64 protein-coding genes, 2 tRNA genes and 3 pseudogenes are annotated in these 50,841 nt (G+C 66.2%); 62 read left to right on the forward strand and 7 right to left on the reverse strand.

Features of this window, described 5'->3' with window-relative positions:
* Positions 1 to 989: NADH-quinone oxidoreductase subunit B family protein (locus ACR2MZ_RS02315; protein ID WP_434003519.1), on the reverse strand; the 989-nt coding region annotated here is incomplete at its 3' end.
* 305 nt (positions 990 to 1,294) lie between these two features.
* Here ACR2MZ_RS02315 and ACR2MZ_RS02320 point away from each other — a divergent pair.
* From ACR2MZ_RS02320 to ACR2MZ_RS02335, 4 genes are all read left to right on the forward strand, one after another.
* Positions 1,295 to 1,978, forward strand: coding sequence for a hypothetical protein (locus ACR2MZ_RS02320; protein WP_434003465.1), 684 nt, complete (start codon positions 1,295 to 1,297; stop codon positions 1,976 to 1,978).
* A 35-nt stretch (positions 1,979 to 2,013) separates the two neighbouring features.
* A complete protein-coding gene (gene rpsL / locus ACR2MZ_RS02325; RefSeq protein WP_434003466.1) occupies positions 2,014 to 2,409 on the forward strand; it encodes a 30S ribosomal protein S12 in 396 nt (131 codons plus the stop codon).
* A 36-nt stretch (positions 2,410 to 2,445) separates the two neighbouring features.
* Entirely contained in the window at positions 2,446 to 2,916 is a 471-nt protein-coding gene (rpsG, locus tag ACR2MZ_RS02330) for a 30S ribosomal protein S7 (protein ID WP_434003467.1), read from the forward strand.
* Positions 2,917 to 3,074: 158 nt separating this feature from the next.
* A complete protein-coding gene (locus ACR2MZ_RS02335; protein ID WP_434003468.1) occupies positions 3,075 to 3,860 on the forward strand; it encodes a hypothetical protein in 786 nt (261 codons plus the stop codon).
* A 17-nt stretch (positions 3,861 to 3,877) separates the two neighbouring features.
* On the opposite strand, the gene ACR2MZ_RS02340 is transcribed toward ACR2MZ_RS02335, so the two are convergent.
* Positions 3,878 to 4,483, reverse strand: a complete 606-nt coding sequence (locus tag ACR2MZ_RS02340; protein ID WP_434003469.1) for a hypothetical protein — start codon at positions 4,481 to 4,483, stop codon at positions 3,878 to 3,880.
* Between the two features lie 273 nt (positions 4,484 to 4,756).
* Between ACR2MZ_RS02340 and fusA the strand changes: the two genes are divergently transcribed.
* From fusA to ACR2MZ_RS02565, 45 genes and pseudogenes are all read left to right on the forward strand, one after another.
* Positions 4,757 to 6,895, forward strand: coding sequence for an elongation factor G (fusA, locus tag ACR2MZ_RS02345; RefSeq protein WP_434003470.1), 2,139 nt, complete (start codon positions 4,757 to 4,759; stop codon positions 6,893 to 6,895).
* A 161-nt stretch (positions 6,896 to 7,056) separates the two neighbouring features.
* The gene (tuf, locus tag ACR2MZ_RS02350) at positions 7,057 to 8,244 is read left to right on the forward strand and encodes an elongation factor Tu (protein ID WP_434003471.1); all 1,188 of its coding nucleotides are present in this window, start codon (positions 7,057 to 7,059) and stop codon (positions 8,242 to 8,244) included.
* Between the two features lie 103 nt (positions 8,245 to 8,347).
* On the forward strand, positions 8,348 to 8,653 hold the full coding sequence (gene rpsJ, locus ACR2MZ_RS02355; RefSeq protein ID WP_338176502.1) for a 30S ribosomal protein S10: 306 nt from the start codon (positions 8,348 to 8,350) through the stop codon (positions 8,651 to 8,653).
* Positions 8,653 to 9,309, forward strand: a complete 657-nt coding sequence (gene rplC / locus ACR2MZ_RS02360; RefSeq protein WP_434003472.1) for a 50S ribosomal protein L3 — start codon at positions 8,653 to 8,655, stop codon at positions 9,307 to 9,309. Before rpsJ ends, rplC begins: the two co-directional genes overlap by 1 nt.
* A gap of 233 nt (positions 9,310 to 9,542) precedes the next feature.
* The gene (rplD, locus tag ACR2MZ_RS02365) at positions 9,543 to 10,208 is read left to right on the forward strand and encodes a 50S ribosomal protein L4 (RefSeq protein WP_434003520.1); all 666 of its coding nucleotides are present in this window, start codon (positions 9,543 to 9,545) and stop codon (positions 10,206 to 10,208) included.
* Positions 10,205 to 10,510, forward strand: coding sequence for a 50S ribosomal protein L23 (gene rplW / locus ACR2MZ_RS02370; RefSeq protein WP_434003473.1), 306 nt, complete (start codon positions 10,205 to 10,207; stop codon positions 10,508 to 10,510). Before rplD ends, rplW begins: the two co-directional genes overlap by 4 nt.
* A complete protein-coding gene (gene rplB, locus ACR2MZ_RS02375; protein WP_434003474.1) occupies positions 10,510 to 11,340 on the forward strand; it encodes a 50S ribosomal protein L2 in 831 nt (276 codons plus the stop codon). The genes rplW and rplB overlap by 1 nt, the downstream gene beginning before the upstream one ends.
* A gap of 15 nt (positions 11,341 to 11,355) precedes the next feature.
* Positions 11,356 to 11,646: a 30S ribosomal protein S19 gene (gene rpsS / locus ACR2MZ_RS02380; protein ID WP_434003475.1), complete on the forward strand. Its 291-nt coding sequence runs from the start codon at positions 11,356 to 11,358 to the stop codon at positions 11,644 to 11,646.
* Between the two features lie 7 nt (positions 11,647 to 11,653).
* Positions 11,654 to 12,082: a 50S ribosomal protein L22 gene (rplV, locus tag ACR2MZ_RS02385; RefSeq protein WP_434003476.1), complete on the forward strand. Its 429-nt coding sequence runs from the start codon at positions 11,654 to 11,656 to the stop codon at positions 12,080 to 12,082.
* Position 12,083: 1 nt separating this feature from the next.
* A pseudogene (gene rpsC, locus ACR2MZ_RS02390) lies at positions 12,084 to 12,785 on the forward strand (30S ribosomal protein S3); the annotation flags it as partial.
* Between the two features lie 643 nt (positions 12,786 to 13,428).
* Entirely contained in the window at positions 13,429 to 13,878 is a 450-nt protein-coding gene (rplP, locus tag ACR2MZ_RS02395) for a 50S ribosomal protein L16 (RefSeq protein ID WP_434003477.1), read from the forward strand.
* Positions 13,875 to 14,228: a 50S ribosomal protein L29 gene (rpmC, locus tag ACR2MZ_RS02400; RefSeq protein ID WP_434003478.1), complete on the forward strand. Its 354-nt coding sequence runs from the start codon at positions 13,875 to 13,877 to the stop codon at positions 14,226 to 14,228. The genes rplP and rpmC overlap by 4 nt, the downstream gene beginning before the upstream one ends.
* A complete protein-coding gene (gene rpsQ, locus ACR2MZ_RS02405; RefSeq protein ID WP_434003479.1) occupies positions 14,229 to 14,519 on the forward strand; it encodes a 30S ribosomal protein S17 in 291 nt (96 codons plus the stop codon). It abuts the gene before it with no gap.
* Between the two features lie 3 nt (positions 14,520 to 14,522).
* On the forward strand, positions 14,523 to 14,891 hold the full coding sequence (rplN, locus tag ACR2MZ_RS02410; protein ID WP_434003480.1) for a 50S ribosomal protein L14: 369 nt from the start codon (positions 14,523 to 14,525) through the stop codon (positions 14,889 to 14,891).
* Between the two features lies 1 nt (position 14,892).
* Positions 14,893 to 15,282, forward strand: a complete 390-nt coding sequence (gene rplX, locus ACR2MZ_RS02415) for a 50S ribosomal protein L24 (protein ID WP_434003481.1) — start codon at positions 14,893 to 14,895, stop codon at positions 15,280 to 15,282.
* The gene (gene rplE / locus ACR2MZ_RS02420) at positions 15,279 to 15,863 is read left to right on the forward strand and encodes a 50S ribosomal protein L5 (protein WP_434003482.1); all 585 of its coding nucleotides are present in this window, start codon (positions 15,279 to 15,281) and stop codon (positions 15,861 to 15,863) included. Before rplX ends, rplE begins: the two co-directional genes overlap by 4 nt.
* A gap of 26 nt (positions 15,864 to 15,889) precedes the next feature.
* Positions 15,890 to 16,075, forward strand: coding sequence for a type Z 30S ribosomal protein S14 (locus ACR2MZ_RS02425; RefSeq protein WP_434003483.1), 186 nt, complete (start codon positions 15,890 to 15,892; stop codon positions 16,073 to 16,075).
* Positions 16,075 to 16,497 carry a 30S ribosomal protein S8 gene (gene rpsH, locus ACR2MZ_RS02430; protein WP_338176490.1) on the forward strand — a complete coding sequence of 141 codons (423 nt, stop codon included), beginning with the start codon at positions 16,075 to 16,077 and terminating at the stop codon, positions 16,495 to 16,497. Before ACR2MZ_RS02425 ends, rpsH begins: the two co-directional genes overlap by 1 nt.
* A gap of 16 nt (positions 16,498 to 16,513) precedes the next feature.
* A complete protein-coding gene (gene rplF / locus ACR2MZ_RS02435; protein ID WP_434003484.1) occupies positions 16,514 to 17,059 on the forward strand; it encodes a 50S ribosomal protein L6 in 546 nt (181 codons plus the stop codon).
* Entirely contained in the window at positions 17,059 to 17,412 is a 354-nt protein-coding gene (gene rplR / locus ACR2MZ_RS02440; RefSeq protein WP_434003485.1) for a 50S ribosomal protein L18, read from the forward strand. Before rplF ends, rplR begins: the two co-directional genes overlap by 1 nt.
* A gap of 196 nt (positions 17,413 to 17,608) precedes the next feature.
* A complete protein-coding gene (gene rpsE / locus ACR2MZ_RS02445; RefSeq protein ID WP_434003486.1) occupies positions 17,609 to 18,193 on the forward strand; it encodes a 30S ribosomal protein S5 in 585 nt (194 codons plus the stop codon).
* Positions 18,193 to 18,462, forward strand: coding sequence for a 50S ribosomal protein L30 (gene rpmD, locus ACR2MZ_RS02450; RefSeq protein WP_434003487.1), 270 nt, complete (start codon positions 18,193 to 18,195; stop codon positions 18,460 to 18,462). Before rpsE ends, rpmD begins: the two co-directional genes overlap by 1 nt.
* A 1-nt stretch (position 18,463) precedes the next feature.
* Positions 18,464 to 18,946: a 50S ribosomal protein L15 gene (gene rplO / locus ACR2MZ_RS02455; protein ID WP_434003488.1), complete on the forward strand. Its 483-nt coding sequence runs from the start codon at positions 18,464 to 18,466 to the stop codon at positions 18,944 to 18,946.
* A 13-nt stretch (positions 18,947 to 18,959) separates the two neighbouring features.
* Positions 18,960 to 20,294, forward strand: coding sequence for a preprotein translocase subunit SecY (gene secY, locus ACR2MZ_RS02460; RefSeq protein WP_434003489.1), 1,335 nt, complete (start codon positions 18,960 to 18,962; stop codon positions 20,292 to 20,294).
* Positions 20,291 to 20,977: an adenylate kinase gene (locus ACR2MZ_RS02465; protein ID WP_434003490.1), complete on the forward strand. Its 687-nt coding sequence runs from the start codon at positions 20,291 to 20,293 to the stop codon at positions 20,975 to 20,977. Before secY ends, ACR2MZ_RS02465 begins: the two co-directional genes overlap by 4 nt.
* Entirely contained in the window at positions 20,974 to 21,750 is a 777-nt protein-coding gene (gene map, locus ACR2MZ_RS02470; RefSeq protein WP_434003491.1) for a type I methionyl aminopeptidase, read from the forward strand. Before ACR2MZ_RS02465 ends, map begins: the two co-directional genes overlap by 4 nt.
* A gap of 43 nt (positions 21,751 to 21,793) precedes the next feature.
* Positions 21,794 to 22,009: a translation initiation factor IF-1 gene (gene infA, locus ACR2MZ_RS02475; RefSeq protein ID WP_434003492.1), complete on the forward strand. Its 216-nt coding sequence runs from the start codon at positions 21,794 to 21,796 to the stop codon at positions 22,007 to 22,009.
* Positions 22,006 to 22,119 carry a 50S ribosomal protein L36 gene (gene rpmJ / locus ACR2MZ_RS02480; RefSeq protein ID WP_338176474.1) on the forward strand — a complete coding sequence of 38 codons (114 nt, stop codon included), beginning with the start codon at positions 22,006 to 22,008 and terminating at the stop codon, positions 22,117 to 22,119. The genes infA and rpmJ overlap by 4 nt, the downstream gene beginning before the upstream one ends.
* Positions 22,120 to 22,123: 4 nt before the next feature.
* Positions 22,124 to 22,516: a 30S ribosomal protein S13 gene (gene rpsM / locus ACR2MZ_RS02485; protein ID WP_338176473.1), complete on the forward strand. Its 393-nt coding sequence runs from the start codon at positions 22,124 to 22,126 to the stop codon at positions 22,514 to 22,516.
* A gap of 18 nt (positions 22,517 to 22,534) precedes the next feature.
* Positions 22,535 to 22,933: a 30S ribosomal protein S11 gene (gene rpsK / locus ACR2MZ_RS02490; RefSeq protein ID WP_338176472.1), complete on the forward strand. Its 399-nt coding sequence runs from the start codon at positions 22,535 to 22,537 to the stop codon at positions 22,931 to 22,933.
* A 47-nt stretch (positions 22,934 to 22,980) separates the two neighbouring features.
* The gene (gene rpsD, locus ACR2MZ_RS02495) at positions 22,981 to 23,604 is read left to right on the forward strand and encodes a 30S ribosomal protein S4 (protein WP_434003493.1); all 624 of its coding nucleotides are present in this window, start codon (positions 22,981 to 22,983) and stop codon (positions 23,602 to 23,604) included.
* Positions 23,605 to 23,643: 39 nt separating this feature from the next.
* Entirely contained in the window at positions 23,644 to 24,609 is a 966-nt protein-coding gene (locus ACR2MZ_RS02500; RefSeq protein ID WP_434003494.1) for a DNA-directed RNA polymerase subunit alpha, read from the forward strand.
* A 7-nt stretch (positions 24,610 to 24,616) separates the two neighbouring features.
* Positions 24,617 to 24,970 carry a 50S ribosomal protein L17 gene (rplQ, locus tag ACR2MZ_RS02505; RefSeq protein ID WP_338176469.1) on the forward strand — a complete coding sequence of 118 codons (354 nt, stop codon included), beginning with the start codon at positions 24,617 to 24,619 and terminating at the stop codon, positions 24,968 to 24,970.
* A complete protein-coding gene (rplM, locus tag ACR2MZ_RS02510) occupies positions 24,970 to 25,434 on the forward strand; it encodes a 50S ribosomal protein L13 (protein ID WP_434003495.1) in 465 nt (154 codons plus the stop codon). Before rplQ ends, rplM begins: the two co-directional genes overlap by 1 nt.
* Positions 25,427 to 25,822: a 30S ribosomal protein S9 gene (gene rpsI, locus ACR2MZ_RS02515; protein ID WP_434003496.1), complete on the forward strand. Its 396-nt coding sequence runs from the start codon at positions 25,427 to 25,429 to the stop codon at positions 25,820 to 25,822. The genes rplM and rpsI overlap by 8 nt, the downstream gene beginning before the upstream one ends.
* 32 nt (positions 25,823 to 25,854) lie before the next feature.
* A pseudogene (gene truA / locus ACR2MZ_RS02520) lies at positions 25,855 to 26,595 on the forward strand (tRNA pseudouridine(38-40) synthase TruA); the annotation flags it as partial.
* A 61-nt stretch (positions 26,596 to 26,656) separates the two neighbouring features.
* Complete coding sequence (argF, locus tag ACR2MZ_RS02525) at positions 26,657 to 27,574, forward strand: ornithine carbamoyltransferase (RefSeq protein ID WP_434003497.1); 918 nt, start codon at positions 26,657 to 26,659, stop codon at positions 27,572 to 27,574.
* Positions 27,574 to 28,437 (forward strand): diadenylate cyclase CdaA, encoded by an 864-nt coding sequence (gene cdaA / locus ACR2MZ_RS02530; protein WP_434003498.1) that lies wholly within the window; start codon positions 27,574 to 27,576, stop codon positions 28,435 to 28,437. Before argF ends, cdaA begins: the two co-directional genes overlap by 1 nt.
* A complete protein-coding gene (locus ACR2MZ_RS02535) occupies positions 28,434 to 29,462 on the forward strand; it encodes a CdaR family protein (RefSeq protein ID WP_434003499.1) in 1,029 nt (342 codons plus the stop codon). Before cdaA ends, ACR2MZ_RS02535 begins: the two co-directional genes overlap by 4 nt.
* A gap of 78 nt (positions 29,463 to 29,540) precedes the next feature.
* The gene (gene glmS / locus ACR2MZ_RS02540) at positions 29,541 to 31,373 is read left to right on the forward strand and encodes a glutamine--fructose-6-phosphate transaminase (isomerizing) (RefSeq protein ID WP_434003500.1); all 1,833 of its coding nucleotides are present in this window, start codon (positions 29,541 to 29,543) and stop codon (positions 31,371 to 31,373) included.
* A gap of 617 nt (positions 31,374 to 31,990) precedes the next feature.
* Entirely contained in the window at positions 31,991 to 33,238 is a 1,248-nt protein-coding gene (locus ACR2MZ_RS02545) for an NAD(P)H-hydrate dehydratase (RefSeq protein WP_434003501.1), read from the forward strand.
* A complete protein-coding gene (gene alr / locus ACR2MZ_RS02550) occupies positions 33,238 to 34,317 on the forward strand; it encodes an alanine racemase (protein ID WP_434003502.1) in 1,080 nt (359 codons plus the stop codon). Before ACR2MZ_RS02545 ends, alr begins: the two co-directional genes overlap by 1 nt.
* A 49-nt stretch (positions 34,318 to 34,366) precedes the next feature.
* Positions 34,367 to 35,005 carry a sigma-70 family RNA polymerase sigma factor gene (locus tag ACR2MZ_RS02555; protein ID WP_434003503.1) on the forward strand — a complete coding sequence of 213 codons (639 nt, stop codon included), beginning with the start codon at positions 34,367 to 34,369 and terminating at the stop codon, positions 35,003 to 35,005.
* Positions 35,002 to 35,220 carry a mycothiol system anti-sigma-R factor gene (gene rsrA / locus ACR2MZ_RS02560; RefSeq protein WP_434003504.1) on the forward strand — a complete coding sequence of 73 codons (219 nt, stop codon included), beginning with the start codon at positions 35,002 to 35,004 and terminating at the stop codon, positions 35,218 to 35,220. The genes ACR2MZ_RS02555 and rsrA overlap by 4 nt, the downstream gene beginning before the upstream one ends.
* 83 nt (positions 35,221 to 35,303) lie before the next feature.
* Entirely contained in the window at positions 35,304 to 35,705 is a 402-nt protein-coding gene (locus ACR2MZ_RS02565; protein WP_434003505.1) for a hypothetical protein, read from the forward strand.
* A 598-nt stretch (positions 35,706 to 36,303) separates the two neighbouring features.
* Here the strand turns inward: ACR2MZ_RS02565 and ACR2MZ_RS02570 are convergent.
* A complete protein-coding gene (locus tag ACR2MZ_RS02570; protein ID WP_434003506.1) occupies positions 36,304 to 37,293 on the reverse strand; it encodes a CAP domain-containing protein in 990 nt (329 codons plus the stop codon).
* Between the two features lie 117 nt (positions 37,294 to 37,410).
* Between ACR2MZ_RS02570 and thiE the strand changes: the two genes are divergently transcribed.
* From thiE to groL, 9 genes are all read left to right on the forward strand, one after another.
* Positions 37,411 to 38,049 carry a thiamine phosphate synthase gene (gene thiE / locus ACR2MZ_RS02575; RefSeq protein ID WP_434003507.1) on the forward strand — a complete coding sequence of 213 codons (639 nt, stop codon included), beginning with the start codon at positions 37,411 to 37,413 and terminating at the stop codon, positions 38,047 to 38,049.
* Positions 38,042 to 38,899 (forward strand): thiamine-phosphate kinase, encoded by an 858-nt coding sequence (locus ACR2MZ_RS02580; protein ID WP_434003508.1) that lies wholly within the window; start codon positions 38,042 to 38,044, stop codon positions 38,897 to 38,899. Before thiE ends, ACR2MZ_RS02580 begins: the two co-directional genes overlap by 8 nt.
* Before the next feature lie 4 nt (positions 38,900 to 38,903).
* Entirely contained in the window at positions 38,904 to 39,314 is a 411-nt protein-coding gene (gene tsaE, locus ACR2MZ_RS02585; protein WP_434003509.1) for a tRNA (adenosine(37)-N6)-threonylcarbamoyltransferase complex ATPase subunit type 1 TsaE, read from the forward strand.
* Positions 39,311 to 39,883 (forward strand): tRNA (adenosine(37)-N6)-threonylcarbamoyltransferase complex dimerization subunit type 1 TsaB, encoded by a 573-nt coding sequence (gene tsaB / locus ACR2MZ_RS02590; RefSeq protein ID WP_434003510.1) that lies wholly within the window; start codon positions 39,311 to 39,313, stop codon positions 39,881 to 39,883. The genes tsaE and tsaB overlap by 4 nt, the downstream gene beginning before the upstream one ends.
* A 42-nt stretch (positions 39,884 to 39,925) precedes the next feature.
* Positions 39,926 to 40,486 (forward strand): ribosomal protein S18-alanine N-acetyltransferase, encoded by a 561-nt coding sequence (rimI, locus tag ACR2MZ_RS02595; RefSeq protein WP_434003511.1) that lies wholly within the window; start codon positions 39,926 to 39,928, stop codon positions 40,484 to 40,486.
* Positions 40,483 to 41,466 carry a tRNA (adenosine(37)-N6)-threonylcarbamoyltransferase complex transferase subunit TsaD gene (gene tsaD, locus ACR2MZ_RS02600; RefSeq protein WP_434003521.1) on the forward strand — a complete coding sequence of 328 codons (984 nt, stop codon included), beginning with the start codon at positions 40,483 to 40,485 and terminating at the stop codon, positions 41,464 to 41,466. Before rimI ends, tsaD begins: the two co-directional genes overlap by 4 nt.
* Complete coding sequence (locus tag ACR2MZ_RS02605; protein WP_434003512.1) at positions 41,463 to 41,690, forward strand: putative signal transducing protein; 228 nt, start codon at positions 41,463 to 41,465, stop codon at positions 41,688 to 41,690. The genes tsaD and ACR2MZ_RS02605 overlap by 4 nt, the downstream gene beginning before the upstream one ends.
* Positions 41,691 to 41,808: 118 nt before the next feature.
* A complete protein-coding gene (groES, locus tag ACR2MZ_RS02610; protein WP_434003513.1) occupies positions 41,809 to 42,126 on the forward strand; it encodes a co-chaperone GroES in 318 nt (105 codons plus the stop codon).
* 15 nt (positions 42,127 to 42,141) lie between these two features.
* On the forward strand, positions 42,142 to 43,761 hold the full coding sequence (groL, locus tag ACR2MZ_RS02615) for a chaperonin GroEL (RefSeq protein ID WP_434003514.1): 1,620 nt from the start codon (positions 42,142 to 42,144) through the stop codon (positions 43,759 to 43,761).
* Positions 43,762 to 43,874: 113 nt separating this feature from the next.
* On the opposite strand, the gene ACR2MZ_RS02620 is transcribed toward groL, so the two are convergent.
* From ACR2MZ_RS02620 to ACR2MZ_RS02630, 3 genes are all read right to left on the reverse strand, one after another.
* Positions 43,875 to 44,342: a hypothetical protein gene (locus ACR2MZ_RS02620; protein ID WP_434003515.1), complete on the reverse strand. Its 468-nt coding sequence runs from the start codon at positions 44,340 to 44,342 to the stop codon at positions 43,875 to 43,877.
* 74 nt (positions 44,343 to 44,416) lie between these two features.
* Entirely contained in the window at positions 44,417 to 44,797 is a 381-nt protein-coding gene (gene erpA, locus ACR2MZ_RS02625) for an iron-sulfur cluster insertion protein ErpA (protein WP_434003516.1), read from the reverse strand.
* Between the two features lie 61 nt (positions 44,798 to 44,858).
* Positions 44,859 to 47,081: a transglycosylase domain-containing protein gene (locus ACR2MZ_RS02630; protein ID WP_434003517.1), complete on the reverse strand. Its 2,223-nt coding sequence runs from the start codon at positions 47,079 to 47,081 to the stop codon at positions 44,859 to 44,861.
* Between the two features lie 104 nt (positions 47,082 to 47,185).
* Between ACR2MZ_RS02630 and ACR2MZ_RS02635 the strand changes: the two genes are divergently transcribed.
* The 4 genes from ACR2MZ_RS02635 to ACR2MZ_RS02650 all read left to right on the forward strand — a co-directional run bounded on the left by ACR2MZ_RS02635 (position 47,186) and on the right by ACR2MZ_RS02650 (position 48,816).
* Positions 47,186 to 47,264 (forward strand) — tRNA-Asp (locus tag ACR2MZ_RS02635).
* An 11-nt stretch (positions 47,265 to 47,275) separates the two neighbouring features.
* A tRNA-Ser gene (locus tag ACR2MZ_RS02640) sits at positions 47,276 to 47,367 on the forward strand.
* Between the two features lie 171 nt (positions 47,368 to 47,538).
* Positions 47,539 to 47,994 (forward strand): hypothetical protein, encoded by a 456-nt coding sequence (locus ACR2MZ_RS02645; protein ID WP_434003518.1) that lies wholly within the window; start codon positions 47,539 to 47,541, stop codon positions 47,992 to 47,994.
* A 507-nt stretch (positions 47,995 to 48,501) separates the two neighbouring features.
* A complete protein-coding gene (locus ACR2MZ_RS02650; protein WP_434003522.1) occupies positions 48,502 to 48,816 on the forward strand; it encodes a hypothetical protein in 315 nt (104 codons plus the stop codon).
* Positions 48,817 to 48,879: 63 nt separating this feature from the next.
* On the opposite strand, the pseudogene ACR2MZ_RS02655 reads toward ACR2MZ_RS02650, so the two are convergent.
* A pseudogene (locus ACR2MZ_RS02655) lies at positions 48,880 to 49,347 on the reverse strand (Clp protease N-terminal domain-containing protein); the annotation flags it as partial.
* Positions 49,348 to 50,841 lie beyond the last annotated feature (1,494 nt).

Below are 50,841 nucleotides of genomic sequence, written 5' to 3' on the forward strand. Positions count from 1 at the left end.
GAGTCCGCCCAGCCGCTTGGCACCTCGCCGGTCTTGTCCCACAGCGGCTCCTTGTTGAGCTTTCGCATGGACAGCCGGCGAAGCCTGCGGATCGCGCCGCCGTACATCTTGGACATCCCGCCGGAGATGGCGGAGCCGGGCGGCGCCTTGTAGAAGGGAGAGTACTTGTCGGGGAAGCCGGGCATCGTGCAGCCGATGCAGGCGGCGCCCGCGACCATGCAGCCACCCATGTGGTTGATCGCACCGCGCTCGACGATGTTGCACTGCACGACGGGGCCCCAGCAGCCGATCTCGACCAGGCATTCGTTGTCGCCCGGCTCCTCGGCGAAGACGCCCTCCTCGTAGTAGCCGGCCTTCGGGCAGTGGCGATGCACGGTCTCGGTGAACAGCCACGCCGGCCGTCCGAGGTCGTCGAACAGCGGCAGCGGCGCGATGCCCTGCAGGAACAGCAGGACTGCCTGGACCGTGTCGGTGATGTTGTCGCCCACCGGCGAGCAGCCGGGCAGGTTGACGACCGGCACGCCCAGCGCGGAGCGGTAGTCCTTGCCGAGATAGTCCATCAGGCTCATCGAGCCGGTGATGTTGCCGGCGGCCGCCGGGATGCCGCCCCAGCTCGCGCACGTGCCGACCGCGACGTAGGCGGCGGCACCGGGGGCGAGCCGCCAGAGCCAGTCCGTGACGCGGTTGGGCTGCTCGGTGTCGTGGTTGGGGTCGAACCCGCCGACGCCCATGCCCGAGAAGTAGCCCTCGCCGGCGGGGAACGCCTGGTCGTCGGGCACGGACCCTTCGAGGCAGACGACGTAGGGGGCACCCAGCTCGCCGCGCGCGGCGGCCATCATCGGGCGCATCAGCTCCTCGCCCGCGCCCGGGTTCAGCACCGGGTGGTGCAGCACGACCTTGGGAAGGTTGGGGATCCTGCCGAGCAGGAGGTCCTCGACCGAGGGGTTCGTCGCCGCCGTGGCCGCGATCGAGCAGCCGTCACAGCTCATCCCCGCGATCCAGAAGACGTGAACGATGTTGAGCGGCCCGTCGGGGCTTCCCCCGAGGCCCCCCAGCCCGATCGGCGCATTCGCCCCGAAGACCGCCCCCGCGTGGGGCACGGTCTTGAGCTTCAGATCCTCGCCATAGCCCGTCCGTTCATACGCCATTGATCTACCTTCTCCTCCCGATCCGTTGGGCTGCTGTGTGTATGGTACATATACGGGACGGTCTCGCAGCGCCAAACGGCCCATCCAACGCAGATGGGCGCGGAACTGCTCCTCGGCGGACGCCGCTTTTCTCTACCTTCTCAGCCATGAACGTCGACCGCAGCAACCTCTTCCCAGTCGACACCCGCGTGGTGCTCCAGACGCTGGTGGAGAAGGTCCACGATCTCGTCGAGGATCGCCTCGCGAACGAGCCGCCCGAGGCGATCCTGCCGGTGCTCGACTCCAGGGAGCAGCTCGTCGTGGCGACCAAGTACCCGGCCGTCGACAGGGGGTTGCGCAGGGCGGGCTATCTCACGCGGGTAATAGAAGTCGAGATATTCGAGCCTGCGCAGAGCGTCGCCGGCTGGCTCTCCGAGCGGATCGAGGAGCGCCTCGCGGCCGGCGACGATCGCTCCGAGGCGATCGTGAGCGTCTGTACCGCGATCGCGCGCGAGGAGCCGCTCGAGAAGCCGAACCCCGACGACGAGAACGCGTGGAGCTGGCGCGTGCCGGGCCCGGGAGGGCACGTGCGCCACTACCTCTCCCGCCGGTCGATCGGCGATCACCTGCAACGGGACCCCGAGCAGGGCGCGATCGACGATCCAGCCGAGCTCAAGCGCCCCTGGATCTACGGCTTCTTCGTGCGCGCGTGCGAGGAGGCGCTCGAGCCCGCGCTCGCCGCCGGCGGCGAGGATTCGCCCGCCGCCGGCGACGACCTTCCAGCGGGCGGCGACGACCTTCCAGCGGGCGGCGACGACCCCGCCGCCGACGTCGATGACGCCGGCTCGTAGCGTGCCGGCCGGCCGCTGCTAGGATGCGCGGCCGCATGCCGAGCATCAACCAACTGATCCGCAAGGGCCGCAAGAAGCCCAACAGGAAGGTGGCCACCACGGGCCTCAAGTCCGGGCAGGGGCGCAAGAAGCGCACTGCCGCGCCACAGCGGCGCGGAGTCTGCACGCGCGTCTACACCACCACGCCGAAGAAGCCGAACTCGGCGCTGCGGAAGGTCGCCCGCGTGCGGCTGACGAACGGCATGGAGGTGACGTCCTACATCCCGGGCGAGGGCCACAACCTCCAGGAGCACTCGGTCGTGCTGATCCGCGGCGGCCGGGTCAAGGACCTGCCCGGCGTTCGCTACAAGGTCGTCCGCGGCACGCTCGACGCCTCCGGGGTGACCGAGCGCAAGCGCTCGCGCTCCCACTACGGCGCGAAGGCCAAGTAGTGCCCGCCCTTCCGACTCGCGGGAGCCACTGACGCCATGCCACGCCGCGCCGCAGCCGGGGCCCGTCCCCTCGATCCCGACGCCATCCACTCCTCGAAGCTCGTCCAGCAGGTGATCAACAAGGTCATGGTCGACGGCAAGAAGTCGACCGCCGAGAAGATCGTCTACGACGCGCTCGAGGCGCTCGCGCGCAAGACCAGCGAGGAGCCGGTCGTCGCGCTCGAGAACTCGATCAAGAGCCTCACGCCCGTGCTCGAGGTCCGCTCGCGGCGGGTCGGCGGAGCGACCTACCAGGTGCCCGTCGAGGTCCCCTCGACCCGCGCGCGCACGCTCGCGGTCCGCTGGCTGGTGGAGTTCGCGCGCAAGCGGCGCGAGAAGACGATGGCCGAGCGGCTTGCGGGGGAGCTGCTCGACGCCGGATCCCAGCAGGGCCTCGCCTACAAGCGCAAGGACGACATCTACCGCATGGCTCAGGCCAACAAGGCGTTCGCCCACTACCGCTGGTAGTCCGCGCCGGTCCCGCCCTGCGCCGGGCGCCGAGGGCCACCCGCCGTGCAAGTTCTCCTGCACGGGGAGGGAATTACTTGAAGACCGCGACGAGGCCCCCTAGCCTGCTGCGCGTACTGACGGCGAATCCCCATCGGGGCTGCGAGGTGAGCGCGAATATGAGGCGACAGCGGGCACAGGACTTGCGGGCGGAGGTCGACCGGCTGCCGCTCGGCACGCGCCAGGCGATGCTGCGAGGGGTCGAGACGCACCCGATCATCGTCGGGGCCGACGGCAATATCCGCGGGGGGATGTGCCCGATGATGGCCGCCTCGACCGGCTCCCCCAAGCAGATCGGAAAGCCTTTCGCCCGCGCGTGGGACTCCTACGCCGGCGTGCACTTCTCCCGCCCCGCCTCGAGGCGCGAGCTGCTCACCCTCAAGACGATGCTCGAGGCGAGCATCGAGGTGGAGTCCGGGTCACCGGTCGATCTGACCGCCGCGATCGGATCCTTCGAGGCCGCGATCGAGCACAGTCACCCCGCAGAGAGCCGCCCCGCCGTTGCCGCGGCCGCCGCGTTCGCTCCGGCCGTCGGCGCGCGGGCCGCTGCCCCCGCCGGCGATCCGCCCGAGTTCGACCTGGGCGAGGCGATCACCGCGCACGAGGCCGCCAAGGCGCGCAACCGCGACGCCGAGCGTCGGGCCGCCGAGCGCCGGGCCGCCAGGGAGGCCGAGCGCGCTCCGCGCGAGCGGCCGGACACTGGCGAGCGCGACCGCAGCGACGAGCTCGAAGGCCGTCACGGCTGGGCCTGGCTGCGACCGTTCCGTCGCTACGACGACTACGAGCGCGCCCTGCAGGTGCTCGAGGACGCGGAGCGCGCGGGTCTGGCCGCCTCCGGCGGGGACCCGGGCCATGCCGACTCCGGCGAGCGCGAGCTCGCCGGGTGCGGCGCCGGACAGGGCTAGGGGCCCCCGACCAAGCATTAGGGCCGGGCGGGCGGTCCGGGGGGTTCGCGCCCCCCGACGCCCTGCGACGGAGGGACCTGCTCGGATCTCGCGCGAGCGCGCCGGCGCGTGGCGGAGAGCCCGCTCGCGAGTGACAGTGCCCCCGCGCCGACGAGCAGCAGCGCGCCGGCGAGCTCGGTGTACAGCCCGCTGCCCGCCCGCCCGGTCGCTCCCTCGTAGGTGAGGCCGACCGCCCCGGTCGCGTGGACCTCGGGGAGGTCGCGCAACACCCCGAGCGCAAGTGCCACCACCGCGATCCCGAGCAGCGCGGACGCCGCCGGCCGGCTTGCCCGGGGGCCGGCACCGAAGGACAGCACCACCGCGACCGCGCCCAGCAGCAGCAGAGCGCCGCCGTGGCGCTCGAACCCGCTCAGCTCGCAACGATCGAGCGCCCTCAGGTCGGCGATCTCACGGCAGGCGCGTCCCGGTATCTCCACCGCGGCGACCGTCGCAGGCTCCGTGGCGATCAGCAGCAGGCCGCCCGTCGCGCCGAGCCCGAGGACCCAGACCGCCGCCCCCCGGCCGGCCCGGGCCCGCGTCGCTGAGTGGCGCGCCCGAGTCTGCAGCGGGGCTGGACGCCTCATCGGGGTGCGAGCCTAGCGCGACCTCCCGGGATCCCGCTCTCCGACGGGGAGCAGGGGCAATCCTCTGCTACCATCCCCAACCGTTCACCGCGCGGATCATGCGCCGGTGGTCACGCCCGGTACGCGAGATTTCGGCTCCGCGTCCCGGGCACTCGAAACCTCATGGAGACCTCGACCACATAGAGACCTCGCCCGGGCGACACCGCAATGCAGCATGGGGCCCGGCACGGGCCTTTTTCTTGCCCGCGTACAGAAAGACTCTCGGAACTTCAGATGCCACGCAAGGTCGCACTCGACAAGACCCGCAACATCGGGATCATGGCCCACATCGACGCGGGTAAGACGACGACGACCGAGCGGATCCTCTTCTACACGGGGCGTACCCACAAGATGGGCGAGGTCCACGAGGGCGCGGCCGTGATGGACTGGATGGCCCAGGAGCAGGAGCGCGGAATCACGATCACCTCCGCTGCAACGACGGCCTCCTGGGACGGGCACCGGATCAACATCATCGACACGCCCGGTCACGTGGACTTCACGGTCGAGGTGGAGCGCTCGCTGCGCGTCCTGGACGGTGCGATCGCGCTGTTCGACTCCGTCGCCGGTGTTGAGCCGCAGTCGGAGATGGTCTGGCGCCAGGCCGACAAGTACCGCGTGCCGCGTATCGCCTACATCAACAAGATGGACCGGGTCGGGGCCGACTTCGCCCGCTCGGTGGAGACGATGCGCGATCGGCTCGGCGCCGACGGGCAGACCGAGGGCGCCGGCATGGCGATCCCGATCCAGCTTCCGATCGGTGCCGAGGGCGGCTTCACCGGCATCGTCGACCTCATCACCATGCAGGCCGTCATCTACCGCGACGACCTCGGCCAGGAGTGGGGCGAGGAGGAGATTCCCGCCGACATGGCCGACGCGGCGCGCGAGGCCAGGACGCACCTGATCGAGGCGCTCGCCGACTACGACGAGCAACTGATGGAGGACTACCTCGAGGAGAAGCCGATCGAGGCCGACCGCCTCAGGGAGGACATCCGCAAGGCGACGCTCGACATCTCGATCTTCCCGGTGATGTGCGGCTCCTCGTTCAAGAACAAGGGCGTCCAGCCGCTGCTCGACGCGGTCGTGGACTACCTCCCCTCCCCGCTCGACGTGCCGCCGATGATCGGACTCGAGCCGCCCGCGAAGGGCTCCGGCGGGGAGGAGACCGAGGCGGTGCGCGCGGCGTCCGACGAGGCCCCCTTCTCCGCCCTCGCGTTCAAGGTCATGTCCGATCCGTTCGTCGGCAAGCTGACCTACTTCCGCGTCTACTCGGGTTCGCTCGACGCCGGAGGGCGGATCCTCAACGCGTCGACCGGACGCACCGAGCGCGTCGGGCGCATCCTGATGATGCACGCCAACCATCGCGAGGAGGAGGAGACGCTCTACGCGGGCGACATCGCCGCGGGAGTCGGGCTCAAGCAGACCTCCACCGGTGACACGCTCAGCGCGCCCGAGGCGCCGATCCGGCTCGAGACGATCTCCTTTCCGGACCCGGTCGTGCACGTCTCGATCGAGCCCAAGACGAAGGCCGACCAGGAGAAGATGGGCGTCGCCCTGTCGCGTCTCGGCGAGGAGGATCCGACCTTCCACATCCGCACCGACGAAGAGACGGGCCAGACCGTGATCTCCGGGATGGGAGAGCTCCATCTCGAGGTGATCGTCGACCGCATGAAGCGGGAGTTCAACGTCGAGGCCGGTGTCGGCAGGCCGCAGGTGGCCTACCGTGAGACGGTCCGCGGCGAGGCGAAGAAGGTCGAGGGCAAGTTCATCCGCCAGACCGGCGGCTCGGGTCAGTACGGGGTGGTCTACATCGACATGGAGCCGGCGCCCGGCGAGGGCTTCGACTTCGTCAACAAGGTCAAGGGCGGGTCGGTGCCCTCGGAGTTCATCCCGGCCGTCGAGAAGGGCGTCGAGGAAGCGCTCGAGTCGGGCGTCAAGGCGGGCTTTCCGATGGTCGACGTGCGCGTGACCCTGACCGATGGCAAGTACCACGACACCGACTCCTCGGAGATCGCGTTCAAGGTGGCCGGGTCGCTCGCCGCCAAGGAGGCTGCCAGACGCGCCAAGCCGGTCCTGCTCGAGCCGGTCATGGCGGTCGAGGTGACGACGCCGGAGGACTACGTCGGCACCGTGATCGGCGACCTGTCGAGCCGCAGGGGCCGCGTCGAGACCCAAGAGCCGCGTGGCAACGCGATCGCCGTGCAGGCGAGCGTGCCGCTGTCCTCGATGTTCGGCTACGCGACGGACCTGCGCTCCAACACGCAGGGTCGAGCGACGTACTCGATGCAGTTCGACCGTTACGACGAGGTTCCCGGCAGCATCGCCGCGGAGATCGTAGAGAACCGGACCGGGGAGCCCGGCTCGGCGGCAGCGTAGACGCAGGCGACGCGAAGGACTCGGCGTCGATGCCAAGTCCTCGGATGAGGTTGCGAAGGATTCGGCGTCCGTGCCGGACCCTTCAAAGGAGTATGTTTCCCAGGTTCGCCTTCGCCGCGTGCGACAGGCCGCCTCCCAAGACTTTCTGAAAGGAGCACCCAGTGGCGAAGGAGAAGTTCGAGCGCGACAAGCCGCACTGCAACGTCGGCACCATCGGTCATATCGACCACGGCAAGACCACGCTCACGGCTGCGATCACGAACGTGCTCGCCGAGGCCCAGGGCGGCGGCGAGGCGAAAACCTTCGAGGAGATCGACAACGCTCCCGAGGAGAGGGAGCGCGGGATTACGATCGCGACCTCCCACGTCGAGTATCAGACCGACAACCGTCACTACGCCCACGTCGACTGCCCGGGCCACGCCGACTACATCAAGAACATGATCACGGGCGCCGCCCAGATGGACGGGGCCATCCTGGTGGTTGCCGCCAACGATGGTGCCATGCCCCAGACGCGCGAGCACATTGTGCTGGCGCGGCAGGTCAACGTTCCCTCGCTGGTGGTCGCCCTGAACAAGATCGACATGGTCGAGGACGAGGAGTTCGTCGAGTTGGTCGAGCTCGACCTCCGCGAGCTGCTCTCCCGCTACGAATTCCCCGGCGACGACCTGCCGATCGTGCGGGTCTCCGCGCTGAAGGCGCTGGAGGGCGACCCGGAGGCGGCCGAGGGCATCACCAAGCTGCTCGACGCGGTGGACAACTTCATCCCCGAGCCGGAGCGGAAGAACGACCTGCCCTTCCTGATGCCTGTCGAGGACGTTTTCACCATCCAGGGCCGGGGCACTGTCGTGACTGGCCGCGTCGAGCGTGGCACGCAGAAGATCAACGAGCCGGTCGAGATCATCGGCATCCGGCCCACGAGGACCACGGTGGTCACGGGCCTCGAGACCTTCCACAGGCAGATGGACTCGGTCCAGGCGGGCGACAACGTGGGCGCCCTGCTGCGCGGCATAGGTCGGGAGGACGTGGAGCGCGGTCAGGTGCTGGGCAAGCCGGGCTCGATCACACCGCACACGAAGTTCAAGGCGAACGTGTACGTGCTGACCAAGGAGGAGGGCGGCCGGCACAAGCCGTTCTTCTCCAACTACAGGCCCCAGTTCTATATGCGTACCACCGACGTGACGGGTACCATCTCGCTGCCCGAGGGCGTGGAGATGTGCATGCCGGGCGACAACGTCGAGATGACCATCGAGCTCATCACGCCCATCGCCTGCGAGCAGGGTCTGCGCTTCGCCATCCGCGAGGGCGGCCGCACAGTGGGCGCCGGCGTCGTGACCGAAGTCCTTCAGTAGCGAATAGGTATAGGTAGGGGAGCTCGCAGGTGAAAGCAACGCGACTTGGCCGACGCTTGCGCGCTCCAGCTTTTCGCACTCTTCGCACGGAGCTGGGGTTCTAGTGGCGCAGAAGATACGGATCCGGTTGAAGGCCTACGACCACAAGGTCTTGGACCAGGCGGCCGACAAGATCGTCGACACCGCCCGGCGTACGAACGCGCGCATAGCTGGACCCATCCCACTGCCGACGGAGATCAACAAGATGACGGTGATTCGTTCGCCGTTCATCGACAAGGATTCCCGGGAGCAGTTCGAGATGCGCACTCACAAGCGAATAGTGGACATCCTGGACCCGAACCCCCGGGTCGTCGATGCTCTCATGCACATCACCCTGCCGGCCGGCGTCTCGATCGAGATCAAGCTCTGATGGCGAAGAAGAAGTCGGCGCCCGCGGTAAAGGGGCTGCTCGGCCGCAAGCTCGGCATGACCCAGCTCTTCAATCCAGACGGCACGCTATCAGCCGTGACAGTGGTGGAGGCCGGTCCCTGCCGCGTGCTCGATCTCCGCACCGAAGAGAAGGACGGCTACGCGGCCGCGCGGCTCGCGTTCGACCCCGTCCCGGCGCGCCGGCTGAGCAAGCCACTGGCCGGTGAGTTCAAGAAGGCAGGCATCGAACCTGCCCGCCAAGTGATCGAGCTCCGTGGTGCCGAGGGCCTGCAAGCTGGCGAGGAACTGCGCTGTGATGTCTTCGCCGAGGGCGAGCTGGTTGACGTCACCGCCAAGAGCAAGGGCAAGGGCTTCCAGGGCATGGTGAAGCGCCACCGTTTCTCACGAGGTCCTGAGAGTCACGGTTCCATGAACGTGCGTCAGCCCGGATCGATCGGCGCCACCGATGCAGCTCGAGTGTTCAAAGGCGTGAAGATGGCAGGCCACATGGGCGCGGCGCGCACGACAGTGCAGGGCGTGAAGGTCTTGAGGGTCGATCACGACAGGAACCTGCTGCTGCTCCACGGCTCAGTGCCGGGGGCCTATGGCTCGCTGGTCCTGATCCGTGGTTCCGTCAAGCAGAGGGCAGGCAGGTGATGGCTGACGACAAGGACAAGTTGCAGGAGCCAACCAGCGCTGCTGCCGGGGAGCAGGAGCTCGAGCCCAAGCCTGCAGCTGTCGAAATGGCGGCCGAGGAGCTCGAACCGGGCAAGCGCAAAACGGGCGCGCGCAGCTCGAGCGCGGCCAGGGTGCGGAGCCACGCCAAGCCAGGGCCGAAGGCCGAGTCGGCGGCGGCCGGGAAGCTCGCTGAGGACGAGTCGGCGGATCCGTTGTCGGTGCCGACCTACACGGCGAGTGGCGAGCGGGCCGGCCGCTTCGAGCTGCCCGAGTCGATCTTCGGCCAGGTCCCGCACATGGCAGTCATGCACCAGGCTTTTCTCCGCCAGCGCAACAATGCCCGGCAGGGCACTGCCAAGGTCAAGCACAGGGATGAGGTTTCTGGCGGCGGCGTCAAGCCCTACCGGCAAAAGGGCACAGGCCGCGCCCGGCACGGGTCCACGCGCGAGCCCTCGATGGTTGGCGGCGGCACGGTTTTCGGCCCTGAGCCCCGCTCTTTTGCTGAGAGGATGCCGCGCAAGATGCGCCGGCTCGCCCTGCGCTCGGCGCTGAGCGTCAAGGCGAGCGAGCGCAAGGTGACGGTGCTGGAGAACTTCGTGATCGATAAGCCGCGGACTGCCGAGATGGTGAGCTTGCTTCATGCCATCGGCGTCGACGACACGGCTCTGGTTGTGCTGCCGGCCGCGAACGAGGTGGTCGCCCGCTCGACCAGCAACCTGCCCTGGGCCAAGGTCATTCTGGCCAGCAACCTGAATCTCTACGACCTGTTCACTCACGATCGCGTGATCATCGCCAAGGACGCGGTGAGCGTGCTCGAGGAGACCTTCAGTCCACCCGCTCCGCGGCGAGGCTGGGTGGCCGGGGAGGCAAGCGAATGAGAGCGCCCGTCGAGGTTCTCTTCGGACCGCTGGTGAGCGAGCGCTCCTACACGCTCTACCAGGAGGGCCGCTACACCTTCAGGGTGGCGCCCGACGCGACCAAGAACGAGATAGCGAAGGCGCTGGAGGAGCACTACCAGGATCAGGGCGTGAGGGTCCGGGCGGTCAACACCGTGAACGTGCGCGGCAAGGTTCGGCGCACAGGCCGGCGCGGCCTTACCGGCCGCACTGCCGATTGGAAGAAGGCGATCGTGACGCTGGCTCCAGGCCAGAAGATCGAAGGCCTGTTCGGGAGCCTTTGATGCCCATCAAGCAGTACAAGCCGACAAGTCCTGGCCGCCGCTTTCTGAAGACCGCGAGCTTCGAGGAGCTGACGGCCGCCGAGCCCGAGAAGAGCCTGCTGGAGCCGCTCAAGAACAACGCCGGCCGCAACAACCAGGGCAAGATCACAACGCGACATCGCGGCGGCGATGGGCGGCGCAGCTACCGCCGGATCGACTTCCGCCGCGACAAGGTGGGAGTCCCCGGCAAGGTCGCGACCATCGAGTACGACCCCAACCGCTCCGCGCGCATAGCCCTGATTCACTACGCGGACGGGGAGAAGCGGTACATCCTGGCGCCGCTGGGACTTAGGGTGGGAGATCAGATCCATAGCGGGTCGGAGGCTCCGGTCCGGGTCGGCAATTCCATGCCGCTGCAGCGGATCCCTGTGGGGTCCACCGTTCACAACATCGAGCTCACGCTCGGCCGCGGGGGCCAGTTGGTCCGCTCGGCAGGCACGTCGGCGCAGCTGCTGGCCAAGGAGGGCGACTATGCCGTGGTACGCATGCCCTCCGGCGAATTGCGTCGCATCCACGTTCGCTGCGCGGCCACGCTCGGTCAGGTTGGTAACCTGGACCACGAGAACGAGTCCGGCGGCAAGGCGGGCCGCTCCCGCTGGCTGGGCAAGCGCCCGACAGTGCGCGGCTCAACCATGAACCCTGTCGACCACCCGCACGGCGGTGGCGAAGGCAAGACCGGCCCCGGCGGCAACCCCAAGACGCCTTGGGGCAAGCCCGCGCTGGGTTTCCGCACCCGGAAGCCGAAGAAGGCTTCCAGCTCGCTCATCATCCGACGTCGTGAGAAGAAGTAGAGAAATCAGAAAGCAATGTCCCGTTCGCTGAAAAAAGGACCCTTCGTCGACGCCAAGCTGGAAGCCAAGGTCGGCAAGCTGAACGCGTCCCGGGAGAAGAAGGTCATCCGCACCTGGGCGCGGGCGTCGACCGTGTTCCCGGAGATGGTGGGCCACACGGTCGCCATCCATGACGGCCGCAAGCACGTTCCGGTCTTCATCAGCGAGAACATGGTTGGTCACAAGCTCGGCGAGTTCGCGCCGACCCGGCATTTCCGCAGCCATACCGGGGGCGCCAAGACCGAGCGGGCCTCGAAGGTTCGTTAGGAAACAGATGGAAGTTCTGGCTCGTTCCAAGTACATCCGGCGTACTGCCCGCAAGGCGCGGCTGGCGGCCGACATGGTGCGCGGCATGCGTGTCAGCGAGGCGTTGGCGCAGCTCGAGTACTCGCCCAAGCACGCCGCCCAGGATGTGGCGAAAGCCGTCAAGTCCGCTGCCGCGAATGCCGAGCACAACCACAATCTGGATCGGGCTGACCTCTGGCTGAAAACGGTGGTCGTCGACGAGGGGCCGACCATGAAGCGCATCCGGCCGGTCAGCCGGGGCATGGCGCATCAGTACTTCAAGCGCACCTGCCATATCACGGCCATCGTCGAGGACCGGCCGGAGGCTGCGCCGGCTCGGCCGGCCCGCCGCCGGCAGGCCGCTCGGAGCGCGAGGCCAGCGGCGGAAACCGAAGCTGCCGTCGAGGGGGAAAGCTAAATTGGGTCACAAGGTCCACCCGAACGGGTTTCGGCTCGGTTCCTACAGGAATTGGGAAGCCAACTGGTTCGTCGCCGACAAGGACTACACCAAGGTGCTTCATGAGGACCTGGCGATGCGCAAGTTCATCTCCGGCCGCCTGAAGAACGCCGGAGTGGCGAGGATCGAGACCGAGCGCTCTTCCAACGCCCAGCTGGCGGTCACCATCTACACCGCCAAGCCGGGCATCGTCATCGGCAAGGGCGGAGCGTCGGTGGACGCCCTCCGCAACGATCTGGAGAAGCTTTTCGGGAGCAGGGTGAAGATCTCGATCCAGGAGATCAAGCAGCCTGAGCTGGACGCCCAGTTGGTGGCTGAGAACATCGCGCTCCAGATCGAGCGCCGGATCAGCCACCGACGAGCCATGAAACAGTCGATCATGCGAACCATGCGCGCCGGCGCCAAGGGCGTTCGGATAGCGCTCGGCGGCAGGCTGCGCGGCGGCGAGATGGCCCGCCGGGAATGGGATCGCGAGGGTCAGGTGCCCCTCCACACCCTGCGGGCCGACATCCGCTTCGGCCGGGCCACCGCCAAGACCACATTCGGTGTGATAGGCGTCAAGTGCTGGATCTACCGCGACCTCCTGGCGCCCAAGCGCCGGGGCGTCGAGCTGGTGCCTGAGAACCTGGCCCGCCAGGCCGATGCTGCCGCCATCGAGGTCCGCCGGGCTGCCGCCGCGCAGGCGCAGGCTCAAGCTCCGCTGCCGTCAGGCACGCTGGAGGCCGCGGCAGTCAACCAGAACCCGAGTGACCCCAAGGTCGCTGCCGCCAACCTGGCTGAGCAGGTCGCCGGCGAGCGGGCTGGGACCGGGCTGCGCCAGCGAGCCCCTCGGCCGCCAGGCACCCCGGCCAGCGAGGCCGAGCGGCGCAGCCAGCCAGGTACGAGGGCCAGGACCGTCCGGCCGGCCGAGCTGCCGAGACCGGCACCCGCGAAGGCTGAGGCGCCCGCTAAGGCTGAGACGCCCGCGCAGGCTGAGGTGCCCGCGCCAGCGAAGTCCCGCGCGTCCGAACAGGCGCCGCCGGCTGCTCCGGCCGAAGGCAGCATGGAAGCCGGCGGCGGGTTGAGCGCCGGCCAGGCGGGCGGCGAGAAGCCGGCCGGCCCTGACCCGGAGACGGGCGGCCCAGTTGTCGCCGCGGTTGTCGAGGCGGCCGGCTCCGTTGTCGCATCGGCGATCTCGCGCATCCTGCCAACGTCCGAGTCGGACAAGGCGGACAAGCCCCAGGAGAAGAAGGGCCCCAAGACGAAGACCACTGGCGGTGAAGAGCGGAAGCGGCCGGCCGCCGCAGCAGACGAGGAGGGGGAGCCGGATGCTACTTCCTAAGCGCGTAAAACACCGCAAGCAGCACAAGGGCCGGCGGGGTGGCGTCGCCACTCGCGGCGCGACTATCGCCTTCGGCCAGTTTGCCCTCCAGGCAGAGGAAGCCTGCTGGATGACGAATCGGCAGATCGAGGCAGCTCGCCGGGCGATGACCCGCCACGTTAAGCGCGGCGGCCAGATCTGGATCCGGATCTTTCCCGACAAACCCGTGACCAAGAAGCCGGCAGAAACCCGGATGGGCTCGGGCAAGGGCAATCCGGAAGGCTGGGTGGCGGTGATCAAGCCTGGCCGAGTTCTCTTTGAGATGGCCGGCGTGAACGCCGAAACTGCCAAGGAGGCCATGCGCCTGGCGGCGGCCAAGCTGCCGGTGAAGACGCGGTTCATAATGGCCGAGGAGTCTCGGGCCACTCAGCTAGCACACGCCGGAGGCGGAGAATGATCAGAGCCGCTGAGCTCGCCGAACTGGACTCAGAACAGCTGGCAGCCCGCCTCAGCAGCGAGCGCAGGGAGCTCTACGAGCTGCGTTTCAAGCTGGCCGTGGGACAGCTTGAGAACAACCGGCAGGTGCGGCGGGTTCGCAAGAACATTGCGCGCATCCTGACAGTGGTCCAGCAGCGACGGCTGAACGGCGACGACGTGCTGGTGCAGCCTCGAGAAACACCCGAAGCCGTGGAAGCCGAAGCTCAGGCGGGCGAGGGCCAGGCCGGCGAGGACGATGCCCCGGAGGCTGCCGAGCCGGCTGGCCGCACACGCGCTCGGGCAAGACGCGCCGGCCAAGAGGATGTCTAGATGAGTCAAGTTCAACCAGAACAGCAGGCGGCGGAGCGCAGCCGCGGCCTGCGCAAGGTTCGCACCGGGCGAGTGGTCTCCGACAGGATGGAGAAGACGGTCATCGTCCAGGTGCCGGGCCTCAAGTCGCACCCGCTCTACAAGAAGGTGATGCGGCAGCGAACGCGCTTCAAGGTGCATGACGAGAGCGATCAGTGCCAGGTCGGCGATCTGGTCAGGATCATGGAGACGCGGCCCATCTCCAAGGACAAGCGCTGGCGTGTGCTGGAAGTCGTCGAGAAGGCCAGATAAGCTGTGATCCAGCAAGAATCCAGGCTCCGAGTGGCCGACAACAGCGGTGCCCGGGAACTGCTCTGCATCCGGGTGATGGGCGGCTCCTATCGTCGCTACGCTTCGGTGGGCGACGTGATCACCGCGACAGTCAAATCGGCCCAGCCAGGCGGCCAGGTTAAGAAGGGCGAGGTGGTGAAAGCCGTGGTCGTCAGGGTGGCCAAGGAATATCGTCGCCCGGATGGCTCGAACATCCGCTTCGACGACAACGCAGCGGTGATCATCAATCCCCAGAACAATCCCAGGGGCACGCGCATCTTCGGCCCGGTGGCCCGCGAGCTGCGCGAGCGCAACTTCATGAAGATTGTGTCCCTGGCTCCGGAGGTGCTTTGAGTTGCTGAAGAACAAGGCAAGCGCCGCCAGGCTTTCGAAACCTGACCTGGCGGCCGGGGACACGGTGGTGGTACTGGCCGGGAAGGACAAGGGCAAGCGAGGCGAGGTTCTGCGCACGCTGCCCGCGGCCGGCAAGATAGTGGTGCGCGGCGTGAACCTCAAGAAGCGGCACACCAAGGCAGGCAGCCGGGTCGCGGGGAACGTTGTCCAGCAAGGTGGCATCGTCGACTTTGAGTCGCCGTTGGACTACAGCAACGTGATGCTTTTCTGTCCGGCCTGTGAGCGGCCGACGCGGATCCGTCACACAGTCCTGGAGGGTGGTCGCAAGGCGCTGGAGTGCGTCAAGTGCGGCGAGCCCTACCAGCGGGTTCGGAAGACGGAGGCCCAGTGAGCACAGCTACTGCGAACACCGGCAGCCGGTCGCCTGACCTGCAGCAGACGTATCTGGAGAAGGCGGTACCCGCCCTGCAGAGGGAATACGACTACGACAACGTGATGGAGGTGCCTCGCGTGGCGAAGGTGATCCTCAACATCGGCATCGGCGAGGCGAAGGACAACCCGCGCGCGTTGGAGGCGGCCGTCGCCGACGTCCGCACCATGACCGGCCAGCAGCCGGTGGTGGTGAAGGCGCGTCGCTCGGTCGCGGCGTTCAAGCTGCGCGAGGGCATGCCGGTGGGGATCAAGGCCACGCTGCGGGGCCGCCGGATGTGGTTCTTTCTGGAGAGGCTGATCGGCCTCGCCCTGCCGCGCATAAGGGACTTCCGCGGCATCAGCGGCGAGGGTTTCGACGGCCGCGGCAACTATTCGCTGGGGCTGCGGGAGCAGATCATCTTTCCCGAGATCGACTACGACAAGATCGACAAGCTGCGAGGTTTCGAGGTTTCGATAGTGACTACAGCCAAAACCGACGAAGAGGCCCGCGCGCTGCTGACCCAGCTGGGTATGCCATTCCGCAAGCGGGAAGACCGGTGAGCAGCGTGCAGCGGAGGAGTGAGTAAGTGGCCAAGAAGTCAGCGATTGAGAGCTGGAAGAAACCGCCCAAGTTCGCAGTGCGGTTGCGCAACCGCTGCCGCCTGTGCGGACGGCCGCGCGCCTACATGCGAAAGTTTGGCATGTGCCGCATCTGTTTTCGAACGCTTGCCGCCGAGGGCAGGATCCCCGGCGTGATGAAGTCGAGTTGGTGATGGCAAGAGCGGGAACCGGTGTCGTCTCCGACCCGATCGCAGACATGCTGACTCGCATCCGGAACGCCAATACGGCTCGTCACGGGGAGGTGCGGGTCCCGGCTTCGCGCCTGAAGCTCGAGGTGGCCCGGGTCCTGAAGGACGAGGGCTACATCGGCGGCTACACGGTTGACAAGGAGCCGGAGTGGGTGGGCGAGACGCTCACCATAAGCTTCAAGGCTCGGCCCGACCGCAAGCGCGTGATCTCAGGCGTGAAGCGGATCAGCCGGCCCGGTCTTCGCGTCTACGCCCGGAAGACGGAGATCCCGCGTGTCCTGGGTGGGCTGGGAGTGGCCATCCTCTCCACCAGCCAGGGCGTGATGAGCGGGCGCCAGGCCCTTCGCGCCGGTCTCGGCGGCGAAGTGCTGGCGTATGTCTGGTAGGAACTGCTAAAGAGATATGTCCAGGATTGGAAAACTTCCCATCCCGCTGCCGAGTGGCGTCGACTTCACGGTGGAGCGGAATCACGTGACCGCCAAGGGCCCCAAGGGCACGCTGGCGCGTGCGCTGCCGGCGCAGATCAGCGTCAAGGTCGCAGACGGCAGCATCGTCTGCGAGCGGCCGACCGACGGTCGCGAGCATCGATCGCTGCACGGGCTGACGAGAACGCTTGTGGCAAACATGGTGACTGGTGTTTCAACCGGTTTCCGCAAGGATCTGGAGTTGGTGGGCGTCGGCTATCGAGCCGCCAAGCAGGGCAATGAACTGGTGCTGAACCTCGGGTTTTCCCACCCTGTCCGGATCACGCCGCCGGAGGGCGTCGACATCCAGGTGACCGACCCCACGCATTTCGCGGTGCTCGGGGCGAACAAGGAGGACGTCGGGCAGCTGGCGGCCAAGCTGCGCAAGCTGCGTCCGCCGGAGCCGTACAAGGGCAAGGGCATGATGTACAGGGGCGAGGTGGTCCGCCGCAAGGCCGGCAAGGCCGGCAAGGGGGCCAAGTAGTGCTGAAGCAGTTCGACCGCAAGCAGGCTCGCCAGAAAAGGCACAGGCGGGTCAGAGTGAGGGTCCGGGGCACGTCCGAGCGGCCGAGGCTCACCGTCTTCCGCAGCCTGAATCACGTCTACGTACAGCTCATAGACGATGTCCAGGGCCGCACCGTCGCCGCCGCCTCGACGCTGCAGCTGAAGACGGGCAAGAGCGACCTCGGAGCCGCGCAGGCGGTGGGTAGGGCAATCGCTGAGCGGGCCAAGGACGCCGGTGTGGCGGCTGCCGTGTTCGATCGCAGCGGCTTCCTTTACCACGGCAGGGTCAAGGCTCTCGCTGACGCCGCTCGTGAAGCGGGCCTGGAGTTCTAGTGTCCTCGAACCGAAGCTTCTTGCATCTTCGCGGGCTAGGCGACCGGGCGCCTGCGGCGCTGAAGCCTGCGTCGAGGGGCCCGGCGCTGCGTCGTCACGCATCCCCCGGATGCGCTCCTCCCTACGCCACCCTTTCCTTGACTCCGGCCGCCGATCCCGCGAATCTGCCGCGAATCTCAGTTCGAGGACACTAGAAATGGCAATACGTTCCAATTACGGCGAGCGCTCTGAGTTCAGCGAGCGCTTGGTCAGCCTGAACCGCGTGGCGAAGGTCGTGAGGGGCGGGCGAAGGTTCTCCTTTGCCGCCCTGATAGTGGTGGGCGATCAGAACGGCCGCGTCGGCGCCGGGCTGGGCAAAGCGCGCGAGGTGCCCGAAGCCATCCGCAAAGGCGTCGAGATCGCCAAGCGGAACATGATCACAGTCCCGATGGTCGGAACCACCATCCCGCATGAGGTCCGACACAAGTGGGGCGCGGCCAAGGTCATGCTGAAGCCGGCGGCGCCAGGGACCGGCGTGATCTCTGGTGGGGCCATGCGGGCTGTGATCGAGCTGTCAGGCATCAAAGACATCCTCACCAAATCGCTGGGGACCAACAATCCGATCAACACTGTCCGCGCCACCATGTCGGCACTCCAGACTCTCCGCACAGCCCAGGAGATCGCGGAGCTGCGCGGCAAGGAGGTCGAGGACATCGTCGGCGCGAAGCTGGCGACCGCCTACCGGCATGCCGCCAGCAGCGGTACGATTCCCGCCGGTGCGGGCCGGGGAGAGAGGAGCTGATGGAGGAGCCAGCGGCCCCCACGCTCAGAGCGACGTGGAAGAAGAGCGCCATCGGCTACTCAGCTGACAAGCGGGCGACCATTACATCGCTTGGCTTTCGCCGTCTCAATGAGACTCGCGAGCTGCCTGACACCGAGCCGGTGCGAGGAATGCTGCGCAAGGTAAGCTTCTTGGTCGCCGTCGAGGGGGAGCCGTGGGAGCCGCCGAAACGCGCGCGTTTCAAGATGCCCCGAACCCGCTCGAACAAGAAACACTCGCGAGGACACTGAGATGCACCTTCACGAACTGCGATCGCCAGACGGCTCGCGCCACAGACCCAAGCGAGTGGGCCGCGGTACGGGCTCGGGCAAGGGCAAGACCTCCGGTCGCGGCCAGAAGGGTCAGAATGCCCGCAGCCAGGGTTTCCGGCTGGGCTTCGAGGGCGGCCAGATGCCGCTCAGCCAGCGGCTGCCGAAGCTCGGCGGGTTCAAGAACCGCTCGCGCGTGGAGTTCGCCCCCGTCAACCTGACCAAGCTGAACCGCTTCGAGGACGGCGCGACACTCACGCCTGAGGCCTTCTACGGCACAGGGCTCGTGGCTCAGGGCCAGCCGATCAAGCTGCTTGGCACTGGCACCCTGCGGCGCAAGCTGACGGTGAGCGCTCACGCGGCCAGCGAGAGCGCGCGCTCGGCGATCGAAGCCAAGGGTGGCAAGGTGACAGTGCTTTCAGCCCAGCCGGCCGCCCAAGATCAGGCGCCCAGCACAGACGACTAGGTAGGCCGCCCAAGTGAACCTGCTGGCGGCGATCTTCAACGCCCTGAGGCTGCCGGAGCTCCGGAACAAGCTCCTGTTTACTGCGGGGCTCCTGGTCGTCTACCGGCTGTTCTCCAACGTCACCATTCCCGGAGCCAGCCCTTCGGCGCTGCAGAGCCTCTTCAACAGCCAACCGCTCCTCGGCCTGCTCGACCTCTTCTCAGGCGGCGGCCTCTCCACCTTCAGTGTGGTGGCGCTGGGCCTGAACCCGTTCATCAATGCCAGCATCATCATGCAGCTGATGACTGTGGTCTCCGTCCGCCTGGACGAGATCTCGAAGGAGGGGGAGCTCGGTCGCCGCCGCTTCACCCGCTGGGTTCGCTACCTGACAGTCCCTCTGGCCTTCGGCCAGTCCTACGGCTTCACGGTTCTGTTCCAGAACGCCACGCCGCCGATCCTGCCGACGAACATGGACTGGTTTCAGCGTCTGACCATCATGCTGACGCTGACCGCCGGCACCGTGCTGGCCATGTGGATCGGCGAGCTGATCACCGAGTACGGGATCGGCAACGGCGTTTCGCTGGTCATCTTTGCCGGCATCGTCGCCCGCGCCCCTCGGACGCTGGGTTCCTCAGTGGTCGGTCACTCCACGGGTGGCGGCCTGGCCGATCTGGTGCCCTTTGTCCTGTTGGGCGTCATCGCTGTGATTGCCATCGCCTTCGTGATCGAGGTGCAGCAGGCCCAGCGCAAGATTCCCATCCAGTCAGCTCAACGCCTGACGGGAGGCCGGACGGTGCAGGGACGGCAGAGCTTCCTGCCGCTGCGGGTCAACACCGCAGGCGTCATCCCGATCATCTTCGCACTCTCGATCATGACCTTCCCGACCATCCTGGCCGGCTACTTCGCCGGCGCACCGACAGGGACCTGGTACCGCAACCTGGCGGACTGGGTGCGAGGCAACTTCGTGCCCTACGGCCCCAACCTCAGCTCGACCATCGCCTACAACGCTGCGTACTTTCTTTTTATCTTCGGCTTCACCTACTTCTACACGTTCGTTCAGTTCAAGCCGGATGACGTGGCGGACAACTTGCGCCGCTACTCGACCTTCATTCCGGGCATCCGGCCCGGCCGCCCTACCGCCGAGTACCTGACGCACGTGATGAACCGGATCACTCTGGCCGGGGCTATCTTCTTGGGCCTGATCACCGTCGTGCTGCCCATAGTGGCGGCGCGGGTTTCGAATATTCCCCCCACGCAGATGTACCTCGGCGGCACAGCGCTGCTGATCGTGGTTGGCGTGGCGCTCGATACGATGAAGCAGCTCGAGACGCAGCTCGTCATGCGTCAGTATCGCGGCTTCATTCGATGAGCGCCCAATCGAACGGCAGGGCGCCGCTGACCGTGGCGCTCTTTGGGCCGCCCGGCAGTGGCAAGGGCACCCAGGCAGCGTTTCTGGTCGAACAGCTGAAGATCGCCCAAGTTTCGACAGGTGAACTGTTCAGGCAGGAGGTCCGTCGGGGCACGAGCCTGGGTCGAGAAGCGAAGGAATACATCGATCGCGGCGAGCTGGTGCCTGACGAGGTCACGCTGGCGATGTTTAGAGAGCGCCTGGCCAAATCGGACTGCGCGGCCGGGGTCCTGCTCGACGGCTTTCCCCGCACCGCCGCTCAGGCTGAGGCCCTGGGCGCCTTCCTGCACCGTTTGGGCCGCCAGATGGACCGCGTCATCTACATCAAGGTGCCGCAGGATGTGCTGGTCAGCCGTCTCTCGGGTAGGTTGACCTGCCCCGAGTGCGGCACCACCTATCATCCCGACCTGGCTCCGCCCCGCCGGGCAGGTCTGTGCGACCGCGACGGGGGCCGGCTCTTCCAGCGCGACGACGATGCGCCCGAGACGGCGCTGCGCCGCATCAACGTCTACAGGGAGCAGACAGCATCGGTGGTGGACTACTACCGGAACCTCGGGCTGGTCGCGGAGGTGGATGGGCTGGGACCCATCGAAGATGTGCGGCGGCGCACGCTCGCCACAGTGAGCCAGAGCACAGTCGGATGATCAACTACAAGACCCAGCATGAGCTGAGCCTGATGCGCCAGGCGGGCCTGGCGCTGGCCGCGGTGGTCGAGGAGTTGAAGGCGGCAGTGCAGCCGGGCGTCAGGACTCGAGAGATCGACAAGCTGGCCCAGTCGCGGATCCAGGCGGCGGGAGCCCGACCCGGCTTCCTCGGCTATCAGGGCTATCCGAACTCGATCTGCATCTCGATCAACGATGAGGCGGTACACGGCATCCCGGGACCGCGCAAGGTGGCGGCGGGCGACATAGTCAGTTTGGATCTGGGGCTCGTGCTGGATGGATTCTGGGCCGACATGGGCTGCACTGTTCCCGCCGGCCAGGCCTCGGCCGAGGCGCAGAGGCTGATTCGGGTCACTGATGAGTGCCTCCAGGTCGCGCTCCAGCACGCCCAGCCCGGCGGGCACCTGGGCGACATCTCCGCAGCCGTTCAGAGGCACGCCGAGCAGAACGGTTTCTCTGTGATCAGGCAGTTCGTCGGTCACGGGATTGGCCGCCAGATGCACGAGGCGCCCCAGGTGCCCAATTTCGGCCGGCCCGGCTCAGGACCTGAGCTGAAGCCTGGCATGACGCTGGCGATCGAGCCGATGGTCAACCAGGGTGCCCCGGAGGTCTACATCAAGCCTGATGGCTGGACTGTCTGCACCAGCGACGGGCTGCTCTCCTCCTACGTGGAGCACACAGTCGCGATCACCGCCCAGGGCCCGCAGGTGCTCACGGCTCTGGACGCCACCAGCTCGGGCCGGATCGCCGTCTGACCCACCCACAGGTGGCGATGGCTATGCGGTACACTAATCGTTCGTGCCCCAGGCCCGTGAGGTCGTCGCGGGCCGCGTGCTGGAGCCACTCCCCAACGGAATGTTTCGGGTCGAGCTCGAGAACGGGGTCAAGGTCCTGGCTCACGTTGCCGACCGCCCTGGGACTCACTTTATCCGCCTCCTGGCGGGGGAGCGAGTGATTGTGGAGCTAGCGGAGAGTGACAGGTCGCGAGGAAGAATCCGGGAAATCAAGAGATGAAGGTCAGACCGTCGGTGAAGAAGATGTGCCCCAAGTGCAAGGTGATCAAGCGCGAGGGTGTCATCCGCGTGCTCTGCGTTAACCCGAAGCACAAGCAGAGGCAGGGCTGAGAAATTGGCTCGTCTGGCAGGGGTCGACATTCCCAACGACAAGCGGGTGGTCATCTCACTCACGTACATCCACGGCATCGGCCGAACCACTTCCGAGCGGCTGCTCCGGCTGGCCAACGTGAATGTGAACACGCGCGTCAAGGAGCTCAGCGATGAGGAGCTGGGGCGCATGCGGCAGGTGATCGATCGCCTGGCTCAGGACAAAGAGGTCCTGATCGAGGGCGATCTGCGCCGAGAAGTGGCAATGAACATCAAGCGGTTGAGCGAGATAGGTTCCTACCGAGGCGCTCGTCACCGCCGTGGCCTGCCGGTCCGCGGCCAGCGCACCCGCACCAACGCTCGCGCGCGGCGCGGCCCGAAGCGTGCGGTCGCCGGCAGGAAGAAGAAAGGCAAGTAAGAGGGGGTCCATAAGAGCTTGGCCAAGCAGAAGAAGAAAGGAGTGCGCACTCGCCGCCGGGAAAAGAAGAACGTGGCGATCGGTCAGGCGCACGTCCAGAGCACTTTCAACAACACGATAGTGACCATCACTGACGTGCAGGGGAACGTGCTTGCCTGCGGTTCGGCTGGCGCTCAAGGCTTCAAGGGCAGCCGCAAGTCGACTCCGTACGCCGCTCAGATGACAGCTGAGGCGACAGCCAAGCGAGCGATGGATCACGGCATGCGCACAGTGGAGGTGTTCGTGCGCGGGCCAGGCTCAGGGCGCGAGGCGGCGATTCGCTCGCTCCAGGGCGCCGGGCTGGAGGTCAGCGCCATCACCGACGTGACGCCCATCCCTCACAACGGCTGCCGCCCACCCAAGAGGCGGCGGGTATGAGCAATCTGCTCAATCTGGATTCGTCGTTTTGGAGGCAAGGCTGACCGATGGCTAACTACCACGGGCCGGTCTGCCGGTTCTGCCGGCGGGAAGGCGCCAAGCTCTACCTCAAAGGCGAGCGGTGCTATACGCCCAAGTGCGCCATCGAGCGCCGAGCTGTGCCGCCCGGTCAGCATGGCATGGCGCGGCGTCGGAAGGTCTCCGACTATGGCGTCCAGCTGCGAGCCAAGCAGAAGGCGCGGCGCACCTACGGCCTGCTCGAGCGGCAGTTCCGGAGCTACTTCGAGCTGGCGGAGCGCCAGCCGGGCGTCACCGGCCTGAACTTGCTCCGGCATCTCGAGCTGCGGCTGGACAACGTCGTCTACCGGCTGGGCCTGGGCGCCTCCCGCAAGCAGGCGCGGCAGCTTGTCTCCCACAGGCATTTCGAGGTCAACGGCCGCACTGTCAACGTTCCGGCCTACCAGCTGAAGCCAGGCGACGTGCTCAAGGTGCGCGCCGCGGACAGCGCTGTGATAGCCGTCGCGCGCGACGCTTCCCAAGCTCGCACAGTGCCCTCCTGGCTCGCTTTCAACGAATCCGATCAGTCCGGCAAGCTGCTCAGCCTGCCGGAGCGCGAAGAGATGGAGAGTGGCGTCGAGGAACAACTGATTGTTGAGTTCTACTCACGCTAGTGGACCGCCCACTGGTTCTGTCTCTTAGAGGAGTTTTCTTTGGCGATTGACACGCAGATGATGGTGACGCCCCAGGTTCATAAGCTGGAGGGCGACGACCGCTACGGTAAGTTCGAGATCGAGCCGCTCGAGCCCGGCTTCGGTACGACGCTGGGCAACACGCTGCGCCGCGTCCTCCTGAGCTCGCTTTGGGGCGCCGCGGTGACGTCAATTCAGATCGACGGCATCGCTCATGAGTTCACCTCCGTCCCTCACGTGAAAGAGGACGTGACCGAGCTGATCCTGAATTTGAAGCAGCTCTGCCTCAAGAGCTACACCGAGGACCCTGTGAGCATCCGGCTCGACGCGACCGGCCCGGCGGAAGTGCACGCTTCGGACATCGAGCCGAACGCGGATGTCGAGGTGGTGAACCCCGATCTGTACCTGGCAACTGTGGCCGAGAAGGGCCGGCTCCGGATCGAGCTCACGGTGGAGCGGGGAAAGGGCTATGTGCCCGCCGACCGCAACAAGCACGAGGCCCAGCCGATCGGCGTGATCCCGATCGACGCCATTTTCTCGCCGGTCACCAAGGCCAACTTCGTGGTCGAGAAGACGCGGGTAGGCCAGTCCACCGACTACGACAGGCTCAACCTGGAGGTCTGGACGGATGGCACGCTCAGCCCGGAGGAGGCGGTGAGCAGCGCCGCTTCTCTCTTCACCCGACACCTCGAGCTCTTCACCCAGTTCGGCGAGAACATCCAGCTCGCAGCCCCCACCGGCCAGGCGGCCGAGTCTGGGCGCAACCGGTTGGACCAGATAGCCATCGAGGATCTCGACCTCTCGGTGCGCGCCTACAACTGCTTGCGTGCTAACGACATCAATACGGTTGGCCAGCTGCTCAGCCGAAAAGAGGAGGAGCTTCTCAGCCTGCGCAACTTCGGTAAGAAGTCGCTCGATGAGATCCGGGAAAGGCTCGTGGAGAAAGGCTTCGTCGAGCCAGATCAGATGGACACCATCTTCAGCTAGCACGACCATGAGACACCTGAAGAGTGGCCGCCACTTCAACCGCAACCACAACCAGCGCAAGGCGCTGATGCGCAACCTGTGCACAGCCCTGCTCGACTCCGGGCGAATCACTACCACCGAGGCCAAGGCCAAGGAATTGCGGCGCTGGGTCGACCGGCTGATCACGACCGCGAAAGCTGACGACGTGGCAGCCCGCCGACGCGTGGCCGAGGATATCTCGGATAGTGGGGTGGCCGACAAGTTGTTCAGCAACCTCATGCCGCGCTTTCGCGAGCGGCCGGGCGGCTACACCCGGATCATTCACAAGGGTCCCCGGCTGGGGGACGCCGCTCCGATGGTCATCATCGAGTTGGTGGACTGATGGCCAAGTTCAAGACCTGGACTGCACGCCAGGAAGACCTGAAGGGCGACTGGTACGTGGTCGATGCGACAGGGATTCCAGTCGGTCGCCTGGCCAGCAACGTCGCCAAGCTGCTAAAGGGAAAGCACAAGCCGACCTACACCCCCCACTTGAACACGGGCGACCACGTGATAGTGCTCAACGCCGCTCGCGCGGTGGTGACTGGCAGCAAGGCGTCTGACAAGCAGTACACGCGTTACACCGGCTACCCGAGCGGACTGCGCACGCGCACCTATAGCGAGCAGACCCAGCGCGATGCCACGTTTGCCATCAAGAACGCCGTCCGGGGGATGCTTCAAGGCAACACACTTGGGGCCGCCATGCTGGCTCGGCTTCGCGTTTATGCGGGCGGTGAGCACTCCCATCAGGCCCAGGAGCCCAAGACCATCACCTTCGACCAGAAAGGGGACATGCAGGTTGGCTGAACAGCAGTACACCGGCGCCGTCGGCCGGCGCAAGACGGCCATCGCCCGGGTCAGGCTTGCACCCGGCGGTGGCCGCATCTTGATCAACGACAAGGCTCCGCTCAGCTACCTGGGCCGCCGCACGTTGGAGACTGCAGCGCTGAACCCGCTTCGGTTGACCGACAACCTGCGTCGCTTCGACATCAGCGTCAAGGTTGAAGGCGGAGGTGTCTCGGGCCAGGCGGGAGCGGTGGCTCACGGTATCGCCCGGGCGCTCATCGATTTCGATGAGAACCTCCGCCCAGTGCTGAAACGGGCTGGCCTGCTCACCCGGGACGCGCGCATGAAGGAGCGCAAGAAGTACGGCCTGAAACGCGCCCGCAAGGCGCCCCAGTACACCAAGCGCTAGCTGACTCAGGGGCAGCGACCGTCAAGCTCGTACTCGAGTACGACGGCACTGACTTCTACGGCTGGCAGCTGCAACCCAAGCATCGCTCTGTCGAGGGTGAGCTGCGGGCAGCGCTGCTTCATCTCACGGGGGCAAAGACCGCAGTTCACGGTGCGGGCCGCACCGATTCGGGAGCGCATGCGCTGGGCCAGGTTGCCAGCTTCGAATATTCTGGCCGCCTGTCCGTCGACCGACTGAGAGAGGCTCTCAACTCTCGCTTGCCGGCAGATGTGAGCGTGGTCGCCGCCGAGCTGGCGCCGACCGGCTTCCACGCCCGCTTCTCAGCGCGAGAGCGCCTCTACCGCTACCGCTGGTTCGATCGACGAGCCCGTCCCGCCTTGTTTCGCCATCAGTGCTGGCATGTGCACCGCCGGCTGGACGAGGCGGCAATGGCCCAGGCGGTGGCCGCGGTCGTGGGCAGGCACGATTGGACGGCATTCTGCGCAGCCGCGGAACCGCTGCACAAACGCACGCGGTCGGTGTGGGAGGCGGAGATAGTTCGTGAAGGCGATTTGGTGGACCTGATGATCAGCGGCGAGGGATTTCTGCGGGGCCAGATCCGCGGCATCGCCGGCGCCCTGCGGGTGATCGGTGCCAAGCGCCAGGAGCCGGCTTGGCTGGCGCAGTTGCTCGCGGCCCGCGACCCGCAACTGGCGCCGCCCAGGGCGCCGGCGCGGGGGTTGACGCTGATGCGCGTGGGGTATGCACCCGGGGAGATGGACAGGGAACATTAGAGGTGCGGCCGAAAAAGCCTGGCGCAACTCTAGAAGTGCGCTTAGCGTTAGTGTCTGCATGGTGACCAGCCAATTGCAGAGCCTGGTCGGCGCCGACTTTCTCGATTTGGCGCAGCTGCAGCGCCAGCAGCTTGAGCGCATTCTCGAGCTCGCGGCCACCATCAAGAGTGGGCGCTGGCCGGGAACTCCGCTGGCCGGCAAGAGTTTGGCTCTGCTTTTCCAGAAGCCATCGATCCGAACCCGCGTCTCCTTTGAAGTGGCGATCAACCGGCTCGGCGGCCGCGCGGTCACCCTGCAGGATGATGAGATCGGCATCGGCCGGAGGGAAACGGCCGCAGATGTGGCCAGGGTGCTGGACCGTTACGTTGACGGAATAGTCGCCAGACTCTTCCATCACGCCGACCTCCTGGCTCTTGCGGACGGCTGCCGGGGGCCAGTGATAAACGCGCTGACTGACGCGTCGCACCCCTGTCAGGTGCTGGCCGATCTGATGACAATGCGCGAGGCTGTGGGCCGTCTGGACGCCTCGACGAAGGTAGTCTTCGTCGGAGACGGCAATAACGTGGTCCAGTCCTTGATGGAGGCGGCGACGCTTCTACGATTTCAGCTAGTGGTGATCTGTCCCCCCGGTTACCGGCCGCGCCCTGAAGCGGAGGCCGCCGCGCCCGACGTTCAGGTCAGCGCAGATCTGTCGAACGTAGCGGGCGCCTCGATCGTCTATACAGATGTATGGACTTCGATGGGCCAGGAGTCCGAAGCCGGCCAGCGTCGGCGAGAATTTCTCGAGTACCAGGTCGATGAGGAAGTAATGCAGCTCGCTCCCGAGGCGATCTTCATGCACTGCCTGCCCGCCCATCGGGGGGAGGAGGTCTCCGAGGCGGTGCTGGAGGGCCCGCAGTCGCGCGTCTTCGATCAGGCGGAGAACCGGCTTCACGTCCAGATGGCGCTGCTTGCGTTGCTCTTTCGGGCGCAGCCCTGATGGAGGCGCTCAGCGCTGCGCTGGCGCAGTTCCTCGAGATCCTGGCCCGCGTTGGACCGCTCGAGTTGGTGGACGTGATAGTGGTCGCCTTCATCCTCTATCAGGCCCTGCGCCTGGTGCGCGGCACGCAGGCGACCCAGCTCATCGTGGGCTTGGTGGTACTGGCCATTCTCGGGCTGGTCGCCACCCAGTTCCATCTCATCCTGCTCGGCTGGCTGTTCCAGAACGCGGCTCCCGTCCTGGTCATCACGATAGTCGTGCTTTTCCAGCCCGAGCTGCGCCGCATGCTCGACGTCGTCGGCCGCCGAATCGGCAACCTGCCCCGACTCACCACCTACTCGAGCCAGCAGTTCAATCGCTCCATAGCGGAGTCGATCCGCTCGGCCGAGCGCTTTTCCGCTCGGCGCACTGGCGCTCTCATAGCTTTCGAGCGAGACACCGGTCTGGCCGACTACGCCAGCACCGGCGTGCGCCTCAATGCCGAGCTGTCAGCGGAGGTTCTCCAGACGATCTTCTTCCCCAACTCGCCCCTCCACGACGGCGCGGTGATTGTCCGCGGCAACACAATTCTGGCCGCCGGCTGCCTCCTCCCGCTCGCCGATGAGTCGGTCATCCATGAGCGTTTGGGCACCCGGCACCGAGCGGCGATCGGGCTGTCTCTGGCCTCCGACGCACTCCTGCTGGTCGTCTCGGAGGAAACGGGTGGAATCTCCGTCGTGGAGAACGGAAACATCACCCGCAACCTGGACGCCGACGGGCTTCGCGCCAGGCTCACTGGCAGCCTTCAGCGCAGCCAGCCGGAGGGTTCGGGCCGCCCCAATCTGCCCAACTGGCGCTTCCTGCAGACGAGGTTCTACAGGTGAGCTGGATAGTCGCCAACTGGCGGCTCAAGGCGCTGGCGCTGGCACTCACGCTCGCGTTGCTGGGAGCGCTCGCCTTCTCCGAGAACCCGCTCGAGGTGCAGAGCGTGAGCGCCAAGGTGCAGTACAACCTGCCCAGCGGCAACAAGCTCGTTCTGACGCAGTACCAAACGACTGTCACTGTGCCGGTGGTGGGCCTGCACGACGCTGTCGAGCGATACCGCGCGACTGCCGCGGGGGTCAGCCTGGATTTGCAGAAAGCCCACCCGGGGCCGAATCAGACCTTCTACGCCAGACCTGCCGACGTGCCCTCCGGGGTGACGCTGCGCTCTGCCTCGGTCCCCATCACAGTGAGCATCGAAGCCCTCCAGACAGCTGATCTGGACATCGAGGTGCAGACGCCCAAAGTCAGCCCGGGCATCCAGGTCAAGACCAGCGCCGCGGTCTGCGGTAACGACCAGGGCCCCTGCAAGGTTTCCGTTACGTCGGCAGCGAGCGATCTGAACGACCTCACCGCCTATGTGCTCTACGACGCACCCATCTCCACCGCTGCGACAATCGAGACGCCCAGCCAGCGCGTTCTTTTCCAGCAGCGCGGCCGCCCGGTTGACTTGAGTCAGCTCAACCGCTTCCCAGCTCCGAGCTGGACGCCGCCGCGCGTAACCGTGCGGATCGACACCCAAGGCGGCACTCAAACCAAGACAGTGCCCATCACCCCGACCATCACTGGCATCCAGGCCTGCGGCTTTGCGATCGCCCGCGTCGACTATTTGCCGGGCCAGTTCGTAACCGTGCAGGGGCCGGCCGACACCGTGGCGAAGCTCAACGATGTCTCGACCGACCCGATCGACATCTCGGGCCTCAACACCAACCGGACCTACACAGTCGCGCTGCGCGCGCCGGAGCAGGTCAGCATCACACCCAAGAGCGCAAAGATCACTCTCACCCTGAACCGGGCCTTCAACTGCGCGGCGCCCAGCCCGCCACCCGGAACCAGTCCCTCTCCTTCTCCGACCGCCAGTGGATAACCGTTCTGGCCTGCCTGACGTTCAAGTTGGCAAGTTGAGCAGCCAGATCAGTTTCAGAGCGTCTCAGGTGAACACGTAATGTGCGGCATCATCGGGTACCTCGGGCCGCGCGAAGCGACTCCCATCCTGCTCGAGGCGCTGAAGCGGCTCGAGTACAGGGGCTATGACTCGGCCGGCTTGGCGGTGCTGGAGACGGGCCAGCAGACAACGAGTCTCACCAAGAGCGAGGCCAAGGTTGATCTTCTAATCGAAAAGCTGCGGGGGCAGGCACCGAGCGGCCATCTGGGCATCGGCCACACCCGCTGGGCCACGCACGGCAAGCCCACCACCGTCAACGCGCACCCGCATGCCGACTGCACAGGCCGGATCACTGTCGTGCACAACGGCATCATCGAGAACTTTGCGGAGCTCAAGGCCGAGCTGTCGGCGGCCGGGCATGAGTTCCTCTCGGACACCGATACCGAGGTTGTGCCACACCTGATCGAGCAGTACTACCGGGGTGATTTTCTGGCGGCCGTCCGGCAGGCCCTGCAGCGGCTGCGCGGCGCCTACGCCCTGGCCATGTTCTGCCTTGATGATCCGGATCTGCTGGTCGGCGCCCGTCTCAACGCACCTCTGGTGGTGGGTCTGGGCGAAGGGGAGAACTTCATAGCCTCTGACATAACCGCGATCATTCCCTACACCAAGCGGGCGCTGATTCTGGGCGAAGGTGAGCTGGCGGCGGTGACCGCGCTGGGCGCCCAGGTCTCGACTCTGGACGGTCGCCCTGTGGAGCCCAAGATAGTGCACGTCGACTGGGATGTGAGCCAGGCCGAGAAGGGTGGCTTTGCTCACTTCATGCTGAAGGAGATCCACGAGACGCCGGACGCGGTGGCGAATACTCTGCGCGGCCGGCTGGACGAGGCTGGCAACGTTCACTTCGCCGAATTTGACGTGCCCTCTGAGCGTTTGCGCGCCTGCCGCCAGGTGCTGCTGCTGGGCATGGGCACCTCCTTGCACGCAGCGCTGGCAGGAGAGCAGCTGATCGAGGATTGGGCAGGCCTGCCGGCCCGGGCCATTGACGCCTCCGAGTTTCGCTATCGCCAGCCGACTGTGACAGAGGACGATCTGGCAGTGGTGATCACCCAGTCGGGCGAAACTGCTGACACCCTCGTCGGCTTGAACCTGGCCCGGGCGCGTGGGGCGCTCACTGTCGCTGTCACAAACGTGGTCGGCAGCTCCGCCGCGCGTGACGCCGACGGCGCCATCTATCTCAATTCAGGGCCTGAGATCAGCGTTGCCTCCACCAAGACGTTCATTGCCCACGTGGTCAGCCAGGGCCTCCTCGCTCTCCGCCTGGCCGGCGGCCGCGGCCGACTGCCGATCGAGCGCCGCCAGGAGCTGGCCGCGAGCCTGCGAGCGCTGCCGGAGCAGATCCGGCGTCTCCTCCAATCCGAGCCGGACATCGCCCGCCTGGCTCACCGCTACGCTCACTACCGCAACTTCATGTACGTGGGACGTGGTCTCGGTCACGTCGTCGCGCTGGAGGGTGCGCTCAAGCTGAAGGAGATCAGCTACATCCACGCCGAAGGCTCCTCCGGCGGAGAGGCGAAGCACGGTCCGATCGCTTTGTTGGACCCTCAGTTTCCTGTCGTCGCGATCTGTACTGAGAGCTCCACTCGGGAGAAGATGATCAGCAACGTGCATGAGTTCGTGACCCGCGCCGCGCCAGTCCTGGCTGTCGTCAGCGAAGGGGAGGCCCAATTGCAGGAGCTGGCCACCGACCTCCTGGTCATCCCTCGTGCAGACGAGCTCACCTCCGCGGTCCTGGCCAGCGTCGCGCTGCAGGTCTTCTCCTACTACGTGGCGCTGGAGTTGGGCAAGGATGTGGACCATCCCCGCAACCTGGCGAAGTCCGTAACCGTTGAATGAACGGGCAACGGGCAAGGGGAGGCGGGCCTCCCCTTCCGGAACCCCACCTGGTTTGTGATTAACCTCAGGTGAGTGGCTGCGCCGGTTGCTCTTCGTGAAGCAACAGGCAAAGGGGAGGCAGGCCTCCCCTTCCGGAACCCCACCAGGTTTGTGCTTAACCTCAGGTCAGTGTCTGCGCCAGTTGCTCTTCGTGAAGCCAGCATCGGTTCCTGGGCCCAGGTCGTGTACCGGCCGGGATGAACCCGGCCTATCGACCTCACACCGGGCCCAAGGCAGTTCGGCAGCGGTCGCGACCTAGGGTGGCCGATCCCCGAGTAGCTGAGACGCTCTTGGTTGAGGTCGTCCTCCCCCCGCCCCGGGGGGAGGCAGGTGGGGGGCCTTCGATTGCAGGCTATGTCAGAGCCGCCATTTCGGTCCTGGGCATCTCGCCGCAGCTCCTGGGCGCTCGAGAGGGGTTTGACGGACCTTGGACGCAAGGTCTCCCCACAGGGCGGCGTGGGCAAGGCGGGCCGCTGACGCCCCGTCCGAGCCTCCTCCCGCGCCGCGGGGGGAGGACGCAAAATGCCTGCTCGGCTTCTCAAGATCTCGGGGACTGGACGACCTAGGGGTTCCTCTGGGTGATTCGGACTGTTGGGGTGGACGTGTGCGGAGTGGAGCGCATGGCGCTGGCGGTCAGGCGCTCCGGGGCGGGCTTCCTGAAGAAGACCTTTACGCCCGCCGAGCTCGCCTACTGCGGCGGCCGGAGTGAGAAGCTGGCCGGTCGCTGGGCGGCCAAGGAGGCGGTGATCAAGTGCTTCACGGGCACGCCAATCCGCTACCCGCGCCGCAGCATCGAGATCCTGCCTGGACCCGACGGCGCTCCTCGGGTCCACCTGCTTGAGTCAGGTTCCGCGGACGCGCGCGCCCAGCCCAAAATCGCCGTCAGCATCACCCACCAGGCGGGGATCGCAATCGCCAGCGCCAGCCTGGCCCTGGCGGATGTTCAGGAGGAACCACTCCCAGCACCCGAAGCGGTCGTGCTGCCGCAGCGACCGCCGCAGGCGCACAAGGGCTCGTTCGGAACCGTGGTCGGCGTGGCCGGAAGTCTGGGACTGACCGGGGCAGCGTTCCTCTCGGCCACTTCGGCCGCCCGCTCGGGGGCGGGGATGGTGAGATTGCTGGTGGCCGAGAGCCTCTATCCCATCCTGGCCGTCAAGTGCACGGAGGTGATGGCCAACCGGCTCCCGGAGGGGGCGCCAGGAGCCATCAGCCACGCGGCAGCGGATAGTGTGCTGCGCCAACTGAACGCGGCGGCCGCCGGCTACATAGGTCCCGGCTTGGGCCGTGATCGGTCCACGTGGCGCATGGTCTACGAGGTGGTCGGGAAAGCGGAGGTGCCCCTCGTCATAGACGCTGACGCGCTCAATGCGCTGGCTGAAAACCGCCGTCTCTTTGCCAAGCTGGGGCCGACTCGCGTGCTGACGCCCCACCCGGGCGAGCTCGGCCGGCTGCTGAACCTCAGCACCGAGCAGATCCAGGCGGATCGCCCGACAGCCGTCCGCCAGGCCGCCCATCAGAGCGGCGCGACTGTTGTGCTGAAGGGAGCCCGAACCCTGGTCTGTCGCGCGGAGGGGCCCATCTCCGAGGATCCCCACGAGGTTCCGGCGCTGGCCACAGGCGGGACTGGCGACGTCCTCACCGGGCTGGTCGCAGCTCTGCTGGCCCAGGGCTGCCGGCCGTTTGAGGCGGCGGTCACCGCTGTCTACGTCCACGCGGAGGCAGGCCGCCGGGTGAGCGGCAGACTCGGCGAATCGGGACTTCTCGCCTCCGACCTGCTGGGCGAGATTCCGCTGGTCATGAAGGTGCTGCGGGCAGGCGGTCACTGATGGCGGAGCTGCCGCCGGCGCAGCGGGTCGCCTCGGTCGATCTGGGGGCAATCGCCGCGAATCTGCGCACGGTGCGGAGCCGTCTCAAGCCGACCACACGCTGCATCGCCGTGGTAAAGGCGGACGGCTACGGCCACGGGGCTGCCCCGGTGGCGCGCGCAGCCCTGGCGGCCGGCGCCTGGGGCCTGGCCGTCTCGACTTTGCCAGAAGCCCTGGAGCTGCGCGGCCTGGTTCCACCCGAGCGGCTGCTGGTACTGGGCGGCCTCACCGCCGACGACGCTCCGGCGGCCGCCTCGGCGGGCTGTTCAGTGGCCTGTCACAGCTGGGAGCTGGCGAACGCGTTGGAGCGAGCGGTTCCCGCCGGCTCGCGCCTCAGCGTGCAGCTGAAGGTAGACACCGGTATGAGCCGGCTTGGCTGCAGCCTGGCGGAGGCGCCGCAGCTGGCCAGCAGGATCGCTGGCTCCGACCGGCTCGCACTCGGTGGCGTCTACACTCACTTCGCTGCCTCGGACAGCGATGCGGCCTTCACCCGCGAGCAGTACGGCCGCTTCGTCTCAGTCGTTGAGCAGCTTCAAGTCGAGCCCGGTCTGCGCCATGCCGCCAACAGCTGCGCTGCCCTCAGGCATCCCGAACTGCAGCTGGACGCCGTCCGGATAGGAATCGCCCTCTACGGCTGTGAATGGCCGTCTCTGCGGCCGGCGCTAACCCTCCAGGCTCGCGTCACGCAGGTGAGGGAGATTCCGGCTGGCAGCACAGTCGGCTACGACCGCACGTGGCGGGCGGAGCGGTCCAGCCGGGTTGCAGTTATCGCCGCCGGTTACGCGGACGGCGTCATGCGCGCTCGCTCTGGCCGCGGGGACGTCGTAATTCGCGGCCAGCGACGTCCGGTCATCGGCCGCATCAGCATGGACCAGATGACCGCCGACGTTACCGGGGACGAAGAGGTGCGGGCAGGGGATTGGGCGACTCTCATCGGCGAGGGTATCAGCGCCGAGGAAGTGGCCGGACACGCCGGCACCAACTCTTACGAGGTGCTGACCTCGATCGGCAGGCGCGTCAGCCGGCGCTACCAGGAATAGACTGCTCCGGCGCAACGTTCGGCAGAGCAGCGTGTCTACACTGCTTGCCGTGAGAGAGGAAGCGAAGGAAGCCGGGCTCGGACTGCCCGAACCGGTCTCCCTTCAGCCCGAGCCGCAGTCGGCCGGCGCGGCTGACACCAGCTTCAACCAGGAGGCGATCGGATACCTGGATACGCTTTACCGCACAGCTCTGCGGCTGACCCGGGACCCGGCCAAGGCTGAGGACCTGGTTCAGGACACCTATGTGAGGGCCCTGCGCTACCAGCACAGCTACAGGCGCGGGACGAACATGAAGGCGTGGCTCTTCGCGATCATGCGGAACCTGTTCTGGGACCGGTTCCGAGGCGGCCGGCCGGAGGCGCTCAGCCTGGATGGTGACAGCGAGATGTCCCTCTACGACACACTGCCCGACGTCGGCGCCCAGCCGGAGGCGGACGTGCTGGATGGGATTGCCGCGCAGGAGGTCATCGACGCTGTCGAGCAGCTCCCTGAGCTGCACCGTGAGGTGGTGCTGCTGGTCGACGTCGAGGGCTTCGCCTACAAGGACGCGGCGGAGGTTATGGGCGTCCCGATAGGAACTGTGATGTCGCGCCTTCACCGCGCCCGCCGCCAGTTACAGAGGTCACTGCTGGGCTACGCCAGAGAGGCAGGCATAGTCAGCGAGGGCAAGGGAGAATCCGGAGAGTGAACTGTGGGAAGTGTCTGGAGAAGCTCGAAGGCTTCGTGGACCGGGAGCTGAATGAAGGGGAGATGGCGGAGGTGCGCCAGCACTTGAGCGACTGCGCGCCGTGTGAAGGTCTATTCGACCTCCAAGTCGGGATGAAACGGTTGGTCAAGCGGTGCTGCGATCAGAGCACGGCTCCGGCGCACCTGCGCGAGCGACTGAGCCAGATCCTGGGCTGAAGTCCCCTTCACTTTCAGTTCCCCTTTCGTCCTGGCGGCTGGAAGTGATCCGCGCCATCTGCGGTTACGTATCTGTGAAAGCCATGGCCAGGATAGAGGATGCCAACACCGACATAGGTCGTCTGGAGCTGGAAACGCGTCGGCGCCACATCGAGCAGTCGCGGCAGGGCCAGCTGATCCGAGCGACAGATGAGATGATCGCCGAGCTGGAGGAGCTCAATGTCAGAGGGTCGGACCGTGTGCCTGCAGCGCTCCGGCGCCACGCGGAGGCGGTTCTGAGCGCGCTCCCGCCGACCGAGGAACCGCTGGAGGCCCGCTATCGTGTCGACGCCATGATGGAGGTCCTCTACCGAGCTCAAGAGCTGCTGTTCCAGCAGCGGCCTAAGATCAAGGGGAGGCAGGCCTCCCCTTCCGGAACCCCACCAGGTCAGAGCGAGTTGACCGCTCAACTCGGGAGTGGTCGCTTCAGACGGACGGCCGCGTAACGAGCCAGGGGAGGCAGGCCTCCCCTTCCGGAACCCCACCAGGTCGGAGCGGATTGACCGCTGAACTGGGGAGGGGCCGCTTCAGAGGGACGGCCGCGGAACGAGCAAGGGGAGGCAGGCCTCCCCTTCCAAATCCCCACCAGGTCGGAGCGGATTGAGCGCTGAACTGGGGAGTGGTCGCTTCAGACGGACAGCCGCCTGACTGTGCACTAACCGGCGTTGAGGCCCGGCCGGGATGAACCCGGCCTATCGACCTGACGAGCAAGGGGAGGCAGGCCTCCCCTTCCGGAACCCCACCAGGTCAGAGCGAATTGACCGCTGAGCTGGCGAGTGGCCGCTTCAGACGGACGGCCGCATGACTGTGCACCAACCGGCGCCGAGTCCCGGCCGGGATGAACCCGGCCTATCGACCTGACGAGCAAGGGGAGGCAGGCCTCCTTTCCGGAACCCCTCCCGGCCTCTGATTGACGATCGGTGTACTCGGGCCTGACGCTCGGGGCGGGCGGCGTACCAATGTGCGCTGACGGGCGTCGGATTCCGGCCGGGATGAACCCGGCTTATCGACCTTGCGCCGGCAAGCTGACGCCTGACGCTGCGGTTATTTCGCGCAGTCGGTGAAGTCTTGGGTGAACATCTCCTCGAAGCCGTCCTCCCCTTTGTAGGCGCCGATGCCGACGCAGCGGAAGTCTGGATTGAGGATGTTGGCACGGTGGTCGGGACTGCTCATCAGTGAGTCCCACGCCTTGTCCACGTCCGGCGCAAAGGCCAGATTCTCGCCCGCTGTCACGTATGTGATCCTGCCCTCCCGAAGGCGGTCGTAAGGGGTCTTGCCATCAGGGGTTTGATGAGAAAAGTAGTGCCGAGCGTACATGTCCTTGCTGTGGGCCCTGGCCACCTCGCGGAGCGCGGCGTCCAGCCGAATGCTCGAGAGTCCGTTGTCGTGGCGCGCGGAGTTGAGCTTGGTCAGCATGGCCGCCTCGTCATCGGGTGCCAGTGTCACCTGCATGGAGGCGGGAAAATGCAGCTTGAAAAAGGCGTCCTCGCCCGGGTTGGAGGGCGGTTCGCTGACTATGATGCGCTGGTTGTTGGTGGTTCCGGGTAGCAGCAGCTGGCGCAGCGGTCCCTTCAGCGCGCCCGAGCGACCGTCGACGGCCCTGCCCAGCGTTGAGCCCTGCACCCATGCGGAGGGGCTGCCCGGAAAAACTGCCAGACTGCCGATGAGCAGAAAGATGATCATGACCGCCAGACCTGCGGCAGGGATGACGCCGAGCGCGGTGTAGGCGCCGGGCGTCAGGGCTGAGAGGCGCCGACTGAGCCAGCCCGCCAGCCGGTGCGACGGCGGCAGGACGAGACCATGGACGAGAGCCATCAGGACCAGGAACATGCCAAAGCCCGCGAGCAGCGGCCCTACGTGGAGGAGGCGGTCCAGCAGGCCGGCCAGCGGTCTGTAGAGCACAAATGCGAGCAGCAGTCCGACACCCAACGAGATCAACTCGGAGAGGTAGCCGGGGAACCCACGGCGCAGGCTGTCGTAGATGAGAGCGCCCAGCACCGCCACAATGGCGACATCCAGCAGATTCAGACTCAACGTCCGGCCAGAGTATAGGTGGCCTGGGTCCTCCTGGCGGCAAGGTCAGCCTCAGCCTGTCCGTCCTACCTGCCTGTCCCTCAACCGCCCTCTCGGTCGGTCGCTAAAGTCCAGTGCATGACGGAGGACCGCGCTCGCAAGCTGGCCGCAGCTCGTCTGTACGCCATCACGCCCAGCGTCGAGCCGGCTGCCGTCGAAGCGCTGGTTGGGGCCTGGCTCCGGGGCGGGGTCGACCTGATTCAACTCCGCCACAAACGCCTGCGGCGGGACATCCTGCTGGAGCTGGCCCGCTCCCTCGCGTCGCGCTGCGCCGAGGCTCAGGTGCTCTTCCTGGTCAACGATCAGGTGGACATCGCCCTCCTCTGCGGGGCTGATGGGGTGCACGTCGGCGAGGAAGATCTCTCGTTATCGGCCACTCGGCGCCTGGTCGGCTCGGAGCTGGTGGTGGGAGCAAGCGCGGGGGCGTCTCGCACAGTGGCGGCGGCCGAGGCCGACGGGGCCGATTACGTAGGGTGTGGGCCTGCCTTCCCGACCGCCGAGAAGCCCTTGAAGCCGGTTCTCGGCCCGGCCGCCATCGCCCGCATCTCGAGCGAGACGCAGCTGCCCGTGTTCGCTGTCGGCGGTATCACACTTGACCGGTTGGGCGAGCTGAAGGCGCTGGGCCTGAGGCGGGTCAGCGTCATCGCCGGCCTGAGTCAGGCTGCCGAGTCCGAACAGGCAGCCCGAGCCTTCAGGGAGGCGCTCGCCGATGGATGAGCTGAGCTTTCTGGAGCGGCTCAAACCGCACCTGGCCGCGAGATCGGGCAAGCTGGTGATCGGGGCCGGGGACGACGACGCAGCCGCCTGGCGAGAGCCGGACGGCAGCTACACGATCGCCACCTGCGACACGTCGGTGGAAGGCGTCCACTTCGACCTGAGTCGTCAGGATCCGACCGACGTGGGCTGGCGTGCGCTGTGCTTTGCGCTTGGTGACCTGGCAGCAAAGGGAGCGCGTCCCACCTACTGCATGGTCTCCCTCTCGCTCCCGGTGAGCTGGACGGCAGAGACCGCGGGCGGCCTCTATGCCGGTCTGGCCGAGCTGGCTCGGGAGGTGGGGCTGAAGCTCGTGGGCGGCGACACCACCCGCGCCCCCCATGATGCCTCCCTCACACTCATGCTGCTCGGCTCCACCTGGGTGGAGCCAAAGGCGCGCGCGTCGGTGCGCGCGGGTTGGAGCGTGGGAGTCACGGGCCCGCTGGGGGCAGCGTCTTTGGCCTGGACCAGGCCGCGCCCTCGTCTTCAGTTCGGTGCCCGGCTGGCCGCCGCCGGGCTCTGCAGCGGCGACATCTCCGACGGCCTCGTGCGCGAGCTTGACAAGTTCGCCGCCGCGGCCGGTGTCGGTGCAGCGCTGCGCCTCAACGCGGTGCCGTTGGCGGGCGGAGCCAGCGCCGAAGCCGCGATCGTCAACGGGGAGGAGGTCGAGCTGGTCTGCTGCGGTCCGGCGCCGCTGCCAACCGGTGTGCAGGTTGTGGGAGAGCTCACCAGCGGCGGCGGCGTAAGGGTTGTCGACGCTGGGGGCGCCGAGGTCCAGCTGGCGGGACGGGGCTACGATCACCTCTCCGGCTGAGCTGGTGAGCCACGGGGAGGCTGAGACTGAGGCGGCGGGCGAGCGTCTCGGGACCTCCCTGCAAGCCGGCGACGTCCTCCTCCTGAACGGCGAACTCGGCGCGGGTAAGACAGCCTTTGTGCGCGGTCTGGCGCGCGGAGCGGGCTGCGTTGGAGACGTGCTGAGCCCCACTTTCCAACTGCTCCGGCTCTACGGAGGGCGCGTGCCGCTGGCTCACGTCGACCTCTACCGGTTGTCTCGTCCGAGCGATGTAGCTGATCTAGGCCTGGAGGAGATCCTCGAAGTCGGCGCGGCCGCCATCGAGTGGGGAGACCGCCTCGCCTGGCCAGGAGTGGCTAGCTTGGAATTTGAGGTACTGGGGCATTCAGTGCGCCGGCTGACCTTGACCGGAGCGCCCGAACATTGGTCCTGGTGATCGACAGTTCCTCGGCGGAGACGTGGCTCGCAGTTCTGTCGGCGGGAAGGCCCTTGGCCGAGTCACGACTCCCCGCTCAGCGCGACGGCGAGCTGCCCAAGGCTGTGCGCAGACTGAGCTCGCCGCAGGATCTGACAGCTGTAGCGGTGGGGCTTGGTCCGGGCTCCTTCACTGGCCTCCGGTTGGGCGCCAGCTACGCAGTCGGCCTGGCCCTGGGCCTGAGACTGCCGCTGCTCGGCTTCGGGAGTCTGGAGCTTCAGCTGGCGCGTGCCCGGCAAAAGGCGATTGCAGTCGTGGAGGCGGGGAGGGGCCGCCTTTACTGGCTTCGCGCAGGGCCGGGCGAGGTGGCCGCCCTGGGCACTCCGGCCGAACTACCGGCGGGCTGGCCGCTGGTCGGCTGGCTTCGCCCTCCGACGCAGGAGGCCGTCACCGAGGCTGGCCTGAGCCAGCTGCCGGAGGCGGAGCTGCGCACGTTCAGCGAGGGGGCGGCCAGGGTCCTGAAAGGGGCGCAGGAGCTCGCCTATGATACGGTCAGGCTCCGATACATGCAGTCTCTCGGCCCGCACTAAGGCGAAGTGGTACTCATCCGGCGCCAGCTGGCGATCGAAAGCATGAGGGAAGCGGATGTGCCGCAGGTGCAGGAGATCGAGCGCCAGATCTTTTCCAGCCCCTGGCCTCGCAACGCTTACTTCCGCGAGCTGTCCTCACGGAACAGCGCCCACTACATAGTCCTCCGCCAGGACCCACCGGACGGGGGTGATCTGCTCGGCTACGGCGGCCTTTGGCGGATGCACGATGAGGCGCATGTGACCACCATCGGGGTGCGCCACGACCGCCAGCATGAGGGCCTCGGTCGCATTGTCTTCGCAGCGCTCCTCCTGGCCGGTTTCAAGCTGGGCGCCAAATGGGTGACGCTCGAGGCGCGGGCGTCGAACCTCAACGCCATCCGCATGTACGAGGGCTTCGACTTCAAGGTCATCGGCCGCCGACGCGGTTACTACACAGACAACGCAGAAGACGCCATAGTCATGTGGTCTGACTCCATGTACTCAGGCCGCTTCCGCCGGATCTTCGCCGAGAACCTGACTCGCATCGAAACCCAGGCCCACGAACACGGCTATGACGTCCAGGGGCTGAACCTGGACGGCCTGGCCGGCAAGGATTCCGGCTGACCCTCACTCTCGCCGTCGAGTCGAGCTGCGACGAGAGCTCAGTCGCGCTGGTCCAGGACGGGCGCAGCGTTCTGAGCTCGCTCGTCCACACTCAGTTACTCGAGCATGCGGCGTACGGCGGTGTAGTGCCCGAGCTGGCGGCGCGTGCCCATCTGGAGAAGCTGCCGGCGCTGGTGCCGGCGGTGCTGGCGGAAGCCGGTGTGGGCCCCTCGGCGATCGACCAGCTGGCGGTGACGCGCGGCCCCGGCCTGGCCGGCTGCCTGCTGGTGGGCACAGGGCTTGCCCAGGGCCTGGCCACTGCCTGGGACCGCGAGGTGTTGGGCGTCAACCATCTCTGGGGCCACGTCTACGCGGCCCGACTGGCGCAACCGCAGCTAGAGCCACCGCTGCTGGCGCTGGTCGTTTCGGGGGCGCACTCCGACCTTGTTCTGATGCCTGAGCACGGGCGCTTCGAGGTGCTGGGCAGGACCCGCGACGATGCGGCGGGAGAAGCCTTCGACAAGGCCGCCCGCATGCTGGAGCTTGGCTACCCCGGCGGTCCGCTCCTGGATCGCGCGGCCCGGCACGGCGACGCCGGTCGGCAACCGCTGCCCATTCCGGCCCTGCCCGATTTGGGCTACAGCTTCAGCGGCCTCAAGACGGCGCTGCTCTATCGGATCCGTGACCTGGGTGGCGCTCAGCGCCTCAGCCCGGAGGTGAGAGACGACCTGTGTGCGGCGTTTGAGCGCTCACTGGTGGAGGCGCTGGTGCGCCAGCTGAATCGTGCGCTCACGCTAAACCCGGTCCCCGAGGTCGTCGTCTGCGGCGGTGTCGCCGCCAACAGCCTGCTTCGTCGGCGCGCCGCCGAGGTGGTCGGCCGGCGGGCGCGCCTCACCATCCCTCCACCTTCGCTCTGCACGGACAATGCAGCGATGATCGGCGCAGCCGCTGAATACACGGCGCCGGGCACCTTGGCGGTCGATCCGGGACTTGGCTGGTGAGCGAGAAGGCAGATGGCTGGGCTGAGGTCTACCGCGGCTCCGCCCTTGCCGCCGATCTGATACTGGCGGTCCTGGAGGCAAGCCAGATTCCAACCGAACGGCTCGGACTCGGGGGCAACGCAGTCTTCGGCGGCCTCGCCTTCGAGCTCTGCTCGATCCTGGTGCCGGTTGCCCAGGCACAGGCCGCTCGTCATCTCATCGAGTCCGCCGCCGACCCCACCTGAGCCGTCAGGTCTTGCCACTCCAGGCGCCCTTGGCGTAGACTTAGCACTCGTAAGGCTTGAGTGCTAAGCACTTTCAAGCCGAGAGTGCCAACCAATTCCAACCAGCGGAGGGACAGTTATGAATTTGAAGCCCTTGGGCGATCGGGTAGTGGTCAAGCCGGTCGAGCGCGAAGAGCGCACCAAGAGTGGCATCGTCCTGCCGGACACTGCCAAGGAGAAGCCCCAGGAGGGCATAGTCGAAGCGGTCGGGGCCGGACGCCTGCTCGACAACGGCACCAAGGTGCCGGTGGAGCTCAAGACCGGTGAGCGCGTGCTCTACGCGAAGTACGCCGGCAACGAGTTCAAGTACGAAGAGATCGAGTACCTGATCATCAGCGAGAAGGACGTCCTCGCGGTGGTCGGCAGCAACGGCAAAGCCAAAACAGCCAAGAAATAGCGAGGAGGAAACCAGATGGCAAAATCTGTCGTATTCGACGTAGAGGCCCGTCAGGGCCTGAAGCGAGGCATCGACACGGTCGCCGAGTCGGTCCGCATCACCATCGGCCCCAAAGGCCGCAACGTGGTCCTGGAGAAGAAGTTCGGCGCCCCGACGGTGACCAACGATGGGGTCACCATCGTCCGCGAGATCGAGCTCAAGGACCCGGCCGAGAACACCGGCGCCCAGCTGCTGCGCGAGGTGGCGACCAAGACCAACGACGTCGCCGGTGACGGCACCACCACAGCCACGATCCTGGCCCAGACCATGATCAGCGAGGGCTTCCGCAACGTGGCGGCCGGCGCCAATCCGATGCAGCTCAAGATAGGGATCGAGAAGGCAGTGCAGACAGTCGTCGATGAGATCAAGCGGGTGGCAGTGCCGATCAAGGGTCACGAGGATGTGGCGCACGTCGCTGCCATCTCGTCCCAAGACGAGACCATCGGCGAGCTCATCGCCGACGCGATGGACAAGGTCGGCAAGGACGGCGTCATCACCGTCGAGGACGGCCAGGGCGTCGGTACCGAGCTGGAGACCGTCGAGGGGATGCAGTTCGACCGCGGCTACGTCTCGCCGTACTTCGTGAGCAACCCCGATCGCATGGAGTCTGTGCTGGAAGAGCCGTTCGTGCTGGTCACCGATCGCAAAATCACAGCTATCCAGGATCTCCTGCCCGTGCTGGAGAAGGTGGTCCAGCAGGGTCGCCCACTTCTGATAGTGGCTGAGGACCTGGAGGGCGAGGCGCTCGCCACGCTGGTCGTCAACAAGCTCCGTGGCACCTTCCAGGCAGTGGCCGTCAAGGCGCCTGGCTTTGGCGATCGCCGCAAGGCGATGCTCGAGGACATGGCGATCCTGACTGGGGCCCAGGTCATCTCAGAGGATTTGGGGCTCAAGCTCGATCAGACCAAGGTCGAGCAGCTGGGCCGCGCCCGCCGCGTGACAGTGACCAAGGACGACACCACCATCGTTGAGGGCGCCGGCAAGTCGGACGCCATCCAGGGCCGGATCAAGGCGATCAAGGCCCAGATCGAGGAGACCACCTCTGACTTCGATCGCGAGAAGCTGCAGGAGCGGCTGGCCAAGTTGGCCGGCGGCGTGGCGGTGATCAAGGTCGGCGCTGCCACCGAGGTCGAGCAGAAGGAGAAGAAGCACCGCATCGAGGACGCTCTCTCCGCCACCAAGGCCGCCGTGGAAGAGGGCATCGTCGCCGGGGGCGGCACGGTGCTGCTGCAGGCGCAGAAGGCTCTGGAATCCGGTCTCAAGCTGGAAGGTGACCAGAAGACGGGCGTCAATATCGTGCGGCGAGCGCTGGAGGAGCCGGTTCGCCAGATCGCGGCGAACGCCGGCTATGAGGGCTCGGTCGTCATCGAGAAGGTGCGAGAGAGCAAGGCCGGCCACGGCTGGGACGCTCTCGCCGGCAAGTCGGTGGACATGGTTGCCGCCGGCATCGTGGACCCCGTCAAAGTCACCCGCTCGGCGCTGCAGAACGCGGCGTCGATCTCCGCCATGGTCCTGACCACCGAGGCGGTGGTGACAGAGATTCCCGAGAAGAGCAACGCCGCGGGTCCGGCAATGCCGCCCGACATGGGGATGTAGCCCCGACCAGCGAAAGCGTCAGATAAGCGAGAGGCCCCGCCGCGGCGGGGCCTCTTCTTTTTATGGTTCCGAGGGTTCCGACAGCTCCCCGTGCCGGCGTTTCGCTCGGCTGATCAGTTGTTGGCCAGCGGTTCGCGACGATCGCTGCGCCGCCGGCGCCGCCGCTCGCGGAAGTCACGGTAGCGGGAGGCGGCGACCCCGAGGAAGGGGAACAGAAGCAGCCAGACAGCAGTCAGCACGGCGGCCACGTTCGGTAGCTGGCTTGGATCCTGCATGCTCCAGTAAGTCCCGTAAGCGCCGAAGGCCGACCAGGCAATGACAGCGATGACGGCGACTCCGATGGTCCAGCGTCGGTACTCGTGGTAAATCCGCGGCGTGTGAGCTGCCGCCCTCCCCACCAGCAGGTAGGCGCCCAAGCCGTTCAGGCAGAACCCGCTCACGAGCGCGCACGCGGCGATGGTGACGCGGAACTCGGTCAGGTGGCGCATCACGAAGGCCGAGGCGTTTACCGCCAAGATGCCCACCGGCGTGGAGACGCCGACCAGAAGGAAAACCAGCTCTTTCAGACGCCGGCGGGTCACGTTGAAAAGAATAAAGGGCAGATTGTAGTCTGCCCTCGATTATCAGTATCAGGCGGCAAAGCCCGAGCTAGTGATCAGTGTCCGCAGCCGCAACCCTGCGCTGAGCTGGCGTTGTCGCCGGTGTCGAAGGAGTGCCCACAGCTGCAGGACTGGACTGCGTTGGGGTTGTGAACTGCGAAGCCGGCACCCATGAGGCTGTCGACATAATCGATCTCGGAGCCGCGCAGATAGGGCGCGCTGAAGTCGTCGATCAGGACTTTGACGCCATCCTGGCTCACCACTTCATCGGTGGGCCTGACGTCATCGTCGAAGGCCATGCCGTACTGCAGGCCCGAACAGCCGCCTCCGCTCACGTAAACGCGGAGAGCGAGGTTCTCGTTGCCCTCTTTTTGGAGCAGATTTCTGAGCTGCGATAGAGCTTCGGTGGTGAGTGTGACGCTCGCTTGCTCGATCATCGGGTGGTTGCCTCCAAGGTGGTTGTGAGCACCAATCGTACAACTGCTGGACCAATAGGGGTCAGGGGCTGGGCTTAGGAGTTGGCGTGGGCGTCGGACTGGGCTTGGGCGTAGGCGTCGATGTGGGTGCCGGCGTCGGGGTTGGTGGGGGAACGATTGTCGGGCCCGGGGTCGGTGGTGGAGCTGCGCTGGGAGTGGCGGTCGGCGCGGGCGTGGGGGCGGGAGTGCCGCTGGGCTGAGGCAGAGGCGTACCGCAATTGCCAGAACCGGCCTGGGTACCGGGTAGGAAGAGGTCCTTGCCGCCTGAAGTCGAGCCCGGGCAGCCGCTGGCGGTGACCAGCCCGTCAGGTTGCGAGAACCAGCCCTTGTAGCTCGAAAGGCCGTTGATGAACTCAGCCGAGATGGTGCTGCCGACGTCAACGCCGAAGGCCGTGGTATTGCCGTCGCTGCCCTGCTTGGTGTTGCCGGCCCAGGCACCGACCACGATGTCCGAGTTGTAGGCCATCATCCACGCGTTTTGATGGTTGTCGGTGGTCCCTGACTTGCCAGCCATCTGTCGGTTCCAGCCCAGGCCCCACTGCTTGTTGTAGTCCTTCAGAACGTCGGTGATCAGGTATGCCTCGGCGGGGCTCAGGGGGTGGCTGACGCCCGGCGACTGCCCGGGCTGCAGATCGAATACGGTGTCACCGGCGGGACCAATCACCTTACGGATGCTGGTGAGCGGCACCATGGTGCCCTGGTCGGCGAAGGTCTGATAGCCCTGAACGTTGTCCAGCATGGTGATCCCATGCTGGAAGCCCCCGATCGCGCCCGGGAGAGTGGGTTCCAGCGGTGACTTGACGCCCATCTGACCGGCGAGCTTGATCACGTTGTCCATGCCCTCCTGTTGGCCGACAGCGACAGCAGGAACGTTCCGTGAGAGCACGAGCGCTCGGCGGGCGCTCAGGGCACCCATGAAGTGATTGTCGAAGTCCTTGGGACTGTAGCCGCCGAAGTCGGTGGGCACGTCGTGCACTGTGGTGGCGACGGTGATCTTGTGGTCCTTGAGGGCAGCTTCGTAGACGTAGGGCTTGAAGGAAGAACCTGGCTGCCGTGCCTCCCGGATGCGGTCGAACTGGCCGCCGATGGCGTCGTTCTGGTAGTCGCTGGAGCCCACGTAGGCCAGGATCTCACCTGTCTTGGCGTTGGCGGCGAGCAGATCGCCGTTGTTGATACCCTTTCGGCCCAGCTTGGTCACCCCGTCCTGCACTGATTTCTGGGCAGCGGCTTGGAGATCGAGGTCGAGCGTCGTGGTGACCGAGAAGCCGCCGTTCTGCACGGCTTCGGGGCCGAACTTTGCCTCCAGCTGCTCCAGCACGTACTGGCTGAACTGCGGTGCCAGGCTCGTGAGCAGGCTGCGGTCGAACTTGAGGGCCGCCTTGATGTCCTCCTTCGCCGCCTCGTCCGCCTGCTGCTGGGTGAGGGCGCCGGTCTTCACCATGCCATCCAGCACGTAAAGCTGCCGTTCCTTGGCTCTGTCGTAGTGCAGGGCGGGATCGAAGTAGGAGGGCCCGTTGATAAGGCCGGCCAGGAAGGCCGCCTGCGCAGCTGTCAGATCTTTAGGCTGCTTGTCGTTGCCGAAGTAGATCTTGGTGGCTGCTCCGATCCCGTAGGCGTTGTGGCCGTAATAGACGCGGTTCAGGTACATCTCCAGCACCTGGTCCTTGGAGTACTTCTGTTCCAGTGCCGTGGCCAGCACGGCCTCCTGCATCTTGCGGAAGACAGAACGCTGCGGTGTCAGCACGTCGATCTTGATCAGCTGCTGGGTGATGGTGCTGCCACCCTGTTGATTCCCGCGCCGGGTGAGGTCGGCAACCGCGGCCCGAGCGGTGGCTGTGTAGCTGATGGGCCCGTGGCTGTAGAAGCTCCTGTCCTCGGCGGCGAGTGTGGCCTGAGGCGCCAGCTTGCCCATGTCGGCCAGCTTCACCACCGAGTAGTACTGTCCCTGAGAGCTGTGCTGTTCGATCTGCCGGCCGTTTCGGTCGAGGATCAGGATGGAGCCGGCCAGGGCGGGGCGCTGTCCTGGGTCGGGCAGGTCGCGCAGAGTCCAGACGACATAACCGAAGACGCCTGAGATCATCACTATCAGCACCAGCGCCAGCCAGGGCAGCCAGCGACGCCAGCGCCTCAGCGGAGGCGTGGGGGTGGTTCCATTCCGGTAGAGGGAGGCCCGTCGGGGCCTGGAAGCCGGCCGGGGGGAGTCGGCCAGCGATCTCTCCGGCGAGCTTGACGTTCTCGCCAGCATGCTGCTCCATTTAACCGGAGGAGGCCCGGCTTCGTTATGCCAAGTACGGCCTGGTGGGGTTTGGGGGAAGCGCCGATCCGGGGCTGCTAGACTCTTCAGGCGCTGGTCCCGTGGTGTAGCCTGGCCAAACACGCGGCCCTGTCAAGGCCGAGAACGCCGGTTCGAATCCGGTCGGGACCGCCATCTTCATTCGAGGAGAGGTGGCCGAGCCCGGTTGAAGGCGACGGTCTCGAAAACCGTTATAGGGGCAACCCTATCGTGGGTTCGAATCCCACCCTCTCCGCCATTTCCGTATTCGAACTCGACCCTGCGCCTGCATCTGTCCGGTCCCAACCGTCCCTGCGCGGCCGCGACTGAGAAGGGCGACGCAGACACCGCCTGGCAGGACTCCACAAAATTTGTCCCTCTCCTCTGGACCGCCACGCTCCTGCCGCGCTATGTGAGCTACTTCAATCAGTTGAGCGAGTGGGAGATCAACCACATCCAGACGGTCGAGGCCGGTGCAGGATCGAACCCGACGAGCCATCCGGGAGATGTGGAGCAGGAGCGGCGCACACTCCGTAGCTTCTTTCAGACCGCCCTCGTGGGCGGGCTGATCGCCGGCGGTGTGTTGCTGACGGCGGAGTACGTGCTTATCGTGCTCGGCACGCTCCTGCGCTGGACCTGGTGGTTCTGGGTCCAGCTCGTGCTGGCGGGAATTGGGGCGTTGAATATTGTCTATTCGTCACTCCTGGCTTTGGGCTTCCAGCCAGGAGTCCAGCAGGAACAGCCTCGCTTGTCCTTCACACCGGCGGACTTCGCGGTACTGTTCACCGTCAGTCTGGCCTGGGCCGCGATGTTCGTGTGGATGATTGTCGCCTACCGCCGCTACGGTCCTTGGGCCTGCCGAAAGGTGCCCATCTCGCCCCAGTAGCGGCAGCGCAGCTGACGCCGCTCCCCCTGCGGCCCTGCTTCCACTCTGGCCGCCTCCGGAGCTTCCGGTTGGTGTGACCATGGCTGGTTTCAGGCGCAGGGGTCAGTAGTGAGCGCGAGAGGAAATCTCATCAGGGGTCGGAGGGAAGGCCGGTCCCGCCCTGACGTTCAGCCGAGACTTCGGCCATGCTCCTCAGGACCTCACATCGAAACATGGCCATGAATTTCGCGATGAAGCCGAGCGTCCAAGGAGCTAAACCTGTTCGGGCATCCGAGGGACGACTTGACAGCAGGTAGAATGCCACAATTACCCGAGCATGGTGTACTGGAATGCGCGCAAGCCCGCCGTTCCGTGACGGGGAAGGCAGGAACGGACCTACTCTGCGGTACCGCCGTGCAATCTTCGTGGCCGCACGCGGCAACGCGGCACTCTCCCTAGCCAGGGCCCGCAAAAAGGTCTGAGGGGTCAGGTTGGCGGGTCGACGGCGACCAGTATAGGGGCGCCGGCTTGACTCACCAGTCGGCCGCGCTCGTCGACGAGCAGATGCACCAATCGTCCATCCGTGGCGCGGACAACACTGCCATCCCGATCGACGAAGTACTGCACCAATGCTGCGCCGCGCTTAATCGGTCGCCCGTGGTCATCGGTAGCAACGTCGGAGGTCCATGGCCGTCGGTCCAGGTGGTCCACGCCATCCGGACGAAGAGCCAGCTCAACTCTCATGCTGACGCCTATCCGAGGATGTTCGGCACCACCAAGTTGGTATTCCCCCCAAATAGCGGCGTCTGCCACGGACATAGCCCGCAGCGCCAGCGCTTCTGACTCAAGCCCACGCTGCTTCATATACTCCGTCAGTGGACTGGTCGGCCAACGGTCTATCAAGCTCAGTACTACATGCTCGCTCGCAGCGACGGGATCAGAACGGTGTACAGCCCAAAGATTCGCTCGCTCTAAGAGCAATGCCGCGGCTGTGACGACGTGTGCTCCGGCCCTGGGCTCAGCTTCCGGGGGATTGGTCTTGGCGAACTCCTGCGTCAGGCCGGCATGCGTGAACCCGAGGCTCTCAAGAATTCTTCGGGCCAACCCCGAAGACTCGTTGTGGACGAGAGCCAGAACCAGATGATCAACGCCGATGTAAGAGTGTTGGCAACGCTTAGCCTCGTGCCCAGCTATCGTCAACAGTGAGTGCCCCTCCTGTGAGCGACCTGTCGGCAGGCCAGCGAAAACCGATTCCTGACTACTAGGTAGCTCTGAGGCGGCAGCCAGCCCCCAGGACGCTATGTCCGTGCGGAGCCATAAGCGAATGTCCTGGATCGACGTGACAGGATGGGGAGGTCGGTCCGCTGTCCGCATCAGCCGAATGAAGTCAGGACGCGTGATTCCTAAGATGCGAGCGCCCGCCGCCGCATCAACCAGACGGCGATCGATCCGGCTAGACACCGCCTCGTGAGGGAGAGCCGGACTCGCGGCTTGGCGTGGTGCTGTCTGAGGTTGGCCGCTTCGGTGGTGGTGGAATTTGGTGGACCGGAGCCCTCTTCACTGGCGCTCTTACTTTGGCGGCGTCCACACCAGGGCCGTTACAACCGACGCAAGGATCCGCAGGATCGGCGATTTGGCCTCCGCCTTGCCATTGGGCACCGTCCCAGACATACGCATTTACTTGAGCAGTATAGTAGCCGGGTCCACACGGCGCGGCGGTCGGAAAGCGATATGCCAAGCCCATGTAGAATGTGCTTGTAGAAGAGTAGGTGTAAGTCTGGGGACTACCGGCCGGGCACCATTCCCAGCTGGAGCCCGTCCAGTATTGAAAGCTTATCAGTTGTGAAATCCATCCAGCTGGTTGTGCTTCTGGAGTGCCATCAGGCTTGCTAACGGCGACATACGCCTTTGCCGATAGACCGGTGGAGTTTATGATGACATTCTTGGCCGATTGGTTTAGTGCGACTGATCCTCCCCAAAGTGACGCAGTAGACCAGTGCCCATTCGGGACGTCAACGGGCTCCCAAATGTGGCCAAGGCTCTTGGTAAAGCTGCACTTCCAGAGGTTGCCATCCTCATCAACGTAGGTATCCCCGTCGTGAGCGGCATCGCACGGCGGGAAACCTTCCGGAACGTTGCCCCCTTCAGGCCACCACGACCAACCGTCCACAGTACCGCCGTATCGACATACCCACCGCTTTCCACTCGGGTCGGTGTAAATCATCCCATCGTGGGCCGGATCGCACGGTCCGGCCCCGGGAGGACCCTGAGCGAATGCTAATCGGGCGCCAAACAGGCTGGCAGACTTCGAGCCGGAACTGTTATTGGTTACAGAGCCTAGGATAATCGCCCCAGCTACTAGGATGGAGGCTAGAGTCACCGCAAAGATCCGTCTGGCCACCCATCGGTATCCGGGGCGGACCAAGCGTACACCAAGACCGCAGCGAGTAATCATTTGAAAGCTCCTTCCGGATAAAGCGAGGCCGGGCCCCACGACCCGGCTAGCGCTCCGTTACTCTCAGGCTGGCAACTATTGTAGCTCAGACTTGGATGGTGCGCTCTACCGGCGCCGGATCCTTGGACACCGAACTGACGGTAATGATGCTGTCCGAGACGGCGTGATGGGCGTCTAACGAGGCGTGCGCCGGTGGACTCGGAAAGGGCGACGCGCTAAGAGCCACCAGGAGGCCCGGCAGCGGGTCGACGAGTACTACACGGCCTCCTCTGAGAGCGGTCATGCTGCCCTACCTTTCTTCATGGACGCTGGCGGGGCAGGGATGGCTTTCATGCTGGCTGCCGAAGATGGCTCAGGTGGCAGATCCCCCTGCTCGGTTAGCCCCTCCTCGTGACCGCTGATTAGGCTCTGCG

The sequence above is a fragment of the Candidatus Dormiibacter sp. genome (genome assembly GCF_050999135.1).
In the GTDB taxonomy this organism is placed as follows: domain Bacteria; phylum Chloroflexota; class Dormibacteria; order Dormibacterales; family Dormibacteraceae; genus Dormiibacter; species Dormiibacter spiritus.

Excerpts from the sequence above, each read along its gene's own strand:
- ACR2MZ_RS02320 (WP_434003465.1), top strand. The coding sequence starts at position 1,295 with ATGAACGTCGACCGCAGCAACCTCTTCCCAGTCGACACCCGCGTGGTG.
- rpsL (WP_434003466.1), top strand. The coding sequence starts at position 2,014 with ATGCCGAGCATCAACCAACTGATCCGCAAGGGCCGCAAGAAGCCCAAC.
- rpsG (WP_434003467.1), top strand. The coding sequence starts at position 2,446 with ATGCCACGCCGCGCCGCAGCCGGGGCCCGTCCCCTCGATCCCGACGCC.
- ACR2MZ_RS02335 (WP_434003468.1), top strand. The coding sequence starts at position 3,075 with ATGAGGCGACAGCGGGCACAGGACTTGCGGGCGGAGGTCGACCGGCTG.
- ACR2MZ_RS02340 (WP_434003469.1), bottom strand. The coding sequence starts at position 4,483 with ATGAGGCGTCCAGCCCCGCTGCAGACTCGGGCGCGCCACTCAGCGACG.
- fusA (WP_434003470.1), top strand. The coding sequence starts at position 4,757 with ATGCCACGCAAGGTCGCACTCGACAAGACCCGCAACATCGGGATCATG.
- rplC (WP_434003472.1), top strand. The coding sequence starts at position 8,653 with ATGGCGAAGAAGAAGTCGGCGCCCGCGGTAAAGGGGCTGCTCGGCCGC.
- rplW (WP_434003473.1), top strand. The coding sequence starts at position 10,205 with ATGAGAGCGCCCGTCGAGGTTCTCTTCGGACCGCTGGTGAGCGAGCGC.
- rplB (WP_434003474.1), top strand. The coding sequence starts at position 10,510 with ATGCCCATCAAGCAGTACAAGCCGACAAGTCCTGGCCGCCGCTTTCTG.
- rpsS (WP_434003475.1), top strand. The coding sequence starts at position 11,356 with ATGTCCCGTTCGCTGAAAAAAGGACCCTTCGTCGACGCCAAGCTGGAA.
- rplV (WP_434003476.1), top strand. The coding sequence starts at position 11,654 with ATGGAAGTTCTGGCTCGTTCCAAGTACATCCGGCGTACTGCCCGCAAG.
- rplP (WP_434003477.1), top strand. The coding sequence starts at position 13,429 with ATGCTACTTCCTAAGCGCGTAAAACACCGCAAGCAGCACAAGGGCCGG.
- rpmC (WP_434003478.1), top strand. The coding sequence starts at position 13,875 with ATGATCAGAGCCGCTGAGCTCGCCGAACTGGACTCAGAACAGCTGGCA.
- rpsQ (WP_434003479.1), top strand. The coding sequence starts at position 14,229 with ATGAGTCAAGTTCAACCAGAACAGCAGGCGGCGGAGCGCAGCCGCGGC.
- rpsH (WP_338176490.1), top strand. The coding sequence starts at position 16,075 with ATGGCAAGAGCGGGAACCGGTGTCGTCTCCGACCCGATCGCAGACATG.
- rplF (WP_434003484.1), top strand. The coding sequence starts at position 16,514 with ATGTCCAGGATTGGAAAACTTCCCATCCCGCTGCCGAGTGGCGTCGAC.
- rpsE (WP_434003486.1), top strand. The coding sequence starts at position 17,609 with ATGGCAATACGTTCCAATTACGGCGAGCGCTCTGAGTTCAGCGAGCGC.
- rpmD (WP_434003487.1), top strand. The coding sequence starts at position 18,193 with ATGGAGGAGCCAGCGGCCCCCACGCTCAGAGCGACGTGGAAGAAGAGC.
- rplO (WP_434003488.1), top strand. The coding sequence starts at position 18,464 with ATGCACCTTCACGAACTGCGATCGCCAGACGGCTCGCGCCACAGACCC.
- ACR2MZ_RS02465 (WP_434003490.1), top strand. The coding sequence starts at position 20,291 with ATGAGCGCCCAATCGAACGGCAGGGCGCCGCTGACCGTGGCGCTCTTT.
- map (WP_434003491.1), top strand. The coding sequence starts at position 20,974 with ATGATCAACTACAAGACCCAGCATGAGCTGAGCCTGATGCGCCAGGCG.
- rpmJ (WP_338176474.1), top strand. The coding sequence starts at position 22,006 with ATGAAGGTCAGACCGTCGGTGAAGAAGATGTGCCCCAAGTGCAAGGTG.
- rpsD (WP_434003493.1), top strand. The coding sequence starts at position 22,981 with ATGGCTAACTACCACGGGCCGGTCTGCCGGTTCTGCCGGCGGGAAGGC.
- rplQ (WP_338176469.1), top strand. The coding sequence starts at position 24,617 with ATGAGACACCTGAAGAGTGGCCGCCACTTCAACCGCAACCACAACCAG.
- rplM (WP_434003495.1), top strand. The coding sequence starts at position 24,970 with ATGGCCAAGTTCAAGACCTGGACTGCACGCCAGGAAGACCTGAAGGGC.
- cdaA (WP_434003498.1), top strand. The coding sequence starts at position 27,574 with ATGGAGGCGCTCAGCGCTGCGCTGGCGCAGTTCCTCGAGATCCTGGCC.
- glmS (WP_434003500.1), top strand. The coding sequence starts at position 29,541 with ATGTGCGGCATCATCGGGTACCTCGGGCCGCGCGAAGCGACTCCCATC.
- alr (WP_434003502.1), top strand. The coding sequence starts at position 33,238 with ATGGCGGAGCTGCCGCCGGCGCAGCGGGTCGCCTCGGTCGATCTGGGG.
- ACR2MZ_RS02565 (WP_434003505.1), top strand. The coding sequence starts at position 35,304 with ATGGCCAGGATAGAGGATGCCAACACCGACATAGGTCGTCTGGAGCTG.
- thiE (WP_434003507.1), top strand. The coding sequence starts at position 37,411 with ATGACGGAGGACCGCGCTCGCAAGCTGGCCGCAGCTCGTCTGTACGCC.
- ACR2MZ_RS02580 (WP_434003508.1), top strand. The coding sequence starts at position 38,042 with ATGGATGAGCTGAGCTTTCTGGAGCGGCTCAAACCGCACCTGGCCGCG.
- rimI (WP_434003511.1), top strand. The coding sequence starts at position 39,926 with ATGAGGGAAGCGGATGTGCCGCAGGTGCAGGAGATCGAGCGCCAGATC.
- groES (WP_434003513.1), top strand. The coding sequence starts at position 41,809 with ATGAATTTGAAGCCCTTGGGCGATCGGGTAGTGGTCAAGCCGGTCGAG.
- groL (WP_434003514.1), top strand. The coding sequence starts at position 42,142 with ATGGCAAAATCTGTCGTATTCGACGTAGAGGCCCGTCAGGGCCTGAAG.
- erpA (WP_434003516.1), bottom strand. The coding sequence starts at position 44,797 with ATGATCGAGCAAGCGAGCGTCACACTCACCACCGAAGCTCTATCGCAG.
- ACR2MZ_RS02630 (WP_434003517.1), bottom strand. The coding sequence starts at position 47,081 with ATGCTGGCGAGAACGTCAAGCTCGCCGGAGAGATCGCTGGCCGACTCC.